This window comes from Methylobacterium sp. BE186 (assembly GCF_031457035.1).
GTDB lineage: Bacteria > Pseudomonadota > Alphaproteobacteria > Rhizobiales > Beijerinckiaceae > Methylobacterium > Methylobacterium segetis.
In genome coordinates this window covers 1-52,721 of record NZ_JAVDVV010000008.1, presented here as the reverse complement: position 1 = coordinate 52,721, position 52,721 = coordinate 1, and the positions used below count along the sequence as shown (strand labels likewise).

Genomic DNA, 52,721 nt, shown 5'->3' with positions numbered 1-52,721 from the left:
CAACGCCTACCTCGCCACGATCCCGAATGCCCCGCACAAGGATCTGGCCGGCATCATCGCCTCGGGCCAGTATCACAAGGCCGCGCTCGAGAAGTTCCTCAACGGTGCGGAGGCTCGCCGGGACGGCATGGCCGAGCCGGACTACAAGGTGCGGCTGGAGCGGATCTCCGCCTTCAAGGCGCGTGTCGCGGCCGTGTTCGACAAGGAGCGCCTCGACGCCCTCGTCTACCCGCTGCAGAAGCGGCTGGTCGTGCCGATCGGCGAGTTGAACCAGGCGGAGCGCAATGGGATCGTGGCGGGTCTGACGGGCTTCCCGGCGATCGACATCCCGGCAGGCTTCTCGGCGCCGACCGAGAGGGCGCCGCTCGGCGTGCCGGTCGGCCTGGACCTGCTCGGCAGACCCTGGAGCGAGGGCAAGCTGCTCGGCCTCGCCTACGCGTTCGAGCAGGCGACCAAGCTGCGCCGTCCTCCGGCCAGCGCGCCGTGAGCCCGGTCGCCTGAGCCGCCCTGCCGCCGAGACGGGCCGGCGCGCGCCAGGGCGTGCCGGTCCTCAGCCCTCCTCGACCGTCGGACGGTCGATGTTCTGCTCCTCCTCGTCGAAGACGTAGCCTGCCAGCCAATCCGCGCTGTCTTGCGAGCCGGCGCGGTAGGGATTGGCCGAGACCGGCTTGCCGGCGAGCTTTGCCGCCCGGCCGTCCTGCATGGCCTGATTGAGATCGTCCTCCATGGTGCGTTCTCCCGTGCGGCCTCGGCCCTGCCGCAGCCGCGAGCGGGTGCGGCAGGGCCCGATCGCATCATGGCACGAACGGGTGCCGCGCTCACCGCTCCCGCCGGAGCGCCGGGACCCTCAGGGCCTGAACGCCTCGTTGGCCGCCGAGGCTTCCGCGCCCGGCTCCTCGGGAGCAGCCTCGTCCCGCGCCTCCCGGTCGCGGCCCGCGACGAGGCTCCAGAGACGCTCCGCGGCCGGACTCTGTCGGGCCCGGGGCCGGTACAGGCGGATCTCGACGGGGATGTCGCCGCCCGACGCCCCGGCCCGCACCAGCCGGCCGCGCTCCAGATCGTCGGCCACGACGCTCAGAGGGGCCCAGGCAAGCCCGTGCGCGTCGCGCGCCATGGCGACGAGCAGGGAGGTCAGGTGCGAGGCGAAGACCGGCCGCAGGGACGCGCCGCTCCGCTCGATCGCCCGCGCGCCGGCCAGGATGCGCCCGAGGCCGGATTCGGTCGTGTAGGTGAGGAGCGGAAGCGGCGCCTCTCGCGTCCCCGGAAGGGCGTGGAGCGGCCCGGCCCCGTCGGGCAGCGGCGCGCTCACGGGCAGCAGGATGTCGGTGCCCAGCGGGACGGACCGGAACTGATCCGAGGCCAGCCCGTGCGTGGTCTGCGGATGATCGTGGCAGAGGAGGAAATGCGCTTCGCCGCGCAGCATCATCTGCTCGCAGGCCGCCATGTGCGCGGCGGTCAGGTTGACGGTCGCCTGGATGTTCTCGAAGCCCTCCAGGGTCCTGACCCAGTTCGGGAAGAAGCTCACCGACAGGGTCTGCGTCGCGGCGAACCGGACGGTCGCTGCCGCCATCCGCCCGGCCTCCCGCGCCGCCTCCCGCCCCAGGTAGAGCCGCCGAAGCGTCTCCTCCGCCACGGGCCGGAAGCGCTCGCCGGCCGGCGTCAGCGTCACCGGCAGCACGTCCCGCGCGAAGAGGGGGGCGCCGACCCAATCCTCGAGGGCGCGGACCCGCCGGCTGAAGGCGGGCTGCGTGATGCAGCGCTGCTCCGCCGCGCGCGAGAAGTGCCCCAGATCGACCAGGGTCAGGAAGTCTTCGAGCCAGGCGGCGTCCATCCGTCGAGCCCTCCCGGCGGGGCGAGGCCGCTCCGCGGCCCCTCTCCCGCGCTCGATCGGGCGAGGATGACGAGCGCCCGCAGGCCGGTCAACGGCGCCGGGACAGCCCGGCATCAACCGATGCCGCAACGGCATTGGCGCTCGTGCGCGCGCTCTGGTCCTGTGACCGCAGACCGCCCCGGCTCGCAGCCAGGATGGCGGCTTACCAGAAGCGAACCGGGAGAAACGCCGTGCAGAGGGTCGCCCAAGCCTCAGCCAAACCGCTCTACAGGAGCCTCTACGTCCAGGTGGTCGCCGGCATCCTGCTCGGCGTCGCGGTCGGCACCGCGGCGCCCGGCCTCGGCGTCGACATGAAGCCGCTCGGCGATGCCTTCATCAAGATGATCAAGATGGTCATCGGGCTGGTGATCTTCTGCACCGTCGTCGCCGGCATCAGCGGCATGAGCGACATGAAGAAGATGGGCCGGCTCGGCGGCAAGGCGCTGCTCTACTTCGAAATCCTCTCGACCATCGCCCTCGTCATCGGCGTCGTGGTCGGCAACCTCGTGCGGCCGGGCGCCGGCATGAATGCCGACCCGAGCAAGCTCGATGCGGGCGCGGTCGCCAAGTACGCCGGTGCCGCCAAGGAGCACGGCACCGTCGACTTCCTGCTCAACATCATCCCGAACACCGTGTTCGATGCCCTGACGAAGGGCGAGATCCTGCCCGTCGTCTTCGTCGCCGTGCTGTTCGGCACCGTCCTGTCGAAGATGGGCGATGCCGGCCGGCCGCTGCGCGACCTCGTCGACGCCGCCTCGCACTGGATCTTCGGCGTCATCAACGTGCTGATGCGCTTCGCCCCCTTCGGCGCCTTCGGCGCGATGGCCTACACGATCGGCAAGTTCGGCCTCGGCTCGCTCGGACAGCTCGTCGGCCTGATCGGCACCTTCTACCTGACCGGGGCGATCTTCGTCTTCGGCGTGCTCGGCCTCGTCTCGCTCTGGGCCGGATTCAGCCTGTTCAAGCTGCTGCGCTACCTGAAGGAGGAGCTGCTCATCACGCTCGGCGCCAGCTCCTCGGACGCCGCTTTGCCCTCGCTGATGGAGAAGCTGGAGCATCTCGGCTGCTCGAAATCCGTCGTCGGCCTCGTCGTGCCCACCGGCTACATCTTCAATGCCGACGGCACCTGCATCTACATGACGCTCGCGGCCCTCTTCGTCGCGCAGGCCACCAACATCGACCTCACCCTGACGCAGCAACTCGCGATCTTCGGCGTGTCCCTGCTGACCTCGAAGGGGGCGAGCGGCATCACCGGGGCCGGCTTCATCGCCCTCGTCGGCACGCTCTCGGTCGTGCCCGCCATCCCGCTCGCCGGCATGGCGCTGATCCTCGGCATCGACCGCTTCATGAGCGAGGGCCGGGCGATCGTGAACATCATCGGCAACGCGGTGGCCGCCGTCGTGATGGCCAAGATCGAGGGCGAACTCGACACGGCCCGCATGCGCGACGTGCTCGAAGGCCGGCTCGTCGCGGATGATCCGGTCGGCGGCGACGCGAAGGCCCCGCCCCGCGCGGTCCTCCCCGCCACCGCGACGGCCTGACCCGGCCTGCCCCGGGCGCGGCCCCGCCGCCGCGCCGCCTGTCCCAAGGACCGAAACGATGTCGCCCCGAACCCTCTACGACAAGCTGATCGACAGCCACACCGTGGCCCACCTCGACGACCGGACCGGGCCGGGGGCCGAGGTGCTGCTCTACATCGACCGCACGGTGCTCAACGAGTACACCAGCCCGCAGGCCTTCAGCGGCCTGCGCGAGGCCGGGCGCCGTGTCTGGCGGCCGGAAGCCGCGCTCGGCATCGTCGACCACGTCAACCCGACAGCGCCGGACCGCGGTCGGGCGATGCCGGACGCGGGCGGCGCCCGCCAGGTGCGCTACTTCGATGAGAATTGCCGCACCTTCGGCATCGAGCTGTTCGACGTGCTGCACCCGCTCCAGGGCATCGAGCACGTGGTCGCGCCCGAACTCGGCTTCATCCTGCCCGGCATGATCGTGGCCGCGGGCGACAGCCATACCACCACCTACGGCGCCCTCGGCGCCCTCGGCTTCGGCATCGGCACCTCCGACATCGAGCACTACCTCGCCACGCAGACGCTGCGGTATCGCCGGATGCGGACGATGCGCGTGTGGCTCGACGGCGCCCTCTCGCCGGGCGTGACGGCCAAGGACGTGGTGATGGCCCTGATCCGCCGGATCGGCGCTTCGGGCGCCACGGGATACGCCGTGGAATTCGCCGGCGACGGCGTCGCGGCGCTCTCCGTGGAGGGCCGGATGACCATCTGCAACATGGCGGTGGAGGGCGGGGCGCGCGGCGTCGTCATGGCGCCGGACGCGGCCGTCTTCGCCTATCTCGCGGGCAAGCCCCGCGCGCCGAAGGGCGAGGCCTGGGAGGGCGCCCTGCGGCACTGGTCGGGCCTGCACAGCGACGCAGACGCCGTCTTCGACCGGGAGATCCGTCTCGCGGCCTCCGAGATCGAGCCGCTGGTGACCTGGGGCATCAGCCCGGATCAGGCGGCCCCGGTCGGCGGCCGGATTCCCGACCCCGGCGCCGAGCCCGACACGAACCGCCGCCGGGACATGGAGCGGGCGCTGGCCTACATGGACCTCGTGCCCGGCACCGCGCTGGAGAGCGTGCGCATCGACCGCGCCTTCATCGGGTCCTGCACCAATGCCCGCCTCTCGGACCTGCGCGAGGCCGCCGCCGTGCTGCGGGGCCGCCGCATCGCCGCGGGCGTGCGCGGTATGGTGGTGCCGGGCTCGTCCAGCGTGCGCCGCGCCGCCGAGGCGGAGGGGCTCGACCGGGTCTTCGTCGAGGCCGGGTTCGAGTGGCGCCAGTCGGGCTGCTCGCTCTGCCTTGCCATGAACGACGACGTGCTCGCCCCCGGCGAGCGCTGCGCGTCGAGCACGAACCGCAACTTCGAGGGCCGCCAGGGCGCCGGGGGCCGCACGCACCTGATGAGCCCCGCCATGGTCGCGGCCGCCGCCGTGACCGGCCACCTGACCGATGTGCGCCGCCTCGCGCAGCAGCCCCAGGGGATCTGAAGCCATGCAGCCCTTCACCACCGTCACCGGCCCGGCCGCCTCCCTGCTGGCCGCCAACGTCGACACCGACGTGATCATGCCCAAGCAGTTCCTGAAGGGTATCGACCGGAGCGGCCTCGGGGCCGGGACCTTCCACGACCTCCGCTTCCGGCCGGACGGCGCCAAGCGGCCGGAATTCGTGCTCAACCGGCCGGATTGGGAGGGCGCGCGCTTCCTCGTGGTCGGACCGAATTTCGGCTGCGGCTCCTCCCGCGAGCACGCGGTCTGGGGGCTCCTGCAGCTCGGCATCCGCGCGCTCGTCGGCACCACCTTCGCCGGCATCTTCGCGGACAACGCCGCCAATAATGGGCTCCTCCTCGTCGGTCTCGACCCGGAGCGGGTCGAGACCCTGGCGGCTCTCGCCGCCGAGCCCGGATGCAACCGCTTCACGATCGATCTGCCGGAGCAGACCATCCTGGCCGGCGACGGGGTGCGCATCGGGTTCGAGATCCCCGCCTCGCGCAAGGACGCCCTCGTCCGCGGCCTCGACGCGATCGGGACGACGCTCGACCACGCGGCCGCGATCCGCGCCTTCGAGAGGCGCTACCACGCCGACCGTCCCTGGCTCGCGCGGTGAGGAGCCGGACATGAAGGCGGACCCCTTCCTCTACGGATTCGAGCTTCGCGACATCGACGCGGACGGGGTGCGGATCCGCGCCAGCATCGGCGGCGCGGGGCCGCCCCTGCTGCTGCTTCACGGCCACCCACAGACGCATGCCACCTGGCACGCGGTCGCGCCCGTGCTCGCCGAGCGCTTCGGCGTCGTCGCGATGGATCTGCGCGGCTACGGCGATTCCGAGAAGCCACCGGGCGGCGAGCGCCATGCCGGTTACGCCAAGCGCGCGATGGCGCGCGACGCGCTCGCCGTCATGCGGGCGCTCGGACACGAGCGCTTCGCGGTGATCGGCCACGACCGCGGCGGGCGCGTCGCCCACCGCCTCGCCCTCGACCATCCGGACGCCGTCGCGCGGCTCGCCGTGCTCGACATCGCTCCGACGGCGACGATGTACGCGCGCACCGACAAGGCGTTCGCGACCGCCTATTTCTGGTGGTTCTTCCTGATCCAGCCCGAGCCTCTGCCGGAACGGCTGATCGGCGCGGATCCGGAATACTTCCTGCGCACCCATGCCGAGGGTCAGTCGAAGACCCCTGGCGTGCCGAGCCCGGACCTGTTCGCCGAGTACCTGCGCGTCTACCGCGATCCGGCGACGCGCCACGCCATCTGCGAGGATTACCGGGCCGCCGCGACGATCGACCTGGAGCACGATGCCGCCGATGCGGACAGGCGCATCGCGGTGCCGCTGCTGGCGCTCTGGGGCGCGAAGGGCACGGTCGGGCGCAGCTACGACGTCCTCGCGACCTGGCGCGAGAAGGCGCTCGACGTGCGCGGCCGCGCCCTCGATTGCGGCCACACCCTGCAGGAGGAGCGGCCCGACCTCGTCCTCGCCGCCCTCGCCGAATTTCTGACTTGAGGGGAAGCCTGCGGCTCCGGCGGCGCATCGCGCGCTCGAGATCTCTGTCATCGTGTGCGGTTCACCGGCGGCTGGGATTTCCCTGCCCCGCCTCGTGCTCTATGCGTCCTCCGCCATGGGATCGCCTCCGACACCCCCGCTCACGGATCGCCAATTCGCCCGCATCGCCCGCGCCCTCGCCGAGCCGCGGCGCTACGAGATCCTGAAGCAGCTCGGCCTCAACGGCGGCCTGTGCCCGTGCAGCAGCCTGAACGAGACCCAGAACGTGAGCCCGGCGACCCTCTCGCACCACGTCAAGGAACTCGAGACCGCCGGCCTGATCGAGATCCGGCGCGAGGGCAAGTTCGCCAATCTCGTGCTGCAGCGTGATATCCTCGGCGCCTATCTGGCGCGCCTGTCGGAGATCTGAGCGCCTGCAGCCGGGTGCCGCTCCGCACAGGCAACAATTCGATGATCATCTAAGTGTCGAATGGAGGGGCGGCAGGAGACGGGTCATGGCGAGATTGCAAGGCAAGGTAGCGGTCGTCACGGGCGCTTCGAAGGGCATCGGCGCGGGGATCGCGAAGGCGCTGGCGGCCGAAGGGGCCGCAACCGTGGTGAATTACGCTTCGAGCGCGGAGGGTGCGGAGCGCGTCGTCCGCGAGATCGAGGAGGCGGGAGGTCGGGCGGTCGCGATCCGTGCCGATGTCGGGCAGGCCGGGGAGGTCGAGCACCTGTTCGCGGAGACGAAGCGCCTCTTCGGCGCCGTCGACGTCCTCGTGAACAATGCCGGCGTCTATCGCTTCGCCACGATCGACGAATTCAGCGAGGCGGAATACCGGCGGCAGTTCGACACGAACGTGCTGGGGCTCCTGCTCGCCACCCAGCAGGCGGTCAGGCAGTTCGGCCCCGAGGGCGGCAGCGTGATCAATATCGGCTCCGCAGCGACCGAGCTCGCGCCGCCGTCGACGGCCATCTACACCGCCACGAAGGCGGCGGTCGCCTCGATCACGCAGGTCCTCTCGAAGGAGCTCGGACCGCGCCGGATCCGCGTGAACACGATCGCGCCCGGCGTCGTCGTGACGGAGGGCGTCCACACGCTGGGGCTGATCGGCTCGGACATGGAGCGCGACATGGTGGCGAGGACGCCGCTCGGGCGGACGGGCCAGCCGGAGGACATCGCCCCGCTCGCGGTCTTCCTCGCCTCCCCCGAATCGCGCTGGATCACCGGTGAGGTCATCGTGGCGTCCGGCGGTCTCCGGTAGGCGCTCGGCGGATCCATACAGGGTTCCGAGGCACGTCGACGGATCGAGCACGGGTTCTCTGTCTCCCGAGCCGATCTGCCGGCATCGACGCCGAGATCCGGAAGAAGGCCCGGGCCGCGTCAGGCGGCCCTGGCGCGGCCCTGCGGGGCCTGCTCCGTCGCGCCGCCGGACAGGTCGATCATCTGCAGGTGTGACGGCGCGGGCGTCGGGCCGGCCTCAGGCTCCGCCGTCTCGCTGCGGGCATGCGCGAAGAGGGCCGCACCGACCTCCGCCCCGGCGGCCTTGACCAGCGCCGCCTCCCCACAGGTGGCGGCGAGGCGCACGCCGAGCTGGTGCAGGCGCTCGCGCTCCACGCAGTAGGCGGCGATCCGGGCGCGGCCGTATTCCGGCATGTGAGCGACGAGGCGGGCGAAGTCGCTCGCGCTGGCGCGGTAGAGCGCCGCGATCAGCTCGACCGGGATCGGGTAGCGCGCGAGGGCTGTGGCTGTAGGTCGGAGCGGTGTGGACGGCATCGTGATCCGAATCCCCTGCAGATGCGCCAGGATCGGTTCACGATGGTTAACGAAGCGTTGCCGGGCGAGCGGCGGAGGATCGCGGGACCGCGGCCGTGATCAACCATTCGTTTCCGGCCTGCGGCTAGCAAGGAGGTGCCGCGCCGGAACCGCATCCGGCAGATCCGGCGCCGACCCCGTTTCCGAAGGATCACGCGTCCATGCGAACCGTTGTCTACGCCGATGGGGGCTGCGACCCCAATCCCGGGCCGGGTGGATGGGGTGTCGTGATCGCGGCACCCGAGGGTGCGGTGGAACTCTGCGGCGGCGAGCCGGGCACCACCAACAACCGGATGGAGCTGACGGCGGCCATCCGGGCGCTGGAGCAGTTTCCGGAGGGTGCGCCGATCGAGATGCGCTGCGACAGCCAGTACGTGGTCAAGTCCGTGACCGAGTGGATGCGCGGCTGGAAGGCGAAGGGCTGGCGCACGACCACCGGCGAGGTCAAGAACGTCGACCTGATGAAGCGCCTCGACGAATTGGCGAATCGCCGCGACGTGCGCTGGACCTGGGTACGGGGCCATGCCGGCGACCCGCTCAACGAGCGTGCGGACCGCTTGGCCACGCAGGGGCGGCGCGAGGCGCGCGGGCTGCCGCGGCAACCCGCACCGGTCCCGCCGCCCGTGCCGGCCGGCATGGAGGCGGTGGGCCGCACGGCACCGGTGCAGATCGATCTCGCCCTCGGGCTCGCGGTGGCCCGTGCGGCCAAGCGGGCCGGCTCCACGCCCTCGGCCTTCGTCGAGGAGGCGGTGAGGCTCGTGCTCGCACTCGGCCCCGAGGAAGCCGGCCGCCTGCAGGCGCAGCTCACGTCCCGGCCGACCCGGGTGGCCTGAGCGGGTCGGCCCGCGGGCGGAGGATCCGCTAGCGGGCCGGCACCCGTCCGTCCGGGGTGTACCGGTCGACCGCCTGCGGCAGATCCCGCGAGAGGCGCGCGAGCAGATCGTCCCGCGACAGCCCGGTCCGCTGCGTGAGCGTGGCCAGAACGTCGGGGCCGATCGCCGTCTCGAGTTGCTGCGGGCTGATTTCCTGGTTCGGGCCGGTATTCACCCAGGATTGCGCCGCGGCGCCATGCCCGGCCTGCTGGAAGCGCTCCAGCATCTCGCCGAGGCCGCTGTGCAGGAAGCCGCCCGCGCCGCTGCCGCCGGAGGTGCCCGCGAGGCTGCCCAGGAGCCCGCCCAAGCCGCCGGCCAGGCCGCCGCCCGGACCCCCGCCCAGGCTTCCGCCCAAGCCGGCCCCCGAGCCGCCCTGATGTCCCGCCGGTCCGGCAGGCGCGGGGTCGCCCTGCGGGCGGCCGCCGAGAAACTCGGCGATCTTGTCCCTGTTCTGGTAGCCGGCGAGGGCCAGGAGGCCCAACAGGGCCGTCATCGATGGGTATCCGTCACTCATCTTCAACCTCCGGTCGTTGAGCGAGCCCGATCCGGGCGCCGATCGGGCGGGGAGGATATCACAGGGTCGCCCGTTCCTCCCGCTCGCGGACCCGTTCGAGGGCGAGAGGCAGGGTGATCGTGAAGCGCGTTCCGGTTCCGGTCCCGCTCGCGAGCTCGATCCGTCCCTGCAGCTTCGAGACGACGAGGTTGAAGACGATGTGCAGGCCGAGGCCCGTGCTGCCCTGGTCCCGCCGGGTCGTGAAGAAGGGCTCGAAGACCTTCTGCAACTGGTCCGCCGGGATGCCGACGCCGTCGTCGCGGAAGACGAGGCGCAGGCCGCCCTCCTCCGTCCGCGAGACCGACAGGTCGAGATGGCCGGCATGGCCTTCGGGGAAACCGTGGATCACGGCATTGAGGGCGAGGTTGCTGATCACCTGCGCGAGCGCGCCCGGGTAGGAATCGAGGATCACCGCATCCTCGCAGGCGATGCGCAACGCGTGACCCTTGCGGCGCAGCAGGGGCCCGAGGGTGCTCATCAGCTCATGGAGCCAGGGACGCAGCTCGAACGAGCGCCGCTCCTCGTTGGCCTGATCGACCGCCACCTGCTTGAAGCTGGTCACCAGATCGGCCGCGCGCGTGAGGTTCGCGAACAGGAGCCCCATCCCTTCCCGGAGCCGCGCGATGGCCTGCGTGAGGTCCGACCGGCGAACCTGGCCCGACTCGACGGTCGCCACGAGCCGCCTCAGGTCCCCCTCGACGGCCGTCGAGGTAGTGAGCGCGAGGCCGAGCGGCGTGTTGATCTCGTGGGCGACGCCGGCCACGAGCTGCCCGAGCGAGGCGAGCTTCTCGGCCTGGACGAGATGGGCCTGGGCATCCCGCAACTCGGCGAGCGCCCTCTCGGAACGCTCCATCTCGCGCCGCAGGGCGCGCTCCGTCTGGAACTGGCGCCTTGCCCGGACTTCACGCGCGCCCACCGCGTAGAGCGAGAGCGCGTAGGCCATGCCGATCTCGAAATTGTTCACGAAGCGCATGCCGGCCCGCTCGTGGACGGCGAAGGACTCGCAGAGCGCGAAGCAGGTCCAGGTCAGGACGCAGAAGGCGGCGAGTGAGGTCAGGCGGAGCGGCAGCAGGGTCGAGACGAACAGGATGACGATGATCATGCCCGCGGCCGCATGGTCGAAGCCGGGTTCGAGCCGGAGGTAGATCAGGCTGAGTACGCAGCCCGGCACGGCGCAGTAGGCGAGGTAGATCGGCTCCGCCCAGGATTGCGCGGGCCGCGATCCGAGGGCAGCCGTGAGCGGCAGCAGCACGAACCCGGCGACCGCGAGCCGGATCGCGAGGGTCGTGGTCCAGACGGCGGGATCGAGGATCCAATCCCAGACGGAGAAGGCGCAGTAGACGAAGGCGCCGAGCAGCATCGCGGCCCGCGTGCGGCCGAGATCGTCGAGCGTGAAATGCCGGACGAAATCGCGCTCGTCGGCGGGCTGCTCGAACCGCAGGCCGAGCTTGATCAGGAGGGGATGCATGAGGCGGGCGCCACGCGCGTCACGGGCGCGCAGCCGGCAAGTGCCGTGACCGCCCCGCCGCCCGCGATCGAAGCGAGGCGGCCGGTCGACGCATTAGCGCGGAAGGCAGGGATCGGTTGGAGCGGGTGAAGGGAATCGAACCCTCGTATTCAGCTTGGAAGGCTGCTGCTCTACCATTGAGCTACACCCGCGCGAGGGGCCGATTAGCACGGCCGTCGGCCCTTGAGAAGGCGCCGGTTCCTCGATCGCGATCCGTGAAGATGCTTGGTGGGGGAAGTAGGACTCGAACCTACGAAGCTTACGCAGCGGATTTACAGTCCGCCCCCTTTGCCGCTCGGGACATTCCCCCAAACTGCCGGCCCTCAAGGCCGCGTGCGGCCCTTATGATGAGGGGCAAAGCGGGTGTCAACCGGCTTGCCTGCCCCTCATCCGCACGGCGCGAGATCGCAGATTCGCACCTGTGCCCGCTCGGCGCCGCGCCAGCGGTCGCAGGCGAGGGTGCCGGCCACGTGGAACTCCCGGCCGATGCCGTTGAGGAGGGCTTGGCCGATCGGCCCCTGCGCGGCCCGGAAGGAGATGGCGCCGATCGCCTGCCCGTCGCGGCTGCGAAGGCGCGCCCGCACGTGCCCGTTGCCGACGAGGCCGGCATCGACCACCCGGTGGCGCGGCAGGGCGAAGACGGGTTCCGGGGAGCCCGAGCCGAAGGGCCCCGCCCGCCCGATCAGCCGCACGGTCTCCGCCGTGGCGCCGCCCGCGCTCAGCGTGCCGTCGAGGAGGAGGGCCTCCGCCGCGCGTGCCGTCTTCACGGTCGTGCCGAGCGTCTCGGCGAGATGCGCCTGGAACCGGGCGAGATCGCTGCCCGCGATGGTGGCGCCCGCCGCCATGGCGTGGCCGCCCCCCTTCCGCGCGAGCCCCGCCTCCACGCCGAGGCGCACGGCCAACCCGAGATCGACGCCGAGAATCGAGCGGCCGGAGCCGACCGCGCTTCCGTCCGGGCGCAGCGCGAAGGCGAAGGCAGGCCGGCCGAAGCGTTCCTTGAGGCGGGCCGCGATCAGGCCGACCACACCCGGATGCCAGTCGGGCGAGCCCGCGACGAGCACGGGCCGGTCCGGATCGAGGCCGAGCGCCCGGTCCATCTCGGCTTCCGCTGCCGCGACAGCCTCCGCCTCGATCACCTGCCGCTCGCGATTCAGCCGGTCGAGCTCGGCCGCGATGCGGGCCGCCTCGGCCGGATCCTGCGTCGAGAGGAGCTTCGCCCCGAGGGAGGCGTCGCCGATCCGGCCGCCGGCATTGATGCGCGGGCCGATCAGGTAGCCGAGATGCCACGCCTCCGGCGCCTCGGCGAGGGAGGCCGCATCGAACAGGGCGGCGAGGCCCCGCCGCCCGCGGGCCCGCATCACGGTGAGGCCCTGCACCACGAAGGCGCGGTTGAGGCCGACGAGCGGCACCACGTCGGCCACGGTCGCGAGCGCCACGAGGTCGAGGGCGTCCGGCAGGCTCGGCTCCGCGCGATCCCGGAAGAAGCCCTCCCGGCGCAGGGTGCGGTTGAGGGCCACCAGCGTAAGGAACACGATGCCCGCCGCGCAGAGATGGCCGAGGCCGGAAAGGTCGTCGAGGCGGTTCGGGTTCACGATGGCGCGGGCCGGCGGCAGGGTCTCGGCGGCGGCGTGATGGTCGAGGACGACGACGTCGAGGCCGATCTCCCGCGCCACCTCGAGGGGGGCGTGGCCGCTCGTGCCGCAATCGACCGTGACGAGGAGGCTCGCGCCATCGGCCGCGAGCGCCCGCACCGCCTCGGCGTTGGGCCCGTAGCCCTCGGTGATCCGGTCGGGGATGTGGATGCGGGTCGGTACGCCGAGGACGCGCAGGTAATCGGCGAGCAGGGCCGTGCTCGCGGCCCCATCGACGTCGTAATCGCCGAAGATCGCCACCGTCTCGGCCCGGCGCACGGCGTGGGCGAGCCGCGCGGCGGCGGCCTCCATGTCGAGGAGGCAGTCGGGATCGGGCATCAGGTCGCGCAGGCGGGGCTGCAGGTAGCCCTGCGCCTCGCCCGGCAGCACGCCGCGGCCCGCGAGCACGCGGGCGAGCAGATCCGGCAGGCCGTGGGCCTGGGTCATGGTCAGCGCGTGATGCTCGGTGGCCTGGGCGGCACAGCGCTCCCGCCAGCACCGTCCGAGGAGGGAGGCAGTCACATCGAGGAGGGCGCGTGGATCGGGCATGGCTGTGGCGGACACGGGGTCATCATAGCCGCAACCGCGGCCGGGCGCTGCCGCCCGAAAGCGACAGGCTCCCCCGCATGAGACAGGGGGTCTATCCCGCCGGGTCCGCGTCGATGCGCACGCGCAGGATCGCGTAGGGCGGCTTCTGCAGATCCGCGCCGCCATTGTATTCCGGGCGCCGGTTCACCTGCGCGGCCGAGACGTAGAGCCAGCGGTCCGGCGTGATCCAGAACGTGTCGGCCCAGATCAGGCGCTCGTCCGAGGCGATCACCTCGATCCGCCCGTCCGGATGGCGGCGGGCGACCGCGTTCTGCTCCTGCAGGGTGAGATAGACGCGGTCCTCGGCATCGGTGGTGAGCCCGCCCGTCATGCCCTTCTCGCCGAGATCCTCGACCCCGGCCGCCACCTCGGCGTCGGTGGCGTCCGGATCGAGGAGCGAGGCCGCATCCACCGCGTAGAGGCGGCGCCCGATCAGGGGGGCGTAGTAGAGCCGCCCCCCGTCTGGGCTCAGCGCGATGCCGTTGGCGCCGCCCTGCACGGGCTTCTCCGGGCCGCCCTCCGGGCGCAGCATCACGGGCTGGTGCTCGACGAACTTGACGAGGTTCTTCTGGGATCGGGTGCTGGCATGGCCCTGGAGCCGCCGCACGACGCGCCCGGATCTCAGGTCGACGGCGAGGATCGCGCCCTCCTCCCCCTGACCCTGATCGGTGATGTAGGCCACAGCCCGGCCCTCGCGGATGTCGACACGGAGGTCGTTGAGGGAGGAGGACGGGGTGATCCCCGATTCGAGCGGCACGATCCGGCGGATCCGGTTCTCGGCAAGATCCACCTGGACGAGCTTCGCGCCCCCCGGCACGGGCGGCCCCTTGCCCTCGGGCAGGCCGGCATCGAGGAGCCAGAGCGTGTCGTCGCGGTCGAACACCCCGTTCGGCACGTGCAGCAGGCTCGTCTGCGGGTTCGTCGGATCCGGCCGGTTCGCGGCCTCGCTCGGATAGGGCAGGACCGAGCCGTCCTGCGCGACCTCGCCCACCGTGATCGGCACCTTGGCGTCGAAGCGCGGCATCATCACGAAGAGGCGGCCCGAGCGGGAGATCGCGAGGCCGGTCGGGGTCGACGGGGCGTGCGCGAGGAGCGCGAGTTCCATCGCCCCCGCGCTCCGGCTCGTGGCGACCTGCGTGCCGCCCGCCGGGGCGGCCTCCGCAGGGCGGGCGAGGCCGAGGGCGGCGGCAGCGGTCAGGCCGTGCGCGATCACGTCGCGGCGGGCAAGGGCCATGGTACGTCCTCTCGTGGTCTCAGCCGGCGCGGCGCGCGCCGGCCGCCGTCAGGTCGATGGCGTGGATGGAGGAGCCGGCCGCGACGAACAGGCGGCGCCCGTCCGGTCCGCCGAAGACGAGGTTCGCGGCGGCGCGCGGCGTCGCGATGCGGCCGAGCCAGGTGCCGTCCGGGTCGAAGACGCGCACGCCGTCCTCGCAGGCCGCATAGAGCCGGCCCTGCGCGTCGACCGCGAGGCCGTCCGGCGCGCCGGTCTCCACTTCGGCGAAGGGCCGCTTCGGCCCGAGCCGATGGCCGCGCCCGACCGGAAAGGCGAGGATGTTGCGCGCGCCCTCGGGCTGCAGCGCAGCGCCCGCATCGCTGAGATAGAGGGTCCGCCCGTCCGGCGCGAAGGCGAGGCCGTTCGGCTGGTCGGCGGCGTCGGTCATCGCCTCGACGCGGCCGGGCTCCGCCACCCGGTAGATCCGGCGCGCCCTCTGCGCCGGCTCCGCCATAACGCCCTCGTCGGGCAGGCGGATGCCGAAGACGGGATCGGTGAACCAGATCGCGCCGTCCGGCCCCAGCACCGCGTCGTTCGGGGCATTGAGCGGCCGCCCCGCGAAGCTGTCGGCGAGCACGGTGAGGTCTCCGTCCGGCTCCCGGCGCACGACCCGCCGCCCCCGATGCTCGCAGGTGACGAGACGGCCCTCGCGGTCCAGGGTGTTGCCGTTGGCGTTGTTCGACGGGTCGCGGAACGGCCGCGCCCGGCCGTCGTCACCGAGGATGCAGATCCGGTTCGCCTTCACGTCGCTGAAGACGAGGCCGCCGAGATGCGGGGCCGGGCAGAGCCCCTCGCACCAGCGCCCGCCCGCGTAGACGGTCTCGAGCCGGGCCGTGAGATCGACGACGGACGCGAAGCGCGCGTCGAGGACGCGCACCACCGGGGCCGCCCGAGCCGGGCGGGGAAGCGCCAGGGCCAGGATCCCGGCAGCGAGGAGATCCCGTCGTCTGAGAGCGGTCATCAGGCTCCTGCGGTGGTCGGGCGAGGTGCCACGCCAACGCGAGCCGATCCGCGATGATCCGTCCGGTGCCGGACCCGGAACGGAAACGGGGCGGACGCTCGCGCGCCCGCCCCGCCCGGTTCCGTGCCCGAAGGGCTTCCGTCAGAGGTTCTTGAGGATCGAGTCGACGACCTTCTTGGCGTCGCCGAACAGCATCATGGTGTTGTCGCGGAAGAAGACCTCGTTCTCGACGCCCGCGTAGCCCGAGCCCATGCCGCGCTTGATGAAGAGCACGGTCTTGGCCCGCTCCACGTCGAGGATCGGCATGCCGTAGATCGGCGAGGTCTTGTCGGTCTTGGCGGCCGGGTTGGTGACGTCGTTGGCGCCGATCACGAAGGCCACGTCCGCCTGCGGGAACTCGCCGTTGATGTCCTCCAGTTCGAACACCTCGTCGTAGGGCACGTTCGCCTCGGCGAGCAGCACGTTCATGTGGCCCGGCATGCGGCCCGCCACCGGATGGATGGCGTACTTGACGTCGACGCCCTCCTTCTTGAGGAGGTCCGCCATCTCGCGGAGCGAGTGCTGGGCCTGCGCCACCGCCATGCCGTAGCCGGGCACGATGATCACGCGCTCGGCGTTCTTCATGATGTAGGCGGCGTCGTCCGCCGAGCCCTGCTTGACGGGGCGCGTCTCGACCTGCCCGCTGCCGGCCACGGCGGAGTCGCCGCCGAAGCCGCCCAGGATGACCGAGAAAAACGATCGGTTCATCGCGTGGCACATGATGTAGGACAGGATCGCGCCCGACGAGCCCACGAGCGAGCCCGTGATGATGAGCGCGAGGTTGCCGAGCGTGAAGCCGATGCCGGCGGCCGCCCAGCCCGAGTAGGAGTTCAGCATCGAGACGACGACGGGCATGTCGGCGCCGCCGATCGGGATGATGAGCAGGCCGCCGAGCACCAGCGACAGGATCACGATCAGCCAGAACACCACCTTGCTGCCGCTGCCGATGAACACGGCGAGCAGCGCGACGAGAGCGATGGCGAGCGCGATGTTGATCGCGTGCCGCTGGGGCAGGATGATCGGCTTGCCCGACATCCGGCCGTCGAGCTTGGCGAAGGCGATCACCGAACCCGTGAAGGTGATGGCGCCGATGGCGACGCCGAGGCCCATCTCGAAGAGGGATTGGCCGTGGATGTGGCCCCCCTCGACGATGCCGAAGGCCTGCGGCGCGTAGAGGGCGCCCGCCGCGACGAAGACCGCCGCGAGGCCAACCAGCGAGTGGAAGGCGGCGACGAGCTGCGGCATCGCCGTCATCGGCACGCGCTTGGCGATCACCGCTCCCGCGCCGCCGCCGATGGCGAGGCCGAGGAGCACGAGGATCCAGGCGCTGAAGCCCGCGGGCGGATGGCCCACCAGCGTGGTGAGAATGGCGAGCCCCATGCCGACCATGCCGTACAGGTTGCCCTGCCGGGAGGTGGTCGGGTGCGAGAGCCCCCGCAGCGCCATGATGAACAGGACGCCGGAGACGATGTAGAGAAGGGATGAGACGTTCTCGGACATCGCCTCAGGCCTTCTTCTTGTACATGCCGAGCATGCGCTGTGTGACGAGGAACCCGCCGAAGATGTTCACGCTGGCGAGGATAATGGCGATGAAGCCGAAGAAGCGGGCCCAGCCGGTTCCGTGCTCGACGAGCGGCACGCCGGCGGCGAGGATCGCGCCGACGATGATGACGGACGAGATCGCGTTGGTCACCGACATCAGCGGCGTGTGCAGTGCCGGGGTCACGGACCAGACCACGTAGTAGCCCACGAAGATCGCGAGCACGAAGATGGCGAGGCGGAACACGGTGGGGTCCACCGCGCCGTGCGTCATGGCGGCGGCGCCGTGGCCGAGGCCGTCGGCGATGGAGGCGGCCTGGTCGGCAGCGCGGCGGGCGGCTTCGGCGGCGGCGCGCGCCGTGTCCGCGAGCACGCGGGTCTGATCGACCGCCTGGTCGGGGGGAAGGGTTGCCATCGGGAGTGTCTCCGGCGGGATCAGGCTGCTTTGGGCTGGAACGAGGCGTGCACAACCTCGCCGTCGCGGGTGAGGTTCGTCGCCTTGACGAGCTCGTCGTCCCACTTGATCGCGAGCGCCTTCGTCTCCTTGTCGATCAGCGTCTCGAGGAAGGCGTAGAGGTTGCGTGCGTAGAGGGCCGACGCGGTCGCGGCGAGCCGCCCCGCCACGTTGGTGTGGCCGACGATCTTCACGCCCTTGTCGGTCGTGACGATCTCGCCCGCCTTCGCGCCCGCGACGTTGCCGCCGCGCTCGACCGCGAGGTCGACGAGGACCGAGCCCGGCTTCATCGAGGCGACCATCTCCTCGGAGACGAGCTTCGGCGCCGGGCGGCCCGGGATCAGGGCCGTCGTGATCACGATGTCCTGCTTGGCGATGTGGCCCTTGACCAGCTCCGCCTGCTTCTTCTGGTATTCGGCCGACATCTCCTTGGCGTAGCCGCCCGCGGTCTCGGCCTGCTTGAACTCGTCGTCCTCGACCGCCACGAACTTGGCGCCGAGGGACTCGACCTGCTCCTTGGTGGCGGGCCGCACGTCGGTGGCCGTCACGACGGCGCCGAGGCGGCGGGCGGTGGCGATGGCCTGGAGGCCCGCCACGCCGACGCCCATGATGAAGACGCGGGCGGCCGGGACGGTGCCCGCGGCCGTCATCATCATCGGCATGGAGCGGCCGTACTCGGCGGCGCCGTCGACCACCGCGCGGTAGCCGGCCAGGTTCGCCTGAGAGGAGAGCACGTCCATCACCTGCGCGCGGGTGATGCGTGGCATCAGCTCCATCGCGAAGGCGGAAACGCCCGCATCGGCGATCGCCTTCAGCTCGGCTTCACGGCCGTAGGGATCCATGATGGCGACGACGGCGGCGCCCTTCTTGAAGAGCGGAAGCTCCTCGGCGGCCGGGCGGCGCACCTTGAGGACGAGATCGGCGTCCCGCGCGGTCTCCTCGGCGGAGGGCGCAACGGTGGCGCCGGCCGCCTCGTACTCGCCGTCCGGAACACCGGCCTTCAGGCCGGCGCCCGACTGGACGACCACATCGGCGCCGAGGCCGATGAATTTCTTGACCGTCTCGGGCACCGCCGCGACCCGCGTTTCCGCGGGATCCGCCTCCGACAGCACAGCGATGCGCATTCAGGAATTCCCCTTCGATTGACCGCCTCCCCTTCTGCGATTCGGCGCAGCAAGACGAGGCGGGTGGCCCGGTTAGTCTGATGAAAATGCGAACAATGTAACTGTCGGCCGTCCGACACCGAGCCTGGATTCAGGCGAAGGCGAGGTACAAGGCAAGCAACAGGCCGATCGCCGCCGGCGCCTTCCAGCCGATCCCCGGCGCCAGCGCGCCGACGGCGCCGGCCACGCTCGACAGGACCACGCCGAGGATCGCGGTGAGCCACGCCTCGCGGATGCCGCCCACGGCCAGTGCCAGGACCCAGCAGATCACCACGCCGGTGGCGATCTCGACGAAACGTACGAATCCCCGATACGTCTGCTCGTGCGTCTTCTCGTCCATCGCCGGGCTGTACCGGACCCCGGACAAAGTCTTCGTATCGGCCATCGTGCGCTCGTCCCCTTGACGTGGTCTTGCTTGGTCCCGAGCGGATTTAACGCAAGGTCTAACGCGTCGCAATCGGCATGCGCCGCTGCCCCATCCCTGCGGCGCAGTTTCTGGTATACCAGAGAAATTGTCCAGTCCGTTCCGCGCGTTCCGCCCTGAAAAAGCGCGCCGGCGGCACGGCTGGGGGCCGAGGCTAATCCGGCTTCGGAAGGCCCGCGGCCGCGAGCGCCTCGCCCTGCCGCGCGGCCAGGGCGTCGAGGGAGAAGTGCTCGATCTCCGCCTCGAACAACTGGTGATAGTTCAGTTCCGAGCGCAGGTGCAGGAACACGGCGCCGAGGCCGACCGCGGCGCGGTCCATGAACACGAATTCCTGGGGAACCGTCACCGGCCCGCGCTCCTTGAGCGCCTGATGCACCTCGAAGGCCTGCCGGCGCCCGTACTCGCCGGGCTTGACCCCGTCCGCGACGGTGCGGGTGCGATCCTCCAGCAGCGGCCCGTAGATGAAGCGGGCCCAGATGTTGAGGATCTCGATCAACTCACGATTGAGGTTCTTGAAGCCCCAGACCTCGTAGGCGTGGACGATGCGCGCCTCGTCCTGCGTCAGCAGCCCCCGGTAGAGATCGACTACGCCGCCGACGAAACGGGGATGGAAGATGCGCACGCAGCCATAGTCGAGCAGGTTGATGCCCTGGGCCTCGCCGCCCTCGGAGAAGACGGTGTAATTGCCGAGATGAGGGTCGCCGTGGATCACGGCGGCGCGGCTGAACGGGTGCCACCACGCCTTGAACATCGCCTGGGCGATGCGGTTGCGGATCTCGACCGGGCTGTCCGCGAAGCCGAGGATCTTGTCGCCGTCGAGCCAGCCGAGGGTGAGGAGACGGCGGGTCGAGAGGTCGGGATGAACGTCGGGCACGCGCACGGCGTCGATGTCCCGCAGGACGCCGCCGTACAGGGCGGCGTGCTTGGCCTCGCGGGCGTAGTCGAGCTCCTCGCGCACGCGGGCGCCGATCTCCTTGGCGATCTCGCGGGTGTCGAGCCAGGAATTCATGCGCCGGTGCAGGGCGAAGGCGACCTCGAGCTGCTTCAGGTCAGCCTCAACCGCGGATTGCATGTCCGGATATTGGAGCTTGCAGGCGAGCCGAGTCCCCTCCTTCGAAACGGCCCGGTGGACCTGTCCCAGCGAGGCCGCGGCCGAGGGCTTCAGGTCGAAGCTGCCGAACCGGGACTGCCAGTCTGCCCCGAGCTCCGCCATCATGCGCCGCTTGACGAAGGCGGCGCCCATCGGCGGCGCGTCGGCCTGCAGCTTCTGCAACTCGGCCGCGTATTCGGGCGGCAGCAGATCCGGCACGGTGGCCAGGAGCTGCGCCACCTTCATGATCGGGCCCTTCAGGCCGCCGAGGGCCTGCGCGAGGGCGGCGGCGTTGGTTGTTCCCTCCTTGCCGAACAGGCGCGCGCCCGCCATCCGCGCGGCGACGCCGCCCACATTGGCCCCGACGCGGGCGTAGCGGCTCGCGCGGGCGGAGAAGCGGTTGGCTTCGCGGTCGATCTCGGCCATCGGGTTCTTCTGACGGGTCTTCGGGGATCAGACCCGGAGATAAGCCGAACCCGTCTCGCTGCCAGGGCGGTGGGGCGGCGCGCCGCGCCCTCCCCCCTCCGCGGCCCGCCTCAGGCCGCCGGCCAGTTGTCGCGGATCCAGCGGGTGAGGCCGGTCTCGTCGACCTCTCCGGCGGCGAGGCCGAGGATGATCGTTGTGGCCTCCGCCGGATCGGGCCGGAAGGCGACGCCGTTCAAGCGGAGGAACAACGTCATTGCCACGAAGGCGATGCGCTTGTTGCCGTCCACGAACCCGTGATTGCGCGCGAGACCGAACGCGTAGGCTCCGGCGAGTTCGGCCAGATCGGCCTCCTCGTACTGCCAGCGGTTGACCGGGCGCGCGAGGGCTGATCGCAACGCGTTCTCGTCGCGGATTCCGGGCGGCCCGCCGAAGCGCGTCAGTTGCCGCTCATGGGCGACCCTGACCTCGTCGAAGGTCAGCCAACGGGGCTCGCTCACTTCGCGAGCGCCCGCAGGGTGTCCTTATACTCGTCCATGATGTCGTCGACGACAGCCATCGCCTGATCGAAGTCCGGGTCGTAGGGCGTCAACCGCACGCCGCCGTCCGGAAGCTCGGTGACGTGGAGCCACTGACCCTGCTCCAGATTGAGTTTGGTCAGCAGCTCGCGGGGCAGGATGAGGCCCGTCGAGTTGCCGATCTTCTTCACTTCCAGTTTCATCGGCGCACCCGCAGGTTGTTATACGGAAAGTATAACATTTCCTTCGGGTCGCGCCAAATTTGAGGGTCGCGGCGCTGGGCCTCAGCCCTGCTCTTCCATCGCCTCGAGCTCCGCGATCATGCCCTCGATCATGCCGAGGCCGATCTGCCAGAAGGAGGGGTCGCTGGCATCGAGCCCGAACGGGGCGAGGAGCTCGCCGTACGGCTTCGAGCCGCCCGCCGCGAGCAGCGCGAAGTAGCGGTCCACGAAGCCCTCCTCGGCCTTCGCGTAGACGCCGTAGAGCGAGTTCACGAGGCAGTCGCCGAAGGCGTAGGCGTAGACGTAGAAGGGCGAGTGGATGAAGTGCGGGATGTAGGCCCAGAAGGGCTCGTAGCCCGCGTCGAGCGTGATCGCCGGCCCGAGCGACTCGGCCTGGACCGAGATCCAGAGCGCGTTGATCTGCTCGGCCGTCAGTTCGCCCGCCTGACGGGCGAGATGGACCTTCCGCTCGAACGAGTAGAACGCGATCTGACGCACCACCGTGTTGATCATGTCCTCGACCTTGGCGGCGAGCATGGCGCGGCGCTGCACCGTGTCCGTCGTCCCGGCGAGCAGGCGCCGGAAGGTCAGCATCTCGCCGAACACGCTGGCCGTCTCGGCGAGGGTCAGGGGGGTGGGCGCCATCAGGGCGCCGTTCGGGCCTGCCAGAACCTGGTGCACGCCGTGGCCGAGCTCGTGGGCGAGCGTCATCACGTCCCGCGGCTTGCCCTGGTAATTGACGAGCACGTAGGGGTGGACCGAGGGCACCGTCGGATGAGCGAAGGCGCCGGGCGCCTTGCCGGGACGCGTCGGCGCGTCGATCCAGCGGCGGTCGAAGAAGTCCTTCGCGATGCCGGCCATCCGCGGCGAGAAGGCGCCGTAGGCGTCGAGCACGGTGTCGCGCGCCTCCGCCCAGGGGATCGTGCGCTGCTCGACCTTCGGCAGCGGCGCGTTGCGGTCCCAGTAGGGCAGCGCCTCGACGCCGAACCACTTCGCCTTGAGGCGGTAGTAGCGGTGTGACAGGCGCGGATAGGCCGCCTGCACCGCCTCGACAAGGGCCGCCACCACTTCGGGCTCGACCCGGTTCGCGAGGTGGCGGGCGTCGGCCACGTCCTTGAAGCCGCGCCAGCGGTCCGAGATCTCCTTGTCCTTGGCGAGCGTGTTGGTGATCAGCGTGAAGATGCGCAGGTTCGCCCGGAACACCTCGCTGAGCGCGCCCGCCGCCTCCTTGCGGACCGCACCGTCCGGGTCCTGCAGCTTGTTGAGCGTCGGCTCCAGCGTCAGCGGCTCGCCGCGCACGGGAAAGCGCAGGGCGGCGATCGTCTCGTTGAAGAGCCGGTCCCAGGCGGCGTTCGCGGTCACCGACTTCTCGAGGAACAGCTTCTCGATCCGGTCCTCGAGCTGGAACGGCTTCTCCCGCCGCAGATCCTCGATCCAGGGCGCGTAGTGGGCGAGCGGACCCTCCGCCATCGCGGCATCCATCACCGCATCGTCGACCCGGTTCAGTTCGAGGGCGAAGAACAGGAGGTCGCCCGAGGCGTTCGTCAGGCGCTCGCGGGTGTCGCCGTAGAACTTGGCGCGCCGCTCGTCGGTGGTGTCGCCGGAATAGACGAGGCCCGCATAGGACATCAGCTTGCCCAGCAGCTCCTCGATTCCCTCGTAGGCCCGCACGGCCTCGCCGAGCGCCCCCGAGGCGTCGGGCCCGGCGGCCAGATCGGCGATGCGGCCGGCGTAGCGCTCCGAGAAGCTGCGGCACTCGCTCTCGGCGCGGGCGAGGTCGTTCCGGAAATCGGGCGCGTCGATGCCGGAATAGAGGTCGGAGAGGTCCCATTCGGGCAGGGCGCCAAGGTCGAGCGCGTGGGCAGCGGCGCGGGCCGCGTGCGCCCCGTCCACGTTGCGCGACGGCTCCGGCATCAGGACAGGCGCGACGGCTCGGCTCGGCATGGATTCGTGATTCCTTCTCGCGGGGAGATCCGGCCCCGCTCCCCCTGATATCGAGCGCGGACCGCCCACGATCAACCGATGCCTCGGTGCGGCCGGCGACGGTCACGGCGTCGCACGCGATCGTGTGCCCGGCCTCTGGCGGCCGGAACGGCCCACAGCGAAATCGTGCAACGTCGTTAAGCGGGACTTTACGCCTTTGCGCGACCCTGCGGCTCGAAACGAAACAGGGCGCCGCACGGCCGGGCGCGGGAGCCTGCGATCCCGTCGCCCGTCCGATCGCGCCGCCACGGATGGGAGCCCCCATGTCGACAACGATCCTCATCGTCGACGACGATCCCGTGCAGCGCCGCCTCGCCGAGGCGGCCGTGCGCCGCTTCGGCTTCGAGGCCCTGGTCGCCGAGAACGGGGCGGACGCGCTGGCCCTCCTGCGGGCCGGCGAGGGCATCGACGTGGTGCTGCTCGACCTCGTCATGCCGGGCCTCGACGGGCTCGGCGTGCTGGCCGAGATGCGCAAGGGCGGGCTCGACACGCCGGTCATCGTCCAGACCTCGAACGGCTCGATCGACGCGGTGGTCAACGCCATGCGCGCGGGGGCCGTCGATTTCGTGGTCAAGCCCGCGGGCGCCGAGCGGCTGCAGGTCTCGATCCGCAACGCCCTCAAGGTCGACCAGCTCGAGGAGGAGGTCCGGCGCATGCGCCGCCGGGCATCGGGTGCGCTCACCTTCAAGGACCTCGCCTCCAAGAGCCCGGACATGGACCGGGTGATCCGGCTGGCCGAGCGCTCGGCGAAGTCGAACATCCCGGTCCTGATCGAGGGCGAGTCGGGGGTCGGCAAGGAGGTGCTGGCCCGCGCCATCCAGGGCTCGGGCGAGCGGCGCGGCAAGCCCTTCGTCACCGTCAATTGCGGGGCGATCCCCGAGAACCTCGTCGAGTCGACGCTGTTCGGCCACGAGAAGGGCGCGTTCACGGGCGCCACCGAGCGGCATGTGGGCAAGTTCGTCGAGGCGTCGGGCGGCACCCTCTTCCTCGACGAGATCGGCGAATTGCCCCTCGACGCGCAGGTCAAGCTCCTGCGCGCCCTGCAGGAGGGCGAGGTCGATCCGGTCGGCGGCAAGCGCAGCGTGCGGGTCGACATCCGCCTCGTCTCGGCGACGAACCGCTCGCTCCTCGACCTCGTCAAGCAGGGCCGCTTCCGCGAGGATCTCTATTACCGGCTCAACGTCTTCCCGATGACTCTGCCCCCGCTGCGCGCGCGCCGCGAGGACATCCCGGACCTCGTGCGTTCCTTCTGCGCCCGCTTCGCGGCCGAGGAAGGCAAGCGCGTCCGCTCGGTGACGCCGGAGGCGATGGCGCTGCTCACGCGCTACGGCTGGCCCGGCAACGTGCGCCAGCTCGAGAACGCCCTGTTCCGGGCCGTGGTCCTCGCCGACGGCGACGAGCTGACCGTCTCGGAATTTCCCCAGATCGCGGCCCAGGTCGACGGCTTCGACGTGCGCATCCCGCCCGCGCCCAGCCAGCCGATGCTCTCGACCGGCGCGCCCGAGCCCGTGCGCGAGATCGTGCGCGTCGAGGTGCGCGACCCCCACGCCATGTCCCTCGTCGTCGAGGATACGGGGGAGATGAAGACGATGGAGGCTCTCGAGGCCGAGATCATCCGCTTCGCCCTGCAATTCTATCGCGGCCGGATGTCCGAGGTCTCGCGCCGCCTCGGAATCGGACGGTCGACCCTCTACCGCAAGCTCAAGGATCTCGGCCTTGACGAGGGGTCCGAGGAGGCCGCCGCCTGAGGGCGGCGTCCGGCCCGTGCGATTGCACACGGCCGGGCTTGAGACCATAACCCTACGAAGGGCTTGGCGGCTCGGCCGCATGTCCCGGAGAGCAGCCATGAGCCTGTCGCGCTCTGCCACCCTCGCCCTGGCCGTCCTGGCGGCTGCGGCGCCGCAGCTCCGGCCGGCTTCCGCCGAGATCCAGCCGGAGGCCGCGCACCCGGTGGAGGCGGCGCCCGCCGCGGCCGCGCCCACCCTCGAGGCGGCGCCCACCCTTGAGTCGGTGCCCACCCGTGAGGCGGCGCCGACGCCGGACCCGGTCCGCACCGACGCGCTCGCCGAGAGGCCGGATCCCGCCGAGCCGAAGGCCGAGGCGACGACCGCCGGGCCGAAGGAGGTGGGCGAGTCCGCCCCGCAGCCCGAGCCCGCCAAGCCCGAAGGAACCGCCGAGGCCCCGGCGCCGGCCGCCCCCCCTCCCCCGGCCGATCCGCAGGCCGCGGCTGTCGCCGCACGCCTCGCCGACCCCGCGCCCCTGCTCGGGCGCCTGACCGCGAAGGAGCGCGAGGCGATCCAGGCCTTCTACGCGCTCGGCGCCTTCAAGCCGGTCTGGATCGCGGAGCGCGCCTTCACGCCCGCTGCCAAGGCCGCCGCCGCGCGTCTCGCTCTCGCGGGCGAGGATGGGCTCGATCCCGCCGCCTATCCCGTGCCCGTGCTCGGCGTGATGACCCGCCCCGAGACCGAGGCCGAGATCGCGGAGGCCGACCTCAAGCTCTCGGCGGCGATCGCCCTCTATGCCCGCGACGCGCGGGGCGGGCGCGTGAACCCGACCTCGCTGTCGCGCCTGATCACCCCGACCCTCGATCTGCCCGCGGCGGACGCGGTGCTCGGCCCGATCGCGAGCGGCGGAGAGGCGGCGGGCGACCTGCTGCAGCGCTACAATCCCCAGGGGGCCGGCTACCGCGCCCTGAAGGCGCGGCTCGCCGCGATCCGCGAGCGCGCGCCCGCCGGCACGCCGGCGGCGCTGCCGCCGGGGCCCGTCCTGAAGCTCGGCATGCGCGACGCGCGCGTGCCCCTCATCCGCGCCCGATTCGGCCTCGCCTCGCGAAGGAGCGGAACCCTCGACGCTGCGCCGGGGGAGCCGGAGGATTACGATTTGGGCGTCGCCGCGGCGGTGGCGGCCTTCCAGAAGCGTCGCGGCCTGCCCGCCAGCGGCGACCTCACGCCCCAGACGGTGGCGGCCCTCGGCGCACCCGACGCCAAGCCGGTCCGGGCGGAGGGCGAGGCCGAGATCCTCGTCAACATGGAGCGCTGGCGCTGGCTGCCGGCCCTCGGGCGCGACTACGTGATGGTCAACATCCCCGAGTTCCGCCTGCGGGTGTTCCGCGACGGCGTCCTCAGGGACGAGACCCGGGTGATCGTCGGCAAGACGGAATCGCCCACGCCGATCTTCTCCGGGATGATGGAATACGCGGTCGTCAACCCGTCCTGGAACGTGCCGCCCTCGATCCTGAAGAACGAGTTCCTGCCGGGCCTCGCCCGCGACCCGAACTACGCGGCGCGGCGCGGCTACGAAGTCGTGCGCCGCGGCAACACGATCTCGGTGCGCCAGCCGCCGGGGGAGCGCAACGCCCTCGGATTCATCAAGTTCCTGTTCCCGAACAACCACGCGGTCTACCTGCACGACACGCCGAACCGCTCGCTGTTCTCGGCCTCCTTCCGGGCGATGAGCCACGGCTGCGTGCGCGTCGACGATCCCTTCCGCTTCGCCGATTCGGTCCTGCCCGCGGCTTGGACGAGCGAGCGTCTGACGAAGCTCATCGGCAAGGGCGAGCGCACCATCCGGCTGGCCGAGAAGCTGCCCGTCCACCTCGCCTATTTCACGGCCTACATCGACGATGCCGGCCAGTTCCGGATCCTGCCCGACCTCTACGGCGTCGACGCCCGCCTGCGCGCGGCCCTTGGCCTGCCGGGCGGGGCAGCCCTCGTCGCCCGGGCTCCGGCGGAGCCGAAGCGGCGCGCCGCCGAGATGCCGAAGCTGAAGCCGCAGCATGCGGTCGAGCACGCCCCCCGGGCTCCCCGGCGGACCGCCCGATCCGCGCAGGCGCCGGCCGATTTCGGCGAGCCGGGCCTCTGGACGCCCCGCTCGGCGCCCGTCTCGCGCGGGTGGTGGTGATCCGGGGCCGCGATCGCGGCGGAGGGACGCCGGAACGCGACCGGCATCCGGGTTCCGGCGCCGACCGGGCCCGCGTCTGCGCCTGAACTCGGTACGCCCCGGGACGAAACGCCCGCGGATCCACAAGGTCCGCGTGCGCCAGCGCTCTTGTCGGCCCTTTTTCGCCACGGTTGCACCTTAGCGGTTAAGACCCGACGGTGTTCAGCCTGCGGACCCGATAACCCGGCCTTTACGGTTTTCGGCAACCCTGCGTTCACCATGACGTCCGCGCCCGGCGCGGCATCTGGCAAGGGGTGAGGACATCGTGCGTAGGCTGCTGAGAGCCGGGCCCAAACCGGCCCCGAACCCCCGTCACGCCGCCCGCCGCCCCCACAGCACGACACCCCTCCGACGCGCGGCGCTGGCCGTCTCGGCGCTGACCCTTACCCTCCTCGGTGGGACCAGCGGCACGCAGGACGCCGTCGCCAACGGCGACACGCGCTCGCTCACGATCTTCCACACCCACACCAAGGAAAGCGCCACCATCACGTTCCGTCGGGACGGGCGCTACGACCGGGCCGGCCTCGACCAGCTCAACTGGCTCCTGCGCGACTGGCGGGTCGACGAGAAGACCAAGATGGATCCCCGCCTGTTCGACACCGTGTGGGAAGCCTACCGGCAGCTCGGCTCCTCGGAGGCGATCCATATCGTCTCGGCCTACCGCTCGCCCGGGACCAACGCGATGCTGCGCCGCCGCTCCCGCGCGGTCGCCGAGTTCAGCCAGCACATGCTGGGCAAGGCGATGGACTTCTACCTGCCCGACGTCTCGATCGATCAGATCCGAGGGATCGGCATGCGCATGCAGCGGGGCGGCGTCGGCTGGTATCCCCGGGCGGGCTCGCCCTTCGTGCATCTTGACGTCGGCTCCGTGCGCTCCTGGCCGCGGATGACGCACGACCAGCTCGCCCGCCTGTTCCCGGACGGCAAGACCGTGCATCTCCCCTCCGACAACCGGCCGCTGGCCCGCTACGAGGAAGCCCGCGCCGAGATCCTGGCGCGCGGCGGCACGGTGCTCGGCGTCACCGCCGTGGCGCAGGCCGAGGAGGACGAGGGGCCGAGCATCAAGAGCTTCTTCGCCGGCCTGTTCGGCGGCGGCGGAGAGCCCGCCCCAGGCCCTGCGGCCCCCGCTCCGTCGCGGCGGGCAAAGCCCGTCGTCGCCGTCGCGAGCGCCGATCCGGAGGACATGACGGGCACCCGGGCCGCCCTCGCCTACGCCGCGCCGAATGCCAGCGAGGCGCTGCGCGGCTCGCTGCTCCAGCGCAACGGGCGGGACGCGCAGAGCCTGCTCACTGCCGAGGCACCGGCGAAGCCCGCGCCGGAGGCGGACGCCGCCGTCGCGCTCGCCGCGCCCCTGCCGCCGCGCCGCCCGGCCGAGTTTGCCGCAATAGCGGAGGCGCTGTCGATGCCCCTGCCGCCGCCCCGCCCGGTCCAGCTCGCCGGCCTCGGCGTGGTCGGCATGGCGCAGGCCGCGCCGGCCGAGGCTCCCGCACCGGCGCGCAAGGCCAGCCTGGTGCCGGCGGATGCGGACGAGAAGACCCAGCTGCGTGCCCTGTTCGAAGCAGTGTCCGCGACGGGCGGCCCCGCCTCCGCACCGCGCTCCGCGCCCGTGCACGTGGCGCTCGCGCGGCCCGTGCCGAACGCCGCCCCGCCCGTCCTCGTGGCCGAACCCGCGAGCCTCGTGGCGACGCGCTTCACCCGCAACGGGCAGGCCGAGGATCTCGCCACCGGCCGCTTCTCGGGTTCCGCGATGCGGGCCGTGCCCGGCCAGCGCTAGCCCGCGCCGGGAGGCCGGCCTGCGGGCCGTGTCAGGGCCGGGGAGCGTCCGGCCGGATCAGAGCGGCTTGCGGCCGTGGTTCGCGGCGAGCGCCGTGACGAGCGTCTCGAGATAGCCGCTGCCCGTCGCGTTCGCGATGCGCTCGGCGTCGCTGCCGCATTGCGTCGCCACCGCGAACACGACGAGGCCCGCGGCGGCCGTGCCGCCGAGGGCGGCGAGCACCCACAGATACGCCTTCTCGACCGCCCGATGGATCGGGACGGTGCCGGAATTTTCGCCAATATAGAGGGGGGTCGGGCTCGGGTCGTTCATGGCCGTCGTTCCCGCGGGAGGCTTCGCCCGGGCGGACCGGGCGACGCTCGCGCGTCGCAGTCCGTCGCAAGCACCTAACGTGCCGATGCGCCCTCGGTTCGCTGTCGGACGGGAATTTTTCGATCGGTTTTTCGCACTGCCCGGCGCAGGGCGAGAAACCAGGCGCCGGGATCTCAGAAAGGGGTTAAGGAATCAACCGCAAGCCGTTTGTGGAGCACGGGTTTTCCCCGCATTCCACGAGGGCAAAGGCGGTCCTTATCCCTCGCCGCCGGAGCGGGCGTCGAGGGCGGCCTGCGCCGCGGCGAGCCGGGCGATCGGCACGCGGTAGGGCGAGCAGGACACGTAGTCGAGCCCCACCTCCTGGCAGAAGCCGATCGAGGCCGGGTCGCCGCCGTGCTCGCCGCAGATGCCGAGCTTCAGGTTCGCCCGCACCGAGCGGCCGCGCTCGGCGCCGATCCGCACCAGTTCGCCAACGCCCTCCTGGTCGATCGTCACGAAGGGATCGGCGGCGAGTATGCCCTTCTGCGTGTAGGCGCCGAGGAAGGTGCCGGCATCGTCGCGGGAGATGCCGAGCGCGGTCTGGGTGAGGTCGTTCGTGCCGAAGGAGAAGAACTCCGCGGTCTCCGCGATCTCGTTGGCGCGGAGTGCGGCCCGGGGCAGTTCGATCATCGTGCCCACTTGGTAATCGACGGTGGCGCCGGTTTCCTCAGAGACGGCCTTCGCCATGGCGTCGATGCGAGCCTTGACGATGTCGAACTCGGCCTTGGTGAAGACGAGGGGGACCATCACCTCGGGGGTGACGGGCGCGCCGGTATCCTTGGCGGCCTGCACCGCGGCCTCGAAGATGGCGCGGGCCTGCATCTCCGCGATCTCCGGGAAGGCGATGGCGAGACGGCAGCCGCGGAATCCCAGCATCGGGTTGAACTCGGAGAGTTCGCGCATCCGGTGGCGAAGCTTGTCCTCCGGCACGCCGATGCCGGCCGCGACCTCGGCCACTTCGGCGTCGGTGTGCGGCAGGAACTCGTGCAGCGGCGGGTCCAGCAGGCGGATCGTGACGGGCAGGCCCGACATGATCGTGAACAACTCCAGGAAGTCCTGGCGCTGATACGGCAGGATCTTGGCGAGGGCCTGCCGGCGCCCGTCCAAGTCGTCCGAGAGGATCATCTCCCGCACGGCGACGATGCGGTCGCCCTCGAAGAACATGTGCTCGGTGCGGCAGAGACCGATGCCCTCGGCGCCGAAGTTCCGGGCGGTGCGGGCGTCGGTCGGCGTGTCGGCGTTGGCGCGCACCTTCATGGTGCGGACCGCGTCGGCCCATTCCATCAGGGTGGCGAAGTCGCCGGAGAGTTCCGGCTCCAGCATCTTCACCTCGCCCTGGAGCACCTGCCCCGTCGAGCCGTCGATGGTGATGCGGTCGCCCGCCTTCAGCGTGACGCCGCCCACCGTCAGCGTGCCGGCCTTGTAGTCGATGCGGATCGTGCCGACGCCGGAGACGCAGGGCTTGCCCATGCCGCGGGCGACCACCGCCGCGTGGCTCGTCATGCCGCCGCGGGTGGTGAGGATGCCCTCCGCGGCGTGCATGCCGTGGATGTCCTCGGGGCTCGTCTCGATGCGCACGAGGATGCACTTGCGCTCCGCCTTGCGGGCGGCCTCGGCATCCTCGGAGTTGAACACGATCTCGCCGGTCGCCGCGCCCGGCGAGGCCGGCAGACCCGAGGCGATCACCTTGCGCTCGGCCTTCGGGTCGATCGTCGGGTGCAGGAGCTGGTCGAGGGCGCCGGGCTCGACGCGGCCGATCGCCTCCTCGTGGCTGATCAGGCCCTCGCTCGCGAGATCGACCGCGATCTTGAGGGCGGCCTTGGCCGTGCGCTTGCCGTTGCGGGTCTGGAGCATCCAGAGCTTCCCGCTCTCGATGGTGAACTCCATGTCCTGCATGTCGCGGTAATGGTTCTCGAGGATGCCGTAGATCCGCGTCAGCTCCGCGAAGCTCTCCGGCATCGCGCACTCCATCGAGGGCTTGTCGGATTTCGCCTCGATGCGCGCCTTCTCGGTGATGTCCTGCGGCGTGCGGATGCCCGCCACCACGTCCTCGCCCTGCGCGTTGATCAGGAACTCGCCGTAGAGGGCGCGCTCGCCGGTCGACGGGTTGCGGGTGAAGGCGACGCCGGTGGCCGACGTGTCGCCCATGTTGCCGAACACCATCGCCTGCACGTTGACGGCGGTGCCCCAGCTCTCCGGGATGCTGTTCAGCTCGCGATACTTCTTGGCGCGCGGGATCATCCACGAATTGAACACGGCGCCGATCGCGCCCCAGAGCTGGTCCTCGGGCTTCTGCGGGAAGTCCGAGCCGTGCTCGCGCCGCACGATCTCCTTGTAGGTGCCGACGAGGTGCTTCCAATCCTCGGCGCCGAGATCGGTGTCGAGGTTGAGGCCCTTGCCTTCCTTGTAATGCTCGAGCGCCTCCTCGAAGGCGTGGTGCTCCACCCCGAGCACGACGTTCGAGTACATGGTGATGAAGCGGCGGTAGGAATCGTAGGCGAAGCGCGGGTCGCCGGCGCCGCGGGCGAGCGCCTCGACCGTCTCGTCGTTGAGGCCGAGATTCAGCACCGTGTCCATCATGCCCGGCATCGAGGCGCGCGCGCCGGAGCGGACGGAGACGAGGAGCGGGGCTGCCGCGTCGCCGAAGGTCCTGCCCGTCAGCGCGCCGACCTGCGCCAGCGCCGCCTGGACCTGATCCTTCAGCTCGGGCGGGTACTGCTTGCCGTGATCGTAATAATAGGTGCAGACCTCGGTGGTGATGGTGAAGCCGGGAGGCACGGGGAGGCCGAGATTCGACATCTCGGCGAGGTTCGCGCCCTTGCCGCCGAGCAGGTTGCGCATCGCGGACTTACCCTCGGCCTTGCCGTCGCCGAACGAGTAGACCCACTTCGTCGTGCCGTCGGTCGCCATATCGATCCCGTCCACTTCGCAGATTTGTGACAGCCCCGAGCTTGTGGCGGCGGGGTGGACCATCTCCTGCTGCAATGCAAGATGAACGGCACAGCTTCGCACTGCGCAGGGATTGACGCTCCCCGCCTCCTGTCACCGGCCGGTCGAGCCGGCGGCCGCGGCCCGACGCGCGGGCCGCCACCGTCAAGATAGAGCGCGGAAGACGCCGAGGCCAATCAAACCCACGAGGATCAGGTAGGCGGCGACGATGTAGTGGAGGAGCTGCGGGCGCAGCAGGATGAGCGCGCCCGCCGCGATGGCGAGGATGGGCTGCAGCTTCGCGATCGTGATCGTCATGGATCTCGTCCCCGGGTTGCGCGACAGAGCGCCCGCCGCTCAGACCCGGTACTTGCCGTTGCGCTTGACGAGTACCGTCGTGCCGACGGGCACCCGCTCGTAGAGGTCGACGATGTCCTCGTTGAGCATGCGCACGCAGCCCGAGGAGAGCTGCTCGCCGATGCTCCAGGGCTCGTTGGTGCCGTGGATGCGGAACAGGATGTCCCGGTTGCCCTGGTAGAGGTAGAGGGCGCGCGCGCCGAGCGGATTGTCGAGGCCGCCCTTGCGGGTGCGCGGCAGGTCGGGGTTGAGCGAGACCATCGTGGTGGTCGGGCTCCAATCCGGCCAGACGCCCTTGCGGCCGACCCGCGCCTCGCCCTTCCAGGAGAAGCCGAGCTTGCCCACGCCGACTCCGTACTGCACGGCGGTGCCATCTTCCTGCACCAGGGCGAGCTGGCGGTTGTCGATGTCGACCACGATGGTGCCGGGCTTCTCCGGGCCGCCGTAGCGCACGATCTGCCGCCGGTATTTCGGGTCCAGCCGCGACTTGTCGACGAGCGGCACGTCGTAGGGCTTGTCGGGCATCGACCCGATGTACCAGGCCGAATCGTCCTCGGCCGCCATGTTGACGGGCCCGCGGCTGTTGCAGGCTGCGAGCGGCGCGATCAACATCGCGGCGATCAGGATGCGGCGGTTCATGCGCCCCCCATGCTGGTTTCGTCTCGATCCGGCCCTTGCTAACCCCTCCGGCCCGGATCCGATGTGACTTTTGCGCCGCATCGCGTGGCCAATGGCCTTGCCCGCCCGCGGCGCTCACGGTTTCGGGATCGACCGTATGCGAGGGTACCGAACCGCTCGCAGCCCCGCTCCGGCCGCCCTATCTCCCGGTCATCGAGGACAGCGAGACGGGGCGTCCGATGGCCGACACGCAGACCCTGCCGATCGACGCCGGGACCGGTCCCGACGAAGCGCTCCGCCCTGCGATCCACCTCGACCATTGCGTCATCCACGTCTCGGACTGGGACCGTTCGACCGCCTTCTACCGCGACGTCCTCGGTGCCGAGGTGATCCCGGTCGGGCGCGGCTTCGCCTACCGCTTCGGAGGCGTGCAGCTGAACGTCCACGGGCCCGGGCAGATCGGCGAGCCGCGGGCCGAGAAGCCGGTGATGCCGGGCAACAGCGACCTCTGCTTCCGCTGGTCGGGCAGCATCGAGTCGGCGATGGCGCATCTCGCCGCCCAGGGCGTTCCGGTCGAGGTCGGACCCGTCACCCGCAACGGCGCGGCCGGCGAGGGGACGAGCGTCTATTTCCGCGACCCGGACGGCTCCCTGATGGAGTTCATCACCTACACGAGCGTGTGACCTACACGAGCGCGTGAGGGGGCGCATTTCGCGCCCCGCCGGCCATCCTGGCCCGCAACCGTCGCCGTCCCCATATCGTTGTCCGACCAGATGAAATCGGAGACGACGATGATCCGGACGATCCTGGTGGCCGCAGCCACCCTGACCCTTGCCGCGGGCGCCGCCCAGGCGCGCGGCGGCGGTTCCTCGGGCGAGGGCGACGGCTACCTGCGCCAGCAGCTGCAGAACCCGAGCTACATCGAGCCGAGCCCCTACGCCTACCGCAACGGCTACCGCCCGAACGACCGGGGCGCCGAGTACGAGGCCTATCGCCGGGGCTACCCGATCTACGGCGAGTGGGGCTGGAAGTACCGCTGATCTCAGCCCCGGCTCTGAGCCAGAGCCTGGTTGGTCTGCTCCAGGCGCAGGGCGAGTTCCCGCATCACGGCGATGCTGATCTGCGGGAACTGCCCGAGCAGTTCGAGGAAGACGCCGCGGTCGACGCGGAGCGCCGTCGTCGCGGTCTCGGCCGTGACGGTGGCCGAACGCGGCTGGTCGGCGAGGATGCCCATCTCGCCGACGAGGGCGTTCTCGGTAAGGAGCGCCAGCCGGAACGGCCCCTGCGCGCCCTCGATCGACACCGCGGCGCTGCCCTCGAGGATCAGGTAGGCCGCGTCGGCGATGTCACCCTGCGCGAAGAAGCGCTGGCCCGGCTCGAAATGCACGCGCTCGCTCGTGAAGGCGAGGAGCTTCAGGCGTGCCGGCTCCACCTCGCGGAACAGCGGCACCTGCCTGAGGGACAGGACCTCGGCGTCGAGGGTCATGATGCTGCTCCGTGACGCGCCAAGGCCGAACCGTCCGTCTCACGAGATCGAAGAGGGCCCGTATCCATGCGGGTTGCGCGCCCCTTGTCCAGAGGCCCCCGTCGCGGCAGGCCGCGCCCGGCCTCGCTACAGGCGCCTTCGCGCCCTCCTCATCGCCCTCGCCTGCGGCCTGGCTCCGGCTGCCGAGGCGCGCCTCACCCGGGCCGAGATGGCGAGCGTCGCCGTCGCCCCGCCGCCCGGTGCGCGCGTTCCCCCGGAGCTCGTCTTCACGGAGGCGCGCGAAGAGCGCCCGATCGGCCTTGGCGCCGCGCTCGATGGGCGCCCTGCCCTGCTCCTTCCGGTCGACTATACCTGCGGCAACGTCTGCGACCCGATGGTGTCGCTGTCGGCGGCGGCGCTGCGGGCCACCGGCCTGCGGCCCGGCATCGACATATCGCTGATCCTCGTCGGGCTCGATCCGCGGGACGGGCCGCCCGCCGCCCGCACCCTCCTCGACAGGGACGGCGCCGGTGCGGCTCTCGGCGAGGGCGTGCGCGCGCTCGTCGGCGATCAGGCCACGATCGAGCGGCTGACGGGCGCCCTCGGCTACGGCTTCATCCGGGACCCTGGGGCGGACGCGATCGCCCACCCCGCCGCGTCCCTGCTCCTCGCGCCCGACGGGCGCTTGGCGCGGGTCCTCTCGCCGCTGGCGATGAACGGGCGCGACCTCCGCCTCGCAATCGTCGAGGCGGGGGAAGGGCGGGTCGGCACGCTCGCCGACCGGTTCACCCTGCTCTGCTACGGGTTCGATGCGGCGACCGGCCTCTACACGCCGCTGGTCCGCCGCCTTCTGATGGCCGCCGCGCTCGCCACGATCGTCGCCATCGCGGGCGGAATCCTGATCCTCTCCCGGACGAGGCGGCGTCGCGGGGCCTGAAGCCAGGCGTCAGGTCCGGTCCGTCGCGAGGCCCGGATGGGTCGGGGCCGGAGGAGCCCGCTTGGCGCTGGCATTGGGCTGGGGCGAGTCGACCGGCTCCTCGCGGGTCGTCGGCGTGCTGCTGTCTTCGGGGGCGGGCATGGGCGGGAGCGGGTGCTCGTTCGGCCGCGGTGCCGCGGCGGGATCTGCCGAGGCTGCGCCCTTCGCCATCTCGCGATTTGTCATGTCATGCCTTCATCTCTGCGCGGCCGTGACTGACCCAAAATGACCCAGTGCTGCAGGGGGCGAATATTTGGGCCGCGCGGTTCTGCCCGCACAACGCATCGGAAGGTTCGGGGTTGCCGCTCACGGGGCGACGATCGAGCAGAGGAACCATCGGTTACTGGTGAAGGTTGACCCTCGTGTGAGGCAAAGCCTGAGGAGGCGCTGATGGCAACTGGAAATTCGACTTCGAAGCGAGGTTTCGCCTCGATGGACCTCGAACGCCAGCGCGAGATCGCGAGCAAGGGCGGGCGCAGCGTGCCTGCCGAGAAGCGCTCGTTCTCGCAGGACCGGGAACTCGCGTCGTCCGCCGGCCGCAAGGGCGGCCAGTCGACCGGCACGGGCCGCGGGGGCGCGGAGTAGGACTTCCGCGGGGGTGGCGCCCGCCCTCTCGGGCGCGGCCTCACCCTCGCTGCCATCCCGGCGAGCACCAAAACGAAAAACCCCTCGTCACCGGCGAGGGGTTTTTCGTTCCTCTTGATCGGGTGCCGACGGCCTGACCCCCCGCATGAGTCTGAGTTGGCTGCGTCCTGGGGGCGGCCTGCTCGCTTCAGGCGATGCAGCGGCCCGGGACCATCCGCCGCGCCTCCGGGCCCACGAGAGAGCTCAGCGCGCCTTCGCAGCCGTCGCGCATGCGACGGGGGCGGATCGGTGCCTGCTCGCCCATCTCGGTTCCCTGCTGCTGCGAGACGGCGGGGCCGGTCGGGCTCTGGCCCGCGGGGCGGGGCGCCGTCGCGAAGCGGATCGGGCTCAGCGCCGTGGAGACCGGGCGCATGCCCGGCAGGGGCGCGGGCAGGACGATCGCGCTCGACTCCGAGGCGGCGACGGGTTGCGCCTGAGCCGTGGGGACCGTGCTCCACGTGTCGGCCTTGTGCCGCACCATCGGGTGGACGAGCAGGGTCAAGACGACAGCCGGACCACTCACGCCGAGAATGAAGCCGGACCGAAGCATCGTCGGGATCTCCGATGGGAGCTTGACAGGATGTCGGGACAACGCGTGCTGGGGGTAACCGGTTCCTTAATTGCGATCGTCTAGCTCAGAGTGAGTATTCGGCCGATCAGACCCGCTACGCCGCAGGCCCCGTCCACCGTCTTCCACAGGCATCCTTGTGGCGGAAATGCCGCAGACCACCGGAAAAATCGGATGCGTCCGGAACCTGGCCGCTTCCTGGCCGTTAGCATGACACCCGGCCACCTGGTCCTCCCCGCATTCCCCTTGTGCATTGGCCGGAACCTTCGAACGGGTCGGATCCCTCCGGCCCGTTTTTTCTTGCGCACTCGCCTACTCTTGCGGACTTGGCCCCGGCGCCCGGGCCGATGCGGGGGAGCGCGCAAACGAAAGCCCCGGCCTTGCGGGCCGGGGCTGCTGTCGGTGGTCCCGATCGACGCTGGGTCAGGCGGTGCGGGCTTCCCGGCGGCGGGCGCTTTGCTGGAAGAAGAGCGCTTGGCTGATCACCGCCGAGACGTTGGCCGGCTGGAACGGCTTGGCGATCAGGAAGGCCGGCTCCGGGCGCTCGCCGGTGAGGAACCGCTCCGGGTAGGCGGTGATGAAGATCACCGGAACCTCGAAGGTCTTCAGGAGGTCGTTGACCGCGTCGAGCCCCGACGAGCCGTCGGCGAGCTGGATGTCGGCGAGGATCAGGCCGGGCCGCTTGTCGCCGGCGAGCTTGATCGCCTCGGTGCGCGTGCGGGCGACGCCGATCACGTTGTGGCCGAGACCCTCGACGAGGGCCTCAAGGTCCATGGCGATCAGCGGCTCGTCCTCGATGATCAGGATCTCGGTCGCCATGTCGGCGGCGAGCTCGCGGCCCGCCTCGTCCACGAGGTCGCGCACCTCCGAGACGTCGACGTCGAGGATGATCGCCGCATCCTCCTCGGAGAAGCCCTCGAGGCAGGAGAGCAGGAAGGCTTGGCGGGGCAGCGGCGTGATCTGGCCGAGCCGAACCTCGGCGGGCAGATCGTGCTGGACCTGCTCGCTCTGGCCATTCACCGACAGCGAGTTCCAGATCCGGGTGAAGACGCGGAACAGGTCGGCCTTGACGTTGGAGCTCCGGCCGAGCGTCTCGGGCTCGTTCACCAGCGTTTCCAGCGTGGCCGCCACGTAGGCATCGCCAGCGACCTGGCTGCCCGTGAGCGCGCGCGCGTAGCGGCGCAGATAGGGCAGGTGCTGCACGACGAGTTGCGATGTCGACATAAGATCCCCTGGGCCTTGCCGTTCTTCTGCTAGCCTCCGCCCCAACGCGGACGGTCCGACTCCGTTCCGGGTGGGCGGAACCGATTGTGTGTCACGGCGTTGCTGCAGCAGCCATGACGTATGTCAAGCCGCAAAACAATCGCGGCGGCGCCGCTCTGCGGCGTCAAGGGGACCTGTGGATGAACGATGATGGTGGTGCCGGGGACCGTCCGGAGCGGGGCGGCGGAGAGAAGGCGCGTGGCGGAAGCGCCTCTGATTCCAGACGTCAGGATTCGGGAGCCGGTCTGAGCGAGCAGACGCAGCGGCGCATCGGCAATCATCTGCGGGCAATGTACGACGCCGTGATTCAGCAGCCCGTGCCCGACCGCTTCCGCGATCTGATCGCGCGTCTCGACGCCTCCGAGCCCGACAAGGCCTGAGGCCGCTCTCGCGCCAAGCCTCGCTCGAATTAGAAGGCCGCCCCGCCTTGATCGGCGAAGCGGCCTTTCGCGCGGCCGCTCTCTGCAGGCCGCGCTGGGTCACCGAGGTTACAGGGTGGGCGAACGACCCCGCATCAGGCCGATCACCGCCGAGATCGCGAACAGCACGATGGCGACGAAGAAGACGAGCTTGGCGGCTTCCATCGCCGTGCCGGCAATGCCGCCGAAGCCGAGGAGCGCGGCCACGAGCGCCACGACAAGAAACGTTACGGCCCATCCGAGCATTTGCGTGTTCCTTCTCAAGCGTGGTGCGGGCTGAGCCGTCACCTTCTGAAGGCAATAACGCCAAGTTTTCGAATCCGTTCCTCTGCGCGCCCCCGAGTGCTCGCGGGGGTGATCTCTTGCCGGCGGCCCGCGTGCCAGGGCCTCGTCCCAGCCTTCTCACGGAGGGCTGCGGCGCATCGCCTCCGGCCCTCCCGCCGGGCGCGTTCGGTTCTCATCTTGAGTGTCGCACCGCACGACCGCGTGCTGCGGCCCGGAACAGGGCCGGCCAGCTTCGCGTTCGTAGACGGTCCCCGGAAACGAGCCCTGACTATGAGCTCCGCGATGAGAGATTTCGCCACCGCCGCCAAGCGTTTCACCGAGGCCGCCACCGCGGCGGCCGATGCCGCGCTCAAGGGCGTGGAGAGGTTGCTCGGTGGCGTGATTCCCTCCCCCGCTCCGCAGCCGGTGCCCGTCCGCGTGCGTAGCCACCCGGCCCACCGCCGCTGAGCGCCCTCCCCCAGCGGCCTCCGGGCTCGTCGATCCTCTCGAAGCCGCCTCCGGGCGGCTTTTTCGTGCGCGCGATCCCCGTGTCTCGCGCCCTCGCTCAGTCTCCGAGGTCCGGTTGCGGGGTGGACATCCGTAGTGTTGCGCGCAGTCTTGCGCCCGCCCGGGCTGCTGTTCCGTCGAGGATCGACCAATCGTCGCGGAGCCTGCGCGGTCTTCCGCAATTGTCGCGCGGCGGTCGCCCCGCTTAATAGGCTCCGCGCGAGCTTGGCCGGACGATTCGGCGGCGTCCGGGGAGAGATCCATGACGATGAGGGTGCGGTTGGTCCGGTTCCTCGTCTCCGGCGGCACGCCTCGGCAGATGCTCGGGACGGCTCTGGCCGGCCTCATCCTGGGCATGGGAGCCGTGGTCATCAGCGCCAGCCTCGTGCGGGCCTCCGAGCGCAACGGGATCTTCGGCTTCTTCGAGGACCTCTTCCGCCCCCAGCCGACGCAGCGCGTCGCCCTGCCCGCCTCCCGGCCGCTGCGCTACGCCACCCTGCCCCAGGCGCATCGCCTCCCGCGCGAGCGCTGGGTCCAGCAGGGGCGGCGCCTCGCCGACCTGCGCGGGCGGAGCGTGCACGGACGCCGCGCCACGCCCCGCGCGGACCGGATCGCCGCCTCGGCGCCCGCGGGGACGCGCACGGTCTGCGTGCGTGCCTGCGACGGCTATCTCTTCCCCCTCGGCAACCTCGCCTCGCGCCAGAACCTGCCGGTGCACGAGGCGGCCTGCGCCGCCGCCTGCCCGAATGCCGCGACGAGCCTCTACACGCTGTCCCGCGGCGAGAACGACCTCGACCGCGCGGTGAGCCTCAAGGGACAGCCCTATCTCGGGGCGGCCTTCGCGAACGTCTATCGCCAGCGCCGCGTCGCGGATTGCTCCTGCCAGCCCGCGGGCGGCGGCCCCCTCTTCCCGATCGCGCAGGACCGCACCCTGCGCCGGGGCGACGTGGTCGCGATGCGCACGACGGTGGGCGTGGTGAGCCCGGCCCGCTCGGGCGCCCTCGAACTCGTCGATTTCCGCCGGGCGCGGGGCCTGTCCGCCGCCCGGACCCGGACGATCGAGGACAGGGTCGGCGTCCTGCGCCGGGAGGCGGAGATCCGCGCCTTCCGGAAGGCGATGCGCGCGGCCGACCGGGGGACCATCGTCCGCGTCGCCGCGATCGGCGACGGCTTCCGGGGTGTCCTGCGCGCCGAGGGGGCGTCAGGCGGCTTCGGCCCGGTGCGCGTGGTCGAGCCCTCGCCCTACGCCCGCTGAGCGGCGCTCCGTTGTCCGCGGCGGCGCGATGTCGTAGGCCCGCGCGGATGTCCGGGCACGCCGCCCGAGGCCGAGACCCGAGTTCCGATCGATGGGTGAGACGAATGGCGGGCCGGAGGCCGAGCCGGCCTTCGACGGTGCTACGCCCGCGCCGGGGACGATCGAGGCGCTGACGCCGCTCGTTCGCCGCCGCATCGCCCCGAATGGCGGCCCGTTCACCGCGAGCGGCACCTGCACCTACGTGGTCGGGCGCGGCCGCGTCGCGGTGATCGATCCGGGGCCCGAGGATGCGGGCCACGTGGAGGCGCTCCTCGCCGACCTCGCGGGCGAGAGCGTCGAGGCGATCGTGGTGACGCACACCCACCGCGACCACTCGCCGGGCGCGCGCCTCCTCGCCGCGCGCACGGGCGCGCCGATCGTCGGGTGCGGGCCGCACCGGGCGGCGCGCTCGCTCGCCGAGGGCGAGTTGCCGATGCTCGACGCCAGCGCCGACAGGCTGCACAGGCCGGACCGCGAACTGCGCGAGGGCGAGACGGTCTCCGGACCCGGCTGGACGCTCGCCGCCGTGGAGACGCCCGGCCACACCATGAACCACCTCGCCTTCGCCCTGCCGGAGGAGGAGGCGCTGTTCTCGGGCGACCACGTGATGGCGTGGTCGACGAGCATCGTCGCGCCCCCGGACGGCTCGATGCGCGCCTACCTGGACTCCCTCGACAAGCTGCGGGAGCGGTCCGAGACGGTCTACTGGCCCGGCCATGGCGGCCCGGTGCGCGATCCGCGCCGCTTCGTTCGGGGTCTCGCCGCCCATCGCCGCCAGCGGGAGACCGCGATCCGCGCCCGCATCGCGGCGGGCGAGGCCGACATCCGCGGGATCGTCGAGGCGATCTATCAGGGGCTCAACCCGGCGCTGCTGGGGGCCGCGGCCCTCTCGGTCTTCGCCCATCTCGAGGATCTGGTGGAGCGCGGCCTCGTCCTCACGGACGGGCCTGCCCGCCTCGACGGCCGCTACCGGGCCGGGGCCGGGATCTGATCGGCGGCGCGATCCGGCACCCCGGAAGGGACGGATCGCGTGCGAACCCTCACTTCACCGCGATGGCGAGGTTGGCGACCTCGTCGAGATAGGCCCGGATCCGGTCGGCGTTGACGCCGAAATCCCGGCCCGCGAGGCGCGAGGCCGAACGCACGTCGATCCGCGCCCCGTCCGCCCGGGGATGCACGCGGACGGTGACGTCGTCCGGCAGGTTCAGGACGAGGCTGCGCGAGATCGCCTCGATCCGCCCGTTGCCGATCCGTCCGCCGGGGCGAATCGCCTCGACGATCTGCCAGCGCCGGTTGATCGCCGCCTTCCGCGCCAGCTCGAAGGCCTGGTCCGCGTCGATGTCGAGGGTCAGCGGCGCGATCTGCGGGTAGGCGCCGCGCTGCCGCTCGCGCGCGGCCGGCCCGGGATCGGGCGGGTAGCGGCCGTCGCGGGCGGCAAAGGCGGTTCGCGAGCGTGAGAAGGCGGGCGGGTTCTCGATGTCGGTGGTGACGTCGTTGATCGCCGGCAGGCGCAGGCCCCGCAGGGCCCCGTAGGCGGGGTAGGCGAGGACGAGCAGCGCCAGGAACAGGCCGCCGAAGGCCGCGCCGAGCCCACGCGCGCCCTCGCGCCAGACCCGCAGGAGGGCGTAGGCCGCGAGCAGCACCGAGACGAGGGCGAGGGCGAGCCCGCTGCCGAGGGTCGCGAGCGCCGGGCCGGTCTCCGCCCGCGGATCGCGGACGAGCAGGAGCGCGATCCCCGTGACGAGGAGCGCCAGCCACGCCACCTGCCGCGACAGGCCGCCGGCACGCGTGACGGGTTCCTCGATGAGCAGGCGGCGCATGGTGGCGGGTTCGCTGTCCGAGGCTGGCTGAGGCGGGAGGGGGCACGCGGCGGGACCCAAGCTCTACAACTCGCCCGGCCGCCGCGCTACCCGCGGCGCGGACCGCAACCAGAACACGTACCGGTCGGAGAAGAGCGGCCTCCGGAAGCCCGCTGCCGACAGCGGATGAGGCCGGCGCGCAACCTCCCACAGTTGTCTCGGGGAGCCCCGCTGCCCGCCGGCCGCGGGTCTGCTATAGGCAGGCCACGATGTCGCGTGTCACAGCCATGGAAAGTCCGGGCCAAGCCCCGGCTCACGAGCCGGATCCGGTCGATCCGCTCCGGGTCTGGTTCCGGTTCATCCGCCTGAACCGGCGGGTCTCGGCCGCCGTCGGGGCGGAACTGCGCGAGATCGGGCTCTCGATCCCGCAATTCGACGTGCTCTCGACCCTGACCGAGCGCGAGGGCCTGACGCAGCAGGAACTGGCCGCGCGCCTCTACGTCACGAAGGGCAACGTCTCGGGGCTGATCGACCGCTTGGTCGAGGCGGGCCTCGTCGAGCGCCGCGCGATTCCCGGCGACCGGCGCTCCCACGCGCTCCACCTCACCCCGGCGGGCACGGGCCTCGCCTCGCGGGGCATAGCGGCGCAGGAGGCCTACGTGGCGCGCACGCTGGGCCGCCTCGCGCCCGAGGATGTCGCCGCCTTCGAGCGGCTGGTGCTGCAATGGCGGGACCTCGTGCGTGCGGACGAGGCCGCCCGGACCTGAGCGGGCGCGGCTACGCCATGCCCAGGGCCTGCATGTACAGTTCGAGAATCGCCTCCTCCTCCTGGCGCTCGGCATGGTCCTTCTTGCGCAGCGAGATGATCTTGCGCAGCGCCTTGGTGTCGAAGCCGGTGCCCTTCGCCTCGGCGTAGACGTCCTTGATGTCGCCGGCGAGGCCCGCCTTCTCCTCCTCCAGGCGCTCGATGCGCTCGATGAAGCTCTTGAGCTGGTCGGCGGCGACCGAGGAGGGGTCGACCGCCGGGCTTGCTGAGGCTGCCATGTCTCCGAAAGTCCTTCCATCTGCGCGCCGCGCGCGGCGCCTCACGCGGGGTGGTAGGCGAGCAACCTTACCGGGAGATTAGCCGAGCCGGGCCCGCCGGGCTCAGTGCGGCTCGGCCTGCCGCCCGGCGAAGGCGGCCTGCTGCTCGGGGGTCGCCTCCGCCTGGTGCTGGGCCTTCCAGGCCTCGTAGGGCATGCCGTAGACCTGCTCGCGGCTCTCGTCCTTGGTCAGCGGCAGGCCGCGCTCGTCGGCGGCGTCCTTCAGCCAGTTCGAGAGGCAGTTGCGGCAGAACCCCGCCAGATTCATCAGGTCGATGTTCTGCACGTCCGGGCGGTTGCGCAGGTGCGAGACGAGGCGCCGGAACACGGCGGCCTCCAGCTCCGTCTGGGTCTTTGGGTCGATCTCGGGCATCGTGGTCTGCTCCTGGATGGGGCGTGTCCGCTCAGGTCGGCGGCGCGGGCGCCCGCGTCAAGCGGCGGGGCGGAGGATCGGGCCGAGCAGCTTGGCAAAGCGCTCGGCCCATTCCGCCTGGCCGCCCTCGCCCGCGATCAGGTCCTGGCGGATCTCGACGAGCGCGTTCGGCAGGCCGCGGGCGGTGGCGTGGCGGTCGATCGTGTCGCCGGGCAGGCCCCCGTCATAGGGCTCGTTGTCCCCGACCGTGAGCCCGGCCGGGTCGGCCCTGAGGCCGGCGATGAGAGGCGCGCTCAGGCGGTCGTCCCGGTCGTAGAGGATGCCGACCTGCCAGGGCCGCGCCACCCCGCGCCAGTAGGGGGTGAAGCTGTGGATCGTGACGATGGCCGGCGGGGCGCCGGCCGCCTCGCCCGCCGCGACGCCCGCGTCGATCGCCCGGTCGAAGGGTTCGTAGAAGCGGGCGACGCGCTCCGCCTTGCCCGCCTCGTCGATGCGGGCATTGCCCGGGACCACCGCCCCGTCCGAGAGGCGCATCACCAGGGTCGGGTCGGCCCGGCCCCGGTTCGGGTCGATGATGAGGCGCGAGAAGCGGGTGAGGATCGCGGGGGCGCCGAGATGGCGGGCGAGCGCCCGCGTCACGCCGGCCGCGCCGATGTCGTAGGCGATGTGACGGCCGAACTCCGCCTCGGCCACACCGAGGACGATGTCCTCCGGCACGAAGTTCGAGGCGTGGTCGCAGATCAGGAGCAGACCGCAGGCCGGATCGCCGGGCACCGTCTCGACGGGGTGGGGCGGATGCGGGACGGGCATGGGGGATCCGGTTCGTTTCCAGCTTGCCGACGGGTCGAGGCTCGGGCAGAGCACGTATCAAGGATCGTGCGCTCACGGCAACATGAGGCCCGTCGCCCTCCCCTCGCTGACGCGGGCGCGAGGGCGAGGACGCACGAGAAGAAGACGACACGACGCGCGAGGACGCCCGCATGAGTGCCACCACGCCCGCCCCGACCGGGACGCCGAACGAGACCGGCGCGACCGACCTGCGCAGCCTGCTCAACGGATTCCTCACCGAGGCGATCGCCGCTGCCCACCCGGCGCGCTGCCTCCTGCCCCACCTGCCGCCCCCGCCCAAGGGCCGTCTGATCATCCTCGGCGCCGGCAAGGCGGGCGGCAGCATGGCCGCGGTGGCGAGCCGGTTCTACCGGGAGGAGCACGGGCTCGGGGCCGACCGCATCAGCGGCCTCGCGGTGGCCCGCCACGGCTATGGGGAGGAGGCGCCGCTCATCCGCATGGTCGAGGCCGGTCACCCGGTGCCGGATGCCGCCGGCATCGAGGCCACGAAGGAAGCCCTGCGCATCGCCTCGGAGGCCGGCCCCGACGACGAGGTGCTGGTGCTCCTCTCCGGCGGCGGCTCGGCGAACTGGATCGCACCGGCCGGCGACCTGACGCTCACCGAGAAGCAGGCCATCACCCGCGCCCTCCTGCGCTCGGGGGCGCCGATCAACGAGATCAACACGGTGCGCAAGCACATCTCGCGCATCAAGGGCGGGCGCCTCGCGCTCGCCGCCCGCAACGCCGCGCGCATCCTGACGCTCGCCATCTCCGACGTGCCCTTCGACGACCCGGCCGTGATCGCTTCGGGGCCGACCGTGCCCGACCCCTCGACGCTGGCGGAGGCCCGCGCCATCTGCGAGCGCCGCGGCATCCCCCTGCCCGAGGCCGCCAGGGCGCTCCTCGACGACCCGAACAACGAGACCCCGAAAGCGGGCGACCCGGCCTTCGCCCGCGCCGAGTACCGCATCATCGCCCGGCCGATCGACGCGCTCGAAGCGGCCGCCGCGGCCGCCGGGAAGGCGGGCTACGAGCCCGTCATGCTGGGCCCCGATCTCGAGGGCGAGGCCCGCGAGGTGGCGGCCGAGCACGCGCGCCTCGCCCGCGAGGCGAAGGCGCAAGGCCGCAAGGTGGCGCTGATCTCCGGCGGCGAACTCACCGTCACGATCCGCGGCGAGGGCCATGGCGGTCCGAACCAGGAATACGCGCTGGCGCTCGCCATCGCGCTCGAGGGCGAAGCCGGCATCGCCGGCATCGCGGCCGACACGGACGGCACCGATGGCGGCCGCGGCGAGGCGACCGACCCGGCGGGCGGCCTCGTCGACCCGACGACCCTGGAGCGCGCCCGCGCCGCCGGCCTCGATCCGGCCGCGATGCTCGCCGACAACGACTCGACGCGCTTCTTCGCGACGATCGGCGACCTCGTTCAGCCCGGCCCCACCCGCACCAATGTCAACGATTGCCGCATCATCCTCGTCGGCTGAGCGCGTGCGCGCGCCCCGCCTCGCGCTCGGTCTCGCCCTCGCGGCCGGCCTCTGCCTTCTCGGCGCTGGGCCCGCGCGGGCGGACCTGCGCATGTGCAACCTGACGGCGAGCAAGGTCGGCGTCGCGCTCGGCTACCGGGACCCGCAGGGCTGGGTCACGGAAGGGTGGTGGGACCTGACGCCGAAGGCCTGCGAGACGCTCCTCAAGGGGGCGCTCGCGGCCCGTTTCTACTACGTCTTCGCGGTGGATTACACGCGCGGCGGCGAGTGGAGCGGGCGCTCGCTGATGTGCACCAAGGATGCCGAGTTCACGATCCGCGGGGTCGAGGATTGCCTCGCCCGCGGCTACGACCGCAACGGCTTCTTCGAGGTCGATACCGGCGAGCAGAAGAGCTGGACGATCCAGCTCACCGACCCGAACCAGCCGGCCGCGCCCTCGCCCTGACCCCCCTCACCGCCGCGCGGCGACGAGGGAGAAGAAGGCGCCCTGCGGGTCCATGCACTGCACGATGAAGGAGCCGCCCGGAACCTCGTGCGGACCCATCAGCACTTTGCCGCCGTGCTCCGTGACGCGGGCGGCGGCGGCATCGATCTCCGGCACCGTGACATAGTAGCCCCAGGCCGAGACCGGCAGGCTCGGCGGCCGGTTCATCATGCCGCCGATCGCGCGCCCGTTCGCCGCGAAGGTCTGGTAGGTCCCCATCGGCCCGAGCTCGACGGCCCGGTCCTTCGTCCAGCCGAACAGGCCGGCGTAGAAGTCGAAGGCGGCAACCCAGTCCGTCACGAACAGCTCGTGCCAGCCGACATGGCCGGGCGTGCCGGCAGGGGCCTCCGCCATAGCGGGCCCGCTCGGCTGGAACAGGACGAAGAACGCGCCCTGCGGATCGGTGACGACGGCGAACCGGCCGACGCCCGGCAGGTCCTCGGGACCCTTGCGCACGCCGCCCCCGGCCGCGGCCACCCGCTCCGCCATCGCGTCGACGTCGGCGACGCCGACGAAGCCGCTCCAGCCCGGATGGCCGTCCTGCGCCTTCACCTCGTCGGGCAGGGGCGCGATCCCGGCGACCGGGCGCCCATCCGCGCTGAGCACCGTGTAGGGGCCGCCCTCTCCCTCCCAGGCTTGCGCCTCCCATCCCACGACCGCGCGGTAGAAGGCTTCCGCCCCTCCCGTGTCGGTCGTCATGAGCTGGTACCAGACGAAGCTGTTGGCGCGCTCGGACATGCGGGTCTCCCTCTCTCGTCAGTGGGCGGCCGATCGTGCCCGATTCGCCGCGACCCTTCGATGCCGCCTCAGCCGTTCGCCGCGGCATAGGCCTCCGGACCCTGCGCCGCCGCCACGGGATCCATCCAGCTGATCTCCCAGACGTGCCCGTCGGGATCCTCGAAGCTGCGGCCGTACATGAAGCCGTAATCCTGCGTCGGGCCGGGATCCGCGCGCCCGCCCGCGGCCGCGGCCCTCGCCACCATCGCGTCGACCGCCTCGCGGCTCTCCTGCGAGATGCAGATCAGCACCTGACAGGTCTCGCGCGCGTCCGGAATCGTCTTCGTCGTGAAGGTGCCGAAGAAGGCATGGCTCAGGAGCATCGCGTGGATGACATCCGAGAACACCATGCAGGACGCGTCGTCGTTCGAGAAGGCCGGGTTCTTGGTGGCGCCCACCGCCTCGTAGAAGGCCGTGGACTTCGCCACGTCGCGCACGGGCAGGTTCACGAAGATCATCTGCGGCATCGGACTTTCCTTCCTCGCCCGGCCCCTCGCGGCCAAGTTTGACCCTGATGCCCGATTCAGTTATAAATTGCAACTATGAAGTTAGAAAAAGTGACTGAGGGTTCGAGAACGTCCCGGCGCTACGAGGATGCCTGTGCGGCCGCGCACGCCCTCGATCTCGTCGGCGAGCGCTGGGCGCTCCTCGTCATGCGGGAGTTGATGCTCGGCCCGAAGCGGTTCAGCGACCTGCGCGCGGATCTCCCCGGCATCAGCGCCAACGTGCTGACGCAGCGCCTCGAAGGGTTGGAGGCGGTGGGGATCCTCGTGCGCCGCAGGCTGCCGCCGCCGGCCGGTAGCCAGGTCTACGCGCTGACGCCCTGGGGTTCCGAGAGCGAGCCGATCTTCCAGGCCCTCGGCCGCTGGGCGGCGCGCTCGCCGCTCCACGACCCGAGCCTGCCCTTCAGCGCCACCTCGCTGTTCCTGTCGCTGCGCACCATGCTCGACCCGGGGCGGGCGGCGGGCCTGTCGGCCCGGATCGGCTTCCGCATCGGCGCGGAAACCTACCTCGCCCGCGTCGCGGACGGGGCGATCACGGTGGAGCGTGGGCCGCTCGAGGGGGCGGACCTCGTCTTTTCCGGCCCCGCCCCGGTCATCGCCGCGGCGATCTATGGCGGCCAGTCCTTCGAGGCGCTCGCCGGCGCGTTGAGCCTCGAGGGCGACCGGGCGCTCGCGGAGCGCTTCGTCACCCTCTTTCCCCTGCCTCCGAAGGCGACGTCCGAAGCCTCGGCCCCGGAGTGGCGCGCGCCTCCCCCGTGAAACGGCGATTGCCGGCCCCGGCCGCTTGACGCGGCGGCCCGGCCGGTGCTTGTGGCCGCTCGCCCTCAACCGGCCGGACACGACGCACCGCCGGGCTTGCGCTGCCTTGATGGAGGCCGGATTGAAACGCTCACGCCGCACGAAGATCGTCGCCACGCTCGGACCGGCCTCCGACACGCCGGAGATGATCACGAAGCTCTTCCACGCGGGCGCTGACGTGTTCCGGCTCAACATGAGCCACCTGCCGCGCGAGAAGCTGCCGGAGAAAATCGAGGTGATCCGCGCCATCGAGCGCGAGGCCAAGCGCCCGATCGCGATCCTCGTCGACCTGCAGGGCCCGAAGCTGCGGCTCGGCGCCTTCGCCGAGGGCAGCGCCATGATCGCGAACGGGGCGAGCTTCGTCCTCGACAGCGACCAGACGCCGGGCAACGCCGAGCGCGTCTACCTGCCCCATCCCGAGATCCTCTCGGCGCTGGAGCCCGGCCATTCGGTCATCATCGACGACGGCAAGCTGCGCCTGACCGTCACCGAGGTGGGGCCGGGCCGCGCCGTGACCCGCGTCGAGGTCGGCGGCCGCATCTCGAACCGCAAGGGCGTCTCGCTGCCCCACACCGTGATCCCGGTCCCCGCCATGACCGACAAGGACCGGTTGGACCTCGAGGCCGGGCTCAATGCCGGCGCCGACTGGATCGCCGTCTCCTTCGTGCAGCGCCCCGAGGACATGGCCGAGGTGAAGGCGCTGGCCGCCGGCCGCGCCCTGGTGATGGCCAAGATCGAGAAGCCGCAGGCGCTGACCCGCCTCGACGAGATCATGGAGGTCTCCGACGGCCTGATGGTCGCCCGCGGCGATCTCGGCGTCGAGATGCCCCTCGAGCAGGTGCCCGGCGTGCAGAAGCGCATCACCCGCGGCGCGCGGCGCCTCGGCAAGCCCGTCGTCGTCGCGACGCAGATGCTCGAATCCATGATCACGGCCCCGGTGCCGACCCGCGCCGAGGTCTCGGACGTGGCGACCGCGGTCTACGAGGGCGCCGACGCCGTGATGCTCTCGGCCGAGAGCGCCTCCGGCGCCTTCCCGGTCGAGGCGATCTCGACCATGAGCCGCATCGCCGAGCAGGTGGAGCGGGACGCGCTCTACTGGGACATCCTGACGGCCCAGCAGCGCTCCGCCCCGGAGGCCACCGCCTCGGACGCGATCGCGGCCGCGGCCCACCAGATGGTCGGCTCCCTCGGCCTCAACGCGATCATGGCCTGGACCCATTCGGGCTCGACCGCCCTGCGGCTCGCCCGCTCCCGCCCGAACGCGACCGTGATCGCGCTCACGCCGAAGCGGGAGACCGCGCGCCGCCTCGCCATGGCCTGGGGCACGCACCCGATCGTCACGAACGACGCGAGCGACGTCGACGACATGGCCTTCCGGGCCGCGAAATTCGCCGTGCGCGAGCGCTTCGCCGAGGTCGGCGACCGGGTCATCGTGGTGGCGGGCGTCCCCTTCGGCACGCCGGGCGCCACGAACCTCGTGCGCATCGCCTTCGTCACCCGCGAGCACGCCGCCCGGGCGTGAGCGACGCCTCGCCTCTCCCGTTCGGGAGAGGCCGGCCACCTGACATCATGGGGCCGCCGCCGGCAGCGGCCTGCGCTCGCCGATCCGCTCCGCGAGCCGGCCGACCTCCCGCGCCAGGGCCTCGGCGGCAACGTAATGCACCATGTGGCCGATGCCCGGCAGCACCACGAGCTCCGCGCCGGGGATGCGTTGCGCGAGCGGGCGGGCCTGGAATTCGGTGCGCACGATCGGATCCGCCTCGCCCGCCACGATCACGGTCGGCACCCGGATGCCGCCGTAGCGCGGGCCCTGCGCCGCCAGAGCGGCGGGCAGCCCGGTCAGGTCCTGCACGTTGGCGAGCAGCGTACCCGGCCGCAGGACCAGGGCGGCCCGCGCCCGGGTCAGATAATCGTCGCTCACCGCCTGCGGCGCGAACACGGATCTCGCCGCCCGCTCCAGGTAGGTCATCGCCACCGGCGGACCTAGGGTGCGGCTGAGAAGCCACGCCACGAGAGGCTGCAGGGCGAGCCGCCAGTACCAGGGCGGATCCGGGCGCTGCGGGAACGGCAGGGCCACCGGCGAGACCAGGGCGAGGCCCGCCACCCGCTCCGGATGGTCGAGGGCGAGGCTCGCCGCGAGCGCGCCGGACCAGGAATGGCCGAGCACGATGGCGGGGCCGATCCCCATCCCCTCCAGAGCCTCGGCGATGACGGCTCCCTGCGCGGCGGGCGTGGCGGCGGCGAGGCGGTCGCTCCAGCCGAAGCCCGGCCGGTCGAAGGCGATCACCCGGAAGCCCTGGGCGGCGAGGAGGCGGCCCACCCCCTCCATCGGCTCGGCGCCGTTCGCCGAGGCGCCGTGGAGCAGGATCACGGTGCCGCGCGCGCCCTCGCGGGGGCCGGCCTCGATCGCGGCGAGGCGGCCGCCCGCCACGGGGACGAAGCGGCCGGCCGGCGGAAACTCCGCCTCGGCACGAAGCGTGATCAGGAGGCTGGCCAGGGCGCCGAGGCCGAGAACGCCGCCGATCAGGGCCGCGACGAGGCCGGCAAGCCCGGCGAGCGCCTGCGCGACGCCCATCAGAGGTCGCGGCCGTCGACCTCGGGGGCGAGCCGCTCGATCGAGCTCTGGACCTTGTCCATGCGCGGATAGAGGGCGGCGGCGCGGCGGAAGGCGCCGAGCGCCCGCGCCTTGTCGTCCATGGAGAGGTAGAGCCGGCCGAGCGTCGCCCAGGCCTCGAAATGGCGCGGCTCCAGCACGAGGGCGCGCTGCAGGTCGGCGATCGCGGCGGCCTTGTCGGAGAGGTGCCAGAACACGCTGGCCCGCCGGCTCCAGCCCTCGGACCAGCCGGGCTCGAGCGTCAGCACCCGGTCCATCAGCTCGACGGCGAGGGGGAAATCCTGGCTCGCCATGGCTTGGCGGGCGCGCTCGGTGAGGAGGTCGGCGGTGGCGCTGCCCGATCGGTCGAGGCGCCGCTCGATCAGCTTGGAGATCCCGCGCGCCTCCGCATCGTCCTCGGAGTCGCGCAGGCGCGCGAACAACTCGTCGAGGCTCGCGGGCGGCTTGGGCTTGGCCGTCTCCGGCTTGTCGCGGTCCTCGGCCTGCGGCTCGCGGGACAGCGTGCCGGGCGGGGCCGCGGCGGCGGGATGCGCGGCGGCCAGGAGGGCTGCCAGGGCGAGGGGGAGGAGGCGCAGCATCGGGAGAGCTTGTGCGCCCCGCGCGCGCGCGTCAACGCGCTCGCTTGCCGCGCGGGCTCCGGCCGCGCGGAATGCGGCGCCCGCGGGCGGGAAGCCCGCGGGCCGCGGAGGGTCTCAGCCCTGGCGCGCCTTGAAGCGCTTCTGGGTCTTGTTGATCACGTAGACCCGGCCCTTGCGGCGCACGAGCTGGTTGTCACGATGCCGGCCGCGGAGCGACTTCAGCGAGTTGCGAATCTTCATCGGTTCTCTCTCGGCGCGGAGGTCCCGGCCGCCTGTCGGTTCAAGTCTCGGGAACGGGAGCGCCTCTCGGCATCCCCGGCGATGGCAGCGGACGCATCGCGGAAAGGCGGCTGCCTTATCAGGATTCGCCCCCGGGAGGCAAGACGGATCGGCGCGTCCCGCCCGCGTCTATCGTTCTCTCCAGGCTTTGGCGATCTGGTCGGTGAGGGGCTTGGTGAGGTAGGAGAGCACGGAGCGCTCGCCGAGCTGCATGAAGCTCTCCACGGGCATGCCCGGCACCAGCTTGGCCCCGTTCAGCCGCGCCGTCTGCTCCTCGGGCACCTGGATGCGCGCCACGTAGTAGCTCATCCCCGTCTTCGG

58 protein-coding genes, 2 tRNA genes and 1 pseudogene (1 of these 61 running past the window's edge) are annotated in these 52,721 nt (G+C 71.5%); 24 read left to right on the top strand and 37 right to left on the bottom strand.

Annotated elements, in window-relative coordinates; genetic code table 11:
• On the top strand, positions 1-487 hold the 3' end of the coding sequence (locus J2X36_RS10980; RefSeq protein ID WP_310349628.1) for an amidase family protein. 1,061 nt of this gene lie to the left of the window's left edge; only the last 487 of its 1,548 coding nucleotides appear in the window; its start codon lies off the left edge, out of view; it ends in the stop codon at positions 485-487.
• 63 nt (positions 488-550) lie between these two features.
• Here the strand turns inward: J2X36_RS10980 and J2X36_RS10975 are convergent, their stop codons facing one another.
• Together J2X36_RS10975 and J2X36_RS10970 are read right to left on the bottom strand one after the other, a co-directional pair.
• Positions 551-727, bottom strand: coding sequence for a hypothetical protein (locus J2X36_RS10975; RefSeq protein ID WP_165937906.1), 177 nt, complete (start codon positions 725-727; stop codon positions 551-553).
• Positions 728-847: 120 nt separating this feature from the next.
• Positions 848-1,831 carry a LysR family transcriptional regulator gene (locus J2X36_RS10970; RefSeq protein ID WP_310349624.1) on the bottom strand — a complete coding sequence of 328 codons (984 nt, stop codon included), beginning with the start codon at positions 1,829-1,831 and terminating at the stop codon, positions 848-850.
• Between the two features lie 230 nt (positions 1,832-2,061).
• On the opposite strand from J2X36_RS10970, the gene J2X36_RS10965 reads away from it, so the two are divergent.
• The 6 genes from J2X36_RS10965 (at position 2,062) to J2X36_RS10940 (ending at position 7,664) form a co-directional block, all read left to right on the top strand.
• Positions 2,062-3,411, top strand: a complete 1,350-nt coding sequence (locus J2X36_RS10965; protein ID WP_132255143.1) for a dicarboxylate/amino acid:cation symporter — start codon at positions 2,062-2,064, stop codon at positions 3,409-3,411.
• A 58-nt stretch (positions 3,412-3,469) separates the two neighbouring features.
• Positions 3,470-4,909: a 3-isopropylmalate dehydratase large subunit gene (leuC, locus tag J2X36_RS10960; protein WP_310349621.1), complete on the top strand. Its 1,440-nt coding sequence runs from the start codon at positions 3,470-3,472 to the stop codon at positions 4,907-4,909.
• Positions 4,910-4,913: 4 nt separating this feature from the next.
• Positions 4,914-5,525 carry a 3-isopropylmalate dehydratase small subunit gene (gene leuD / locus J2X36_RS10955; protein ID WP_310349618.1) on the top strand — a complete coding sequence of 204 codons (612 nt, stop codon included), beginning with the start codon at positions 4,914-4,916 and terminating at the stop codon, positions 5,523-5,525.
• Between the two features lie 10 nt (positions 5,526-5,535).
• Entirely contained in the window at positions 5,536-6,420 is an 885-nt protein-coding gene (locus J2X36_RS10950; RefSeq protein WP_310349617.1) for an alpha/beta hydrolase, read from the top strand.
• A 115-nt stretch (positions 6,421-6,535) separates the two neighbouring features.
• The gene (locus tag J2X36_RS10945; RefSeq protein ID WP_132253897.1) at positions 6,536-6,829 is read left to right on the top strand and encodes a helix-turn-helix transcriptional regulator; all 294 of its coding nucleotides are present in this window, start codon (positions 6,536-6,538) and stop codon (positions 6,827-6,829) included.
• 85 nt (positions 6,830-6,914) lie between these two features.
• Positions 6,915-7,664 (top strand): glucose 1-dehydrogenase, encoded by a 750-nt coding sequence (locus tag J2X36_RS10940; RefSeq protein ID WP_310349614.1) that lies wholly within the window; start codon positions 6,915-6,917, stop codon positions 7,662-7,664.
• Positions 7,665-7,783: 119 nt separating this feature from the next.
• Here the strand turns inward: J2X36_RS10940 and J2X36_RS10935 are convergent, their stop codons facing one another.
• On the bottom strand, positions 7,784-8,176 hold the full coding sequence (locus J2X36_RS10935) for a hypothetical protein (protein ID WP_310349612.1): 393 nt from the start codon (positions 8,174-8,176) through the stop codon (positions 7,784-7,786).
• 200 nt (positions 8,177-8,376) lie between these two features.
• On the opposite strand from J2X36_RS10935, the gene rnhA reads away from it, so the two are divergent.
• Entirely contained in the window at positions 8,377-9,048 is a 672-nt protein-coding gene (rnhA, locus tag J2X36_RS10930) for a ribonuclease HI (protein ID WP_310349611.1), read from the top strand.
• A gap of 28 nt (positions 9,049-9,076) precedes the next feature.
• On the opposite strand, the gene J2X36_RS10925 is transcribed toward rnhA, so the two are convergent.
• From J2X36_RS10925 to J2X36_RS10855, 15 genes are all read right to left on the bottom strand, one after another.
• Entirely contained in the window at positions 9,077-9,601 is a 525-nt protein-coding gene (locus tag J2X36_RS10925) for a YidB family protein (protein ID WP_310349610.1), read from the bottom strand.
• Between the two features lie 58 nt (positions 9,602-9,659).
• A complete protein-coding gene (locus J2X36_RS10920) occupies positions 9,660-11,108 on the bottom strand; it encodes a HAMP domain-containing sensor histidine kinase (RefSeq protein WP_310349608.1) in 1,449 nt (482 codons plus the stop codon).
• Positions 11,109-11,225: 117 nt separating this feature from the next.
• Positions 11,226-11,299: transfer RNA gene (locus tag J2X36_RS10915), tRNA-Gly, on the bottom strand.
• A 74-nt stretch (positions 11,300-11,373) separates the two neighbouring features.
• Positions 11,374-11,457 (bottom strand) — tRNA-Tyr (locus J2X36_RS10910).
• Positions 11,458-11,533: 76 nt separating this feature from the next.
• Positions 11,534-13,327, bottom strand: a complete 1,794-nt coding sequence (gene recJ / locus J2X36_RS10905; protein WP_310349840.1) for a single-stranded-DNA-specific exonuclease RecJ — start codon at positions 13,325-13,327, stop codon at positions 11,534-11,536.
• Positions 13,328-13,418: 91 nt separating this feature from the next.
• On the bottom strand, positions 13,419-14,600 hold the full coding sequence (locus tag J2X36_RS10900) for an L-dopachrome tautomerase-related protein (RefSeq protein WP_310349606.1): 1,182 nt from the start codon (positions 14,598-14,600) through the stop codon (positions 13,419-13,421).
• Positions 14,601-14,619: 19 nt separating this feature from the next.
• Positions 14,620-15,600: an SMP-30/gluconolactonase/LRE family protein gene (locus J2X36_RS10895; RefSeq protein WP_310349605.1), complete on the bottom strand. Its 981-nt coding sequence runs from the start codon at positions 15,598-15,600 to the stop codon at positions 14,620-14,622.
• Between the two features lie 141 nt (positions 15,601-15,741).
• Entirely contained in the window at positions 15,742-17,139 is a 1,398-nt protein-coding gene (locus tag J2X36_RS10890) for an NAD(P)(+) transhydrogenase (Re/Si-specific) subunit beta (protein WP_132253881.1), read from the bottom strand.
• A gap of 4 nt (positions 17,140-17,143) precedes the next feature.
• Positions 17,144-17,593 (bottom strand): proton-translocating transhydrogenase family protein, encoded by a 450-nt coding sequence (locus tag J2X36_RS10885; RefSeq protein WP_132253878.1) that lies wholly within the window; start codon positions 17,591-17,593, stop codon positions 17,144-17,146.
• Between the two features lie 20 nt (positions 17,594-17,613).
• Complete coding sequence (locus J2X36_RS10880; protein ID WP_132253876.1) at positions 17,614-18,756, bottom strand: Re/Si-specific NAD(P)(+) transhydrogenase subunit alpha; 1,143 nt, start codon at positions 18,754-18,756, stop codon at positions 17,614-17,616.
• Between the two features lie 130 nt (positions 18,757-18,886).
• Complete coding sequence (locus J2X36_RS10875; RefSeq protein ID WP_132253874.1) at positions 18,887-19,180, bottom strand: aa3-type cytochrome c oxidase subunit IV; 294 nt, start codon at positions 19,178-19,180, stop codon at positions 18,887-18,889.
• Positions 19,181-19,373: 193 nt separating this feature from the next.
• Positions 19,374-20,735 (bottom strand): AarF/ABC1/UbiB kinase family protein, encoded by a 1,362-nt coding sequence (locus J2X36_RS10870; RefSeq protein WP_132253871.1) that lies wholly within the window; start codon positions 20,733-20,735, stop codon positions 19,374-19,376.
• Between the two features lie 110 nt (positions 20,736-20,845).
• Positions 20,846-21,232: a type II toxin-antitoxin system death-on-curing family toxin gene (locus tag J2X36_RS10865; protein WP_310349600.1), complete on the bottom strand. Its 387-nt coding sequence runs from the start codon at positions 21,230-21,232 to the stop codon at positions 20,846-20,848.
• A complete protein-coding gene (locus J2X36_RS10860) occupies positions 21,229-21,453 on the bottom strand; it encodes an AbrB/MazE/SpoVT family DNA-binding domain-containing protein (RefSeq protein WP_310349598.1) in 225 nt (74 codons plus the stop codon). Before J2X36_RS10860 ends, J2X36_RS10865 begins: the two co-directional genes overlap by 4 nt.
• A gap of 81 nt (positions 21,454-21,534) precedes the next feature.
• Positions 21,535-23,415 (bottom strand): M3 family oligoendopeptidase, encoded by a 1,881-nt coding sequence (locus J2X36_RS10855; protein WP_310349595.1) that lies wholly within the window; start codon positions 23,413-23,415, stop codon positions 21,535-21,537.
• 302 nt (positions 23,416-23,717) lie between these two features.
• On the opposite strand from J2X36_RS10855, the gene J2X36_RS10850 reads away from it, so the two are divergent.
• From J2X36_RS10850 to J2X36_RS10840, 3 genes are all read left to right on the top strand, one after another.
• Positions 23,718-25,202, top strand: coding sequence for a sigma-54 dependent transcriptional regulator (locus J2X36_RS10850; RefSeq protein ID WP_132253862.1), 1,485 nt, complete (start codon positions 23,718-23,720; stop codon positions 25,200-25,202).
• 97 nt (positions 25,203-25,299) lie between these two features.
• Positions 25,300-27,354, top strand: a complete 2,055-nt coding sequence (locus J2X36_RS10845; protein ID WP_310349592.1) for a L,D-transpeptidase family protein — start codon at positions 25,300-25,302, stop codon at positions 27,352-27,354.
• 313 nt (positions 27,355-27,667) lie between these two features.
• Positions 27,668-29,167, top strand: coding sequence for a DUF882 domain-containing protein (locus J2X36_RS10840; protein WP_405029771.1), 1,500 nt, complete (start codon positions 27,668-27,670; stop codon positions 29,165-29,167).
• A 57-nt stretch (positions 29,168-29,224) separates the two neighbouring features.
• Here J2X36_RS10840 and J2X36_RS10835 read toward each other — a convergent pair whose 3' ends face one another.
• The 4 genes from J2X36_RS10835 to J2X36_RS10820 all read right to left on the bottom strand — a co-directional run bounded on the left by J2X36_RS10835 (position 29,225) and on the right by J2X36_RS10820 (position 33,442).
• Positions 29,225-29,479, bottom strand: a complete 255-nt coding sequence (locus J2X36_RS10835; RefSeq protein ID WP_132253856.1) for a hypothetical protein — start codon at positions 29,477-29,479, stop codon at positions 29,225-29,227.
• A 255-nt stretch (positions 29,480-29,734) separates the two neighbouring features.
• The gene (gene ppdK, locus J2X36_RS10830) at positions 29,735-32,428 is read right to left on the bottom strand and encodes a pyruvate, phosphate dikinase (protein WP_310349589.1); all 2,694 of its coding nucleotides are present in this window, start codon (positions 32,426-32,428) and stop codon (positions 29,735-29,737) included.
• Positions 32,429-32,611: 183 nt separating this feature from the next.
• Positions 32,612-32,764, bottom strand: a complete 153-nt coding sequence (locus tag J2X36_RS10825) for a DUF3096 domain-containing protein (RefSeq protein WP_132253851.1) — start codon at positions 32,762-32,764, stop codon at positions 32,612-32,614.
• 39 nt (positions 32,765-32,803) lie between these two features.
• Positions 32,804-33,442 (bottom strand): L,D-transpeptidase, encoded by a 639-nt coding sequence (locus tag J2X36_RS10820; protein ID WP_132253849.1) that lies wholly within the window; start codon positions 33,440-33,442, stop codon positions 32,804-32,806.
• Between the two features lie 218 nt (positions 33,443-33,660).
• Between J2X36_RS10820 and J2X36_RS10815 the strand changes: the two genes are divergently transcribed.
• Positions 33,661-34,104, top strand: coding sequence for a VOC family protein (locus J2X36_RS10815; RefSeq protein WP_310349584.1), 444 nt, complete (start codon positions 33,661-33,663; stop codon positions 34,102-34,104).
• A gap of 108 nt (positions 34,105-34,212) precedes the next feature.
• Positions 34,213-34,461, top strand: coding sequence for a hypothetical protein (locus J2X36_RS10810; RefSeq protein ID WP_245516545.1), 249 nt, complete (start codon positions 34,213-34,215; stop codon positions 34,459-34,461).
• 2 nt (positions 34,462-34,463) lie between these two features.
• Here the strand turns inward: J2X36_RS10810 and J2X36_RS10805 are convergent, their stop codons facing one another.
• The gene (locus J2X36_RS10805; protein WP_310349577.1) at positions 34,464-34,907 is read right to left on the bottom strand and encodes a Crp/Fnr family transcriptional regulator; all 444 of its coding nucleotides are present in this window, start codon (positions 34,905-34,907) and stop codon (positions 34,464-34,466) included.
• Positions 34,908-35,115: 208 nt separating this feature from the next.
• On the opposite strand from J2X36_RS10805, the gene J2X36_RS10800 reads away from it, so the two are divergent.
• Positions 35,116-35,823, top strand: coding sequence for an SCO family protein (locus J2X36_RS10800; RefSeq protein ID WP_310349575.1), 708 nt, complete (start codon positions 35,116-35,118; stop codon positions 35,821-35,823).
• Between the two features lie 9 nt (positions 35,824-35,832).
• On the opposite strand, the gene J2X36_RS10795 is transcribed toward J2X36_RS10800, so the two are convergent.
• Positions 35,833-36,048, bottom strand: a complete 216-nt coding sequence (locus J2X36_RS10795; protein ID WP_310349572.1) for a hypothetical protein — start codon at positions 36,046-36,048, stop codon at positions 35,833-35,835.
• Positions 36,049-36,252: 204 nt separating this feature from the next.
• Between J2X36_RS10795 and J2X36_RS10790 the strand changes: the two genes are divergently transcribed.
• The gene (locus J2X36_RS10790) at positions 36,253-36,447 is read left to right on the top strand and encodes a general stress protein (RefSeq protein ID WP_109895673.1); all 195 of its coding nucleotides are present in this window, start codon (positions 36,253-36,255) and stop codon (positions 36,445-36,447) included.
• Between the two features lie 187 nt (positions 36,448-36,634).
• Here J2X36_RS10790 and J2X36_RS10785 read toward each other — a convergent pair whose 3' ends face one another.
• Together J2X36_RS10785 and J2X36_RS10780 are read right to left on the bottom strand one after the other, a co-directional pair.
• Complete coding sequence (locus J2X36_RS10785; protein WP_132253837.1) at positions 36,635-37,036, bottom strand: hypothetical protein; 402 nt, start codon at positions 37,034-37,036, stop codon at positions 36,635-36,637.
• 441 nt (positions 37,037-37,477) lie between these two features.
• Positions 37,478-38,278 carry a response regulator gene (locus J2X36_RS10780; RefSeq protein ID WP_132253835.1) on the bottom strand — a complete coding sequence of 267 codons (801 nt, stop codon included), beginning with the start codon at positions 38,276-38,278 and terminating at the stop codon, positions 37,478-37,480.
• A gap of 113 nt (positions 38,279-38,391) precedes the next feature.
• Here J2X36_RS10780 and J2X36_RS10775 point away from each other — a divergent pair, with 113 nt between their 5' ends.
• Entirely contained in the window at positions 38,392-38,697 is a 306-nt protein-coding gene (locus tag J2X36_RS10775; protein ID WP_132253833.1) for a NepR family anti-sigma factor, read from the top strand.
• 108 nt (positions 38,698-38,805) lie between these two features.
• Here J2X36_RS10775 and J2X36_RS10770 read toward each other — a convergent pair whose 3' ends face one another.
• A complete protein-coding gene (locus J2X36_RS10770) occupies positions 38,806-38,982 on the bottom strand; it encodes a DUF1328 domain-containing protein (RefSeq protein WP_003599466.1) in 177 nt (58 codons plus the stop codon).
• 321 nt (positions 38,983-39,303) lie between these two features.
• Between J2X36_RS10770 and J2X36_RS10765 the strand changes: the two genes are divergently transcribed.
• From J2X36_RS10765 to J2X36_RS10755, 3 genes are all read left to right on the top strand, one after another.
• A complete protein-coding gene (locus J2X36_RS10765; RefSeq protein WP_310349516.1) occupies positions 39,304-39,468 on the top strand; it encodes a hypothetical protein in 165 nt (54 codons plus the stop codon).
• A gap of 301 nt (positions 39,469-39,769) precedes the next feature.
• Positions 39,770-40,762 carry a DUF2865 domain-containing protein gene (locus tag J2X36_RS10760; RefSeq protein ID WP_310349513.1) on the top strand — a complete coding sequence of 331 codons (993 nt, stop codon included), beginning with the start codon at positions 39,770-39,772 and terminating at the stop codon, positions 40,760-40,762.
• A 91-nt stretch (positions 40,763-40,853) separates the two neighbouring features.
• Positions 40,854-41,792, top strand: a complete 939-nt coding sequence (locus J2X36_RS10755; RefSeq protein ID WP_132253829.1) for an MBL fold metallo-hydrolase — start codon at positions 40,854-40,856, stop codon at positions 41,790-41,792.
• 49 nt (positions 41,793-41,841) lie between these two features.
• Here J2X36_RS10755 and J2X36_RS10750 read toward each other — a convergent pair whose 3' ends face one another.
• Positions 41,842-42,621, bottom strand: a complete 780-nt coding sequence (locus J2X36_RS10750; RefSeq protein ID WP_310349506.1) for a DUF1499 domain-containing protein — start codon at positions 42,619-42,621, stop codon at positions 41,842-41,844.
• 266 nt (positions 42,622-42,887) lie between these two features.
• On the opposite strand from J2X36_RS10750, the gene J2X36_RS10745 reads away from it, so the two are divergent.
• Complete coding sequence (locus J2X36_RS10745; protein ID WP_132253903.1) at positions 42,888-43,367, top strand: MarR family winged helix-turn-helix transcriptional regulator; 480 nt, start codon at positions 42,888-42,890, stop codon at positions 43,365-43,367.
• A gap of 10 nt (positions 43,368-43,377) precedes the next feature.
• On the opposite strand, the gene J2X36_RS10740 is transcribed toward J2X36_RS10745, so the two are convergent.
• The 3 genes from J2X36_RS10740 to J2X36_RS10730 all read right to left on the bottom strand — a co-directional run bounded on the left by J2X36_RS10740 (position 43,378) and on the right by J2X36_RS10730 (position 44,865).
• On the bottom strand, positions 43,378-43,644 hold the full coding sequence (locus J2X36_RS10740; protein ID WP_109895687.1) for a DUF2312 domain-containing protein: 267 nt from the start codon (positions 43,642-43,644) through the stop codon (positions 43,378-43,380).
• Between the two features lie 102 nt (positions 43,645-43,746).
• Complete coding sequence (locus J2X36_RS10735; protein WP_310349502.1) at positions 43,747-44,055, bottom strand: DUF1244 domain-containing protein; 309 nt, start codon at positions 44,053-44,055, stop codon at positions 43,747-43,749.
• Positions 44,056-44,112: 57 nt separating this feature from the next.
• A complete protein-coding gene (locus tag J2X36_RS10730) occupies positions 44,113-44,865 on the bottom strand; it encodes an N-formylglutamate amidohydrolase (RefSeq protein WP_310349499.1) in 753 nt (250 codons plus the stop codon).
• A gap of 170 nt (positions 44,866-45,035) precedes the next feature.
• On the opposite strand from J2X36_RS10730, the gene J2X36_RS10725 reads away from it, so the two are divergent.
• Both J2X36_RS10725 and J2X36_RS10720 read left to right on the top strand, forming a co-directional pair.
• On the top strand, positions 45,036-46,367 hold the full coding sequence (locus tag J2X36_RS10725) for a glycerate kinase (protein WP_132253820.1): 1,332 nt from the start codon (positions 45,036-45,038) through the stop codon (positions 46,365-46,367).
• A complete protein-coding gene (locus tag J2X36_RS10720) occupies positions 46,333-46,812 on the top strand; it encodes a DUF1036 domain-containing protein (protein ID WP_310349496.1) in 480 nt (159 codons plus the stop codon). Before J2X36_RS10725 ends, J2X36_RS10720 begins: the two co-directional genes overlap by 35 nt.
• 6 nt (positions 46,813-46,818) lie before the next feature.
• On the opposite strand, the gene J2X36_RS10715 is transcribed toward J2X36_RS10720, so the two are convergent.
• On the bottom strand, positions 46,819-47,589 hold the full coding sequence (locus J2X36_RS10715; protein WP_310349493.1) for a VOC family protein: 771 nt from the start codon (positions 47,587-47,589) through the stop codon (positions 46,819-46,821).
• Positions 47,590-47,657: 68 nt separating this feature from the next.
• Positions 47,658-48,095: a VOC family protein gene (locus J2X36_RS10710; RefSeq protein WP_132253811.1), complete on the bottom strand. Its 438-nt coding sequence runs from the start codon at positions 48,093-48,095 to the stop codon at positions 47,658-47,660.
• 75 nt (positions 48,096-48,170) lie between these two features.
• Between J2X36_RS10710 and J2X36_RS10705 the strand changes: the two genes are divergently transcribed.
• Together J2X36_RS10705 and pyk are read left to right on the top strand one after the other, a co-directional pair.
• A complete protein-coding gene (locus J2X36_RS10705; RefSeq protein WP_310349491.1) occupies positions 48,171-48,890 on the top strand; it encodes a winged helix-turn-helix transcriptional regulator in 720 nt (239 codons plus the stop codon).
• Between the two features lie 121 nt (positions 48,891-49,011).
• On the top strand, positions 49,012-50,451 hold the full coding sequence (pyk, locus tag J2X36_RS10700) for a pyruvate kinase (RefSeq protein WP_310349488.1): 1,440 nt from the start codon (positions 49,012-49,014) through the stop codon (positions 50,449-50,451).
• Positions 50,452-50,496: 45 nt separating this feature from the next.
• Here the strand turns inward: pyk and J2X36_RS10695 are convergent, their stop codons facing one another.
• The 4 genes and pseudogenes from J2X36_RS10695 to J2X36_RS10680 form a co-directional block, all read right to left on the bottom strand.
• Positions 50,497-51,504 carry an alpha/beta hydrolase gene (locus J2X36_RS10695; protein ID WP_310349485.1) on the bottom strand — a complete coding sequence of 336 codons (1,008 nt, stop codon included), beginning with the start codon at positions 51,502-51,504 and terminating at the stop codon, positions 50,497-50,499.
• On the bottom strand, positions 51,504-52,121 hold the full coding sequence (locus tag J2X36_RS10690) for a tetratricopeptide repeat protein (RefSeq protein ID WP_132253802.1): 618 nt from the start codon (positions 52,119-52,121) through the stop codon (positions 51,504-51,506). The genes J2X36_RS10695 and J2X36_RS10690 overlap by 1 nt, the downstream gene beginning before the upstream one ends.
• A gap of 114 nt (positions 52,122-52,235) precedes the next feature.
• Complete coding sequence (gene ykgO / locus J2X36_RS10685; protein ID WP_003601867.1) at positions 52,236-52,361, bottom strand: type B 50S ribosomal protein L36; 126 nt, start codon at positions 52,359-52,361, stop codon at positions 52,236-52,238.
• Positions 52,362-52,529: 168 nt separating this feature from the next.
• Positions 52,530-52,721 (bottom strand): annotated as a pseudogene (locus tag J2X36_RS10680) (HlyD family type I secretion periplasmic adaptor subunit); the annotation flags it as partial.

What these genes read in the sequence shown, in the direction of transcription:
- J2X36_RS10975 (WP_165937906.1), bottom strand. Translation starts at nt 727, where the DNA reads ATGGAGGACGATCTCAATCAGGCCATGCAGGACGGCCGGGCGGCAAAG.
- J2X36_RS10970 (WP_310349624.1), bottom strand. Translation starts at nt 1,831, where the DNA reads ATGGACGCCGCCTGGCTCGAAGACTTCCTGACCCTGGTCGATCTGGGG.
- leuC (WP_310349621.1), top strand. Translation starts at nt 3,470, where the DNA reads ATGTCGCCCCGAACCCTCTACGACAAGCTGATCGACAGCCACACCGTG.
- leuD (WP_310349618.1), top strand. Translation starts at nt 4,914, where the DNA reads ATGCAGCCCTTCACCACCGTCACCGGCCCGGCCGCCTCCCTGCTGGCC.
- J2X36_RS10950 (WP_310349617.1), top strand. Translation starts at nt 5,536, where the DNA reads ATGAAGGCGGACCCCTTCCTCTACGGATTCGAGCTTCGCGACATCGAC.
- J2X36_RS10945 (WP_132253897.1), top strand. Translation starts at nt 6,536, where the DNA reads ATGGGATCGCCTCCGACACCCCCGCTCACGGATCGCCAATTCGCCCGC.
- J2X36_RS10940 (WP_310349614.1), top strand. Translation starts at nt 6,915, where the DNA reads ATGGCGAGATTGCAAGGCAAGGTAGCGGTCGTCACGGGCGCTTCGAAG.
- J2X36_RS10935 (WP_310349612.1), bottom strand. Translation starts at nt 8,176, where the DNA reads ATGCCGTCCACACCGCTCCGACCTACAGCCACAGCCCTCGCGCGCTAC.
- rnhA (WP_310349611.1), top strand. Translation starts at nt 8,377, where the DNA reads ATGCGAACCGTTGTCTACGCCGATGGGGGCTGCGACCCCAATCCCGGG.
- J2X36_RS10925 (WP_310349610.1), bottom strand. Translation starts at nt 9,601, where the DNA reads ATGAGTGACGGATACCCATCGATGACGGCCCTGTTGGGCCTCCTGGCC.
- J2X36_RS10920 (WP_310349608.1), bottom strand. Translation starts at nt 11,108, where the DNA reads ATGCATCCCCTCCTGATCAAGCTCGGCCTGCGGTTCGAGCAGCCCGCC.
- recJ (WP_310349840.1), bottom strand. Translation starts at nt 13,327, where the DNA reads ATGCCCGATCCACGCGCCCTCCTCGATGTGACTGCCTCCCTCCTCGGA.
- J2X36_RS10900 (WP_310349606.1), bottom strand. Translation starts at nt 14,600, where the DNA reads ATGGCCCTTGCCCGCCGCGACGTGATCGCGCACGGCCTGACCGCTGCC.
- J2X36_RS10895 (WP_310349605.1), bottom strand. Translation starts at nt 15,600, where the DNA reads ATGACCGCTCTCAGACGACGGGATCTCCTCGCTGCCGGGATCCTGGCC.
- J2X36_RS10890 (WP_132253881.1), bottom strand. Translation starts at nt 17,139, where the DNA reads ATGTCCGAGAACGTCTCATCCCTTCTCTACATCGTCTCCGGCGTCCTG.
- J2X36_RS10885 (WP_132253878.1), bottom strand. Translation starts at nt 17,593, where the DNA reads ATGGCAACCCTTCCCCCCGACCAGGCGGTCGATCAGACCCGCGTGCTC.
- J2X36_RS10880 (WP_132253876.1), bottom strand. Translation starts at nt 18,756, where the DNA reads ATGCGCATCGCTGTGCTGTCGGAGGCGGATCCCGCGGAAACGCGGGTC.
- J2X36_RS10875 (WP_132253874.1), bottom strand. Translation starts at nt 19,180, where the DNA reads ATGGCCGATACGAAGACTTTGTCCGGGGTCCGGTACAGCCCGGCGATG.
- J2X36_RS10870 (WP_132253871.1), bottom strand. Translation starts at nt 20,735, where the DNA reads ATGGCCGAGATCGACCGCGAAGCCAACCGCTTCTCCGCCCGCGCGAGC.
- J2X36_RS10860 (WP_310349598.1), bottom strand. Translation starts at nt 21,453, where the DNA reads ATGAAACTGGAAGTGAAGAAGATCGGCAACTCGACGGGCCTCATCCTG.
- J2X36_RS10855 (WP_310349595.1), bottom strand. Translation starts at nt 23,415, where the DNA reads ATGCCGAGCCGAGCCGTCGCGCCTGTCCTGATGCCGGAGCCGTCGCGC.
- J2X36_RS10850 (WP_132253862.1), top strand. Translation starts at nt 23,718, where the DNA reads ATGTCGACAACGATCCTCATCGTCGACGACGATCCCGTGCAGCGCCGC.
- J2X36_RS10845 (WP_310349592.1), top strand. Translation starts at nt 25,300, where the DNA reads ATGAGCCTGTCGCGCTCTGCCACCCTCGCCCTGGCCGTCCTGGCGGCT.
- J2X36_RS10835 (WP_132253856.1), bottom strand. Translation starts at nt 29,479, where the DNA reads ATGAACGACCCGAGCCCGACCCCCCTCTATATTGGCGAAAATTCCGGC.
- ppdK (WP_310349589.1), bottom strand. Translation starts at nt 32,428, where the DNA reads ATGGCGACCGACGGCACGACGAAGTGGGTCTACTCGTTCGGCGACGGC.
- J2X36_RS10825 (WP_132253851.1), bottom strand. Translation starts at nt 32,764, where the DNA reads ATGACGATCACGATCGCGAAGCTGCAGCCCATCCTCGCCATCGCGGCG.
- J2X36_RS10820 (WP_132253849.1), bottom strand. Translation starts at nt 33,442, where the DNA reads ATGAACCGCCGCATCCTGATCGCCGCGATGTTGATCGCGCCGCTCGCA.
- J2X36_RS10815 (WP_310349584.1), top strand. Translation starts at nt 33,661, where the DNA reads ATGGCCGACACGCAGACCCTGCCGATCGACGCCGGGACCGGTCCCGAC.
- J2X36_RS10810 (WP_245516545.1), top strand. Translation starts at nt 34,213, where the DNA reads ATGATCCGGACGATCCTGGTGGCCGCAGCCACCCTGACCCTTGCCGCG.
- J2X36_RS10805 (WP_310349577.1), bottom strand. Translation starts at nt 34,907, where the DNA reads ATGACCCTCGACGCCGAGGTCCTGTCCCTCAGGCAGGTGCCGCTGTTC.
- J2X36_RS10800 (WP_310349575.1), top strand. Translation starts at nt 35,116, where the DNA reads ATGGCGAGCGTCGCCGTCGCCCCGCCGCCCGGTGCGCGCGTTCCCCCG.
- J2X36_RS10795 (WP_310349572.1), bottom strand. Translation starts at nt 36,048, where the DNA reads ATGACAAATCGCGAGATGGCGAAGGGCGCAGCCTCGGCAGATCCCGCC.
- J2X36_RS10790 (WP_109895673.1), top strand. Translation starts at nt 36,253, where the DNA reads ATGGCAACTGGAAATTCGACTTCGAAGCGAGGTTTCGCCTCGATGGAC.
- J2X36_RS10785 (WP_132253837.1), bottom strand. Translation starts at nt 37,036, where the DNA reads ATGCTTCGGTCCGGCTTCATTCTCGGCGTGAGTGGTCCGGCTGTCGTC.
- J2X36_RS10780 (WP_132253835.1), bottom strand. Translation starts at nt 38,278, where the DNA reads ATGTCGACATCGCAACTCGTCGTGCAGCACCTGCCCTATCTGCGCCGC.
- J2X36_RS10775 (WP_132253833.1), top strand. Translation starts at nt 38,392, where the DNA reads ATGACGTATGTCAAGCCGCAAAACAATCGCGGCGGCGCCGCTCTGCGG.
- J2X36_RS10770 (WP_003599466.1), bottom strand. Translation starts at nt 38,982, where the DNA reads ATGCTCGGATGGGCCGTAACGTTTCTTGTCGTGGCGCTCGTGGCCGCG.
- J2X36_RS10765 (WP_310349516.1), top strand. Translation starts at nt 39,304, where the DNA reads ATGAGAGATTTCGCCACCGCCGCCAAGCGTTTCACCGAGGCCGCCACC.
- J2X36_RS10760 (WP_310349513.1), top strand. Translation starts at nt 39,770, where the DNA reads ATGACGATGAGGGTGCGGTTGGTCCGGTTCCTCGTCTCCGGCGGCACG.
- J2X36_RS10755 (WP_132253829.1), top strand. Translation starts at nt 40,854, where the DNA reads ATGGGTGAGACGAATGGCGGGCCGGAGGCCGAGCCGGCCTTCGACGGT.
- J2X36_RS10750 (WP_310349506.1), bottom strand. Translation starts at nt 42,621, where the DNA reads ATGCGCCGCCTGCTCATCGAGGAACCCGTCACGCGTGCCGGCGGCCTG.
- J2X36_RS10745 (WP_132253903.1), top strand. Translation starts at nt 42,888, where the DNA reads ATGGAAAGTCCGGGCCAAGCCCCGGCTCACGAGCCGGATCCGGTCGAT.
- J2X36_RS10740 (WP_109895687.1), bottom strand. Translation starts at nt 43,644, where the DNA reads ATGGCAGCCTCAGCAAGCCCGGCGGTCGACCCCTCCTCGGTCGCCGCC.
- J2X36_RS10735 (WP_310349502.1), bottom strand. Translation starts at nt 44,055, where the DNA reads ATGCCCGAGATCGACCCAAAGACCCAGACGGAGCTGGAGGCCGCCGTG.
- J2X36_RS10730 (WP_310349499.1), bottom strand. Translation starts at nt 44,865, where the DNA reads ATGCCCGTCCCGCATCCGCCCCACCCCGTCGAGACGGTGCCCGGCGAT.
- J2X36_RS10725 (WP_132253820.1), top strand. Translation starts at nt 45,036, where the DNA reads ATGAGTGCCACCACGCCCGCCCCGACCGGGACGCCGAACGAGACCGGC.
- J2X36_RS10720 (WP_310349496.1), top strand. Translation starts at nt 46,333, where the DNA reads ATGTCAACGATTGCCGCATCATCCTCGTCGGCTGAGCGCGTGCGCGCG.
- J2X36_RS10715 (WP_310349493.1), bottom strand. Translation starts at nt 47,589, where the DNA reads ATGTCCGAGCGCGCCAACAGCTTCGTCTGGTACCAGCTCATGACGACC.
- J2X36_RS10710 (WP_132253811.1), bottom strand. Translation starts at nt 48,095, where the DNA reads ATGCCGCAGATGATCTTCGTGAACCTGCCCGTGCGCGACGTGGCGAAG.
- J2X36_RS10705 (WP_310349491.1), top strand. Translation starts at nt 48,171, where the DNA reads ATGAAGTTAGAAAAAGTGACTGAGGGTTCGAGAACGTCCCGGCGCTAC.
- J2X36_RS10695 (WP_310349485.1), bottom strand. Translation starts at nt 51,504, where the DNA reads ATGGGCGTCGCGCAGGCGCTCGCCGGGCTTGCCGGCCTCGTCGCGGCC.
- J2X36_RS10690 (WP_132253802.1), bottom strand. Translation starts at nt 52,121, where the DNA reads ATGCTGCGCCTCCTCCCCCTCGCCCTGGCAGCCCTCCTGGCCGCCGCG.
- ykgO (WP_003601867.1), bottom strand. Translation starts at nt 52,361, where the DNA reads ATGAAGATTCGCAACTCGCTGAAGTCGCTCCGCGGCCGGCATCGTGAC.